At 34.7% G+C, this 57,671-nt stretch carries 44 protein-coding genes, 1 tRNA gene and 2 pseudogenes (2 of these 47 running past the window's edge); 8 read left to right on the forward strand and 39 right to left on the reverse strand.

Annotated elements, in window-relative coordinates; genetic code table 11:
* The 5 genes from CC92_RS0105985 to CC92_RS0106005 all read right to left on the reverse strand — a co-directional run.
* A protein-coding gene (locus CC92_RS0105985) for a hypothetical protein (protein WP_029503877.1) crosses the window boundary here: on the reverse strand, nt 1–1,196 show its 5' portion. The gene continues 202 nt to the left of window position 1, outside the view; the window shows 1,196 of its 1,398 coding nt (coding positions 1–1,196); it begins with the start codon at nt 1,194–1,196; its stop codon lies off the left edge, out of view.
* A gap of 97 nt (nt 1,197–1,293) precedes the next feature.
* Complete coding sequence (locus CC92_RS0105990; RefSeq protein WP_029503876.1) at nt 1,294–2,448, reverse strand: ABC transporter permease; 1,155 nt, start codon at nt 2,446–2,448, stop codon at nt 1,294–1,296.
* Nucleotides 2,435–3,640, reverse strand: coding sequence for an ABC transporter permease (locus tag CC92_RS0105995; RefSeq protein WP_029503875.1), 1,206 nt, complete (start codon nt 3,638–3,640; stop codon nt 2,435–2,437). The genes CC92_RS0105990 and CC92_RS0105995 overlap by 14 nt, the downstream gene beginning before the upstream one ends.
* A gap of 19 nt (nt 3,641–3,659) precedes the next feature.
* Nucleotides 3,660–5,084, reverse strand: a complete 1,425-nt coding sequence (gene pyk / locus CC92_RS0106000) for a pyruvate kinase (protein ID WP_029503874.1) — start codon at nt 5,082–5,084, stop codon at nt 3,660–3,662.
* A gap of 17 nt (nt 5,085–5,101) precedes the next feature.
* Nucleotides 5,102–5,989, reverse strand: a complete 888-nt coding sequence (locus CC92_RS0106005; protein ID WP_029503873.1) for a rhomboid family intramembrane serine protease — start codon at nt 5,987–5,989, stop codon at nt 5,102–5,104.
* A gap of 466 nt (nt 5,990–6,455) precedes the next feature.
* On the opposite strand from CC92_RS0106005, the gene CC92_RS0106010 reads away from it, so the two are divergent.
* Nucleotides 6,456–8,240: an Rqc2 family fibronectin-binding protein gene (locus CC92_RS0106010; RefSeq protein WP_029503872.1), complete on the forward strand. Its 1,785-nt coding sequence runs from the start codon at nt 6,456–6,458 to the stop codon at nt 8,238–8,240.
* Between the two features lie 46 nt (nt 8,241–8,286).
* Complete coding sequence (locus tag CC92_RS0106015) at nt 8,287–9,111, forward strand: histidinol-phosphatase HisJ family protein (RefSeq protein WP_029503871.1); 825 nt, start codon at nt 8,287–8,289, stop codon at nt 9,109–9,111.
* Nucleotides 9,112–9,397: 286 nt separating this feature from the next.
* Here CC92_RS0106015 and mnmA read toward each other — a convergent pair whose 3' ends face one another.
* The 3 genes from mnmA to nifS form a co-directional block, all read right to left on the reverse strand.
* On the reverse strand, nt 9,398–10,471 hold the full coding sequence (gene mnmA / locus CC92_RS0106020; protein WP_029503870.1) for a tRNA 2-thiouridine(34) synthase MnmA: 1,074 nt from the start codon (nt 10,469–10,471) through the stop codon (nt 9,398–9,400).
* Nucleotides 10,472–10,853: 382 nt separating this feature from the next.
* Nucleotides 10,854–11,294: a Fe-S cluster assembly scaffold protein NifU gene (gene nifU / locus CC92_RS0106025; RefSeq protein WP_029503869.1), complete on the reverse strand. Its 441-nt coding sequence runs from the start codon at nt 11,292–11,294 to the stop codon at nt 10,854–10,856.
* 51 nt (nt 11,295–11,345) lie between these two features.
* A complete protein-coding gene (nifS, locus tag CC92_RS0106030; protein WP_029503868.1) occupies nt 11,346–12,542 on the reverse strand; it encodes a cysteine desulfurase NifS in 1,197 nt (398 codons plus the stop codon).
* 546 nt (nt 12,543–13,088) lie between these two features.
* On the opposite strand from nifS, the gene CC92_RS0106035 reads away from it, so the two are divergent.
* Nucleotides 13,089–14,618: a putative polysaccharide biosynthesis protein gene (locus CC92_RS0106035; RefSeq protein WP_051650805.1), complete on the forward strand. Its 1,530-nt coding sequence runs from the start codon at nt 13,089–13,091 to the stop codon at nt 14,616–14,618.
* 733 nt (nt 14,619–15,351) lie between these two features.
* Here CC92_RS0106035 and CC92_RS0106040 read toward each other — a convergent pair.
* The 4 genes from CC92_RS0106040 to CC92_RS0106050 form a co-directional block, all read right to left on the reverse strand.
* A complete protein-coding gene (locus CC92_RS0106040) occupies nt 15,352–17,130 on the reverse strand; it encodes a hypothetical protein (protein WP_029503866.1) in 1,779 nt (592 codons plus the stop codon).
* Between the two features lie 331 nt (nt 17,131–17,461).
* Nucleotides 17,462–17,728: a hypothetical protein gene (locus CC92_RS22470; RefSeq protein WP_155998408.1), complete on the reverse strand. Its 267-nt coding sequence runs from the start codon at nt 17,726–17,728 to the stop codon at nt 17,462–17,464.
* Entirely contained in the window at nt 17,688–17,903 is a 216-nt protein-coding gene (locus CC92_RS0106045) for a hypothetical protein (protein ID WP_029503865.1), read from the reverse strand. The genes CC92_RS22470 and CC92_RS0106045 overlap by 41 nt, the downstream gene beginning before the upstream one ends.
* Before the next feature lie 408 nt (nt 17,904–18,311).
* Nucleotides 18,312–19,100: an AraC family transcriptional regulator gene (locus CC92_RS0106050; RefSeq protein WP_029503864.1), complete on the reverse strand. Its 789-nt coding sequence runs from the start codon at nt 19,098–19,100 to the stop codon at nt 18,312–18,314.
* A 161-nt stretch (nt 19,101–19,261) separates the two neighbouring features.
* On the opposite strand from CC92_RS0106050, the gene CC92_RS0106055 reads away from it, so the two are divergent.
* Nucleotides 19,262–20,920, forward strand: a complete 1,659-nt coding sequence (locus tag CC92_RS0106055) for a glycoside hydrolase family 2 protein (protein WP_029503862.1) — start codon at nt 19,262–19,264, stop codon at nt 20,918–20,920.
* A 292-nt stretch (nt 20,921–21,212) separates the two neighbouring features.
* On the opposite strand, the gene CC92_RS0106060 is transcribed toward CC92_RS0106055, so the two are convergent.
* The 5 genes from CC92_RS0106060 to CC92_RS0106080 form a co-directional block, all read right to left on the reverse strand.
* A complete protein-coding gene (locus CC92_RS0106060) occupies nt 21,213–22,481 on the reverse strand; it encodes a cytochrome P450 (protein WP_029503861.1) in 1,269 nt (422 codons plus the stop codon).
* Nucleotides 22,482–22,776: 295 nt separating this feature from the next.
* Nucleotides 22,777–23,112 (reverse strand): DUF2809 domain-containing protein, encoded by a 336-nt coding sequence (locus CC92_RS0106065; RefSeq protein WP_420358858.1) that lies wholly within the window; start codon nt 23,110–23,112, stop codon nt 22,777–22,779.
* A gap of 55 nt (nt 23,113–23,167) precedes the next feature.
* Nucleotides 23,168–23,482, reverse strand: coding sequence for an MmcQ/YjbR family DNA-binding protein (locus CC92_RS0106070; protein ID WP_029503859.1), 315 nt, complete (start codon nt 23,480–23,482; stop codon nt 23,168–23,170).
* Nucleotides 23,483–23,687: 205 nt separating this feature from the next.
* The gene (locus CC92_RS0106075) at nt 23,688–24,353 is read right to left on the reverse strand and encodes a nitroreductase family protein (RefSeq protein ID WP_029503858.1); all 666 of its coding nucleotides are present in this window, start codon (nt 24,351–24,353) and stop codon (nt 23,688–23,690) included.
* A gap of 19 nt (nt 24,354–24,372) precedes the next feature.
* Nucleotides 24,373–24,732 (reverse strand): ArsR/SmtB family transcription factor, encoded by a 360-nt coding sequence (locus tag CC92_RS0106080; RefSeq protein WP_029503856.1) that lies wholly within the window; start codon nt 24,730–24,732, stop codon nt 24,373–24,375.
* Nucleotides 24,733–25,258: 526 nt separating this feature from the next.
* Between CC92_RS0106080 and CC92_RS0106085 the strand changes: the two genes are divergently transcribed.
* Nucleotides 25,259–26,272, forward strand: coding sequence for a right-handed parallel beta-helix repeat-containing protein (locus CC92_RS0106085; protein ID WP_029503855.1), 1,014 nt, complete (start codon nt 25,259–25,261; stop codon nt 26,270–26,272).
* A gap of 390 nt (nt 26,273–26,662) precedes the next feature.
* Here CC92_RS0106085 and CC92_RS0106090 read toward each other — a convergent pair whose 3' ends face one another.
* From CC92_RS0106090 to rluF, 14 genes and pseudogenes are all read right to left on the reverse strand, one after another.
* The gene (locus CC92_RS0106090; protein WP_029503854.1) at nt 26,663–27,232 is read right to left on the reverse strand and encodes a YeeE/YedE thiosulfate transporter family protein; all 570 of its coding nucleotides are present in this window, start codon (nt 27,230–27,232) and stop codon (nt 26,663–26,665) included.
* On the reverse strand, nt 27,232–27,837 hold the full coding sequence (locus CC92_RS0106095) for a YeeE/YedE thiosulfate transporter family protein (RefSeq protein WP_034218449.1): 606 nt from the start codon (nt 27,835–27,837) through the stop codon (nt 27,232–27,234). The genes CC92_RS0106090 and CC92_RS0106095 overlap by 1 nt, the downstream gene beginning before the upstream one ends.
* A gap of 217 nt (nt 27,838–28,054) precedes the next feature.
* Entirely contained in the window at nt 28,055–30,223 is a 2,169-nt protein-coding gene (locus CC92_RS0106100) for a DNA topoisomerase III (protein ID WP_029503852.1), read from the reverse strand.
* Nucleotides 30,224–30,467: 244 nt separating this feature from the next.
* A pseudogene (locus tag CC92_RS23605) lies at nt 30,468–31,009 on the reverse strand (DUF6933 domain-containing protein).
* 590 nt (nt 31,010–31,599) lie between these two features.
* On the reverse strand, nt 31,600–31,713 hold the full coding sequence (locus tag CC92_RS22080) for a PC4/YdbC family ssDNA-binding protein (protein ID WP_081842035.1): 114 nt from the start codon (nt 31,711–31,713) through the stop codon (nt 31,600–31,602).
* Nucleotides 31,714–31,960: 247 nt separating this feature from the next.
* Entirely contained in the window at nt 31,961–33,964 is a 2,004-nt protein-coding gene (locus CC92_RS0106115; protein ID WP_029503849.1) for a GmrSD restriction endonuclease domain-containing protein, read from the reverse strand.
* The gene (locus CC92_RS0106120; RefSeq protein WP_029503848.1) at nt 33,957–35,642 is read right to left on the reverse strand and encodes a DUF262 domain-containing protein; all 1,686 of its coding nucleotides are present in this window, start codon (nt 35,640–35,642) and stop codon (nt 33,957–33,959) included. Before CC92_RS0106120 ends, CC92_RS0106115 begins: the two co-directional genes overlap by 8 nt.
* A 627-nt stretch (nt 35,643–36,269) precedes the next feature.
* Entirely contained in the window at nt 36,270–36,560 is a 291-nt protein-coding gene (locus CC92_RS0106130) for a hypothetical protein (protein WP_029503846.1), read from the reverse strand.
* A 35-nt stretch (nt 36,561–36,595) separates the two neighbouring features.
* Complete coding sequence (locus tag CC92_RS0106135; RefSeq protein WP_029503845.1) at nt 36,596–36,868, reverse strand: hypothetical protein; 273 nt, start codon at nt 36,866–36,868, stop codon at nt 36,596–36,598.
* Complete coding sequence (locus CC92_RS0106140) at nt 36,840–37,706, reverse strand: hypothetical protein (protein ID WP_029503844.1); 867 nt, start codon at nt 37,704–37,706, stop codon at nt 36,840–36,842. The genes CC92_RS0106135 and CC92_RS0106140 overlap by 29 nt, the downstream gene beginning before the upstream one ends.
* Nucleotides 37,707–37,817: 111 nt before the next feature.
* Nucleotides 37,818–39,112 (reverse strand): annotated as a pseudogene (locus CC92_RS23610) (IS30 family transposase).
* A gap of 667 nt (nt 39,113–39,779) precedes the next feature.
* On the reverse strand, nt 39,780–40,685 hold the full coding sequence (gene metA / locus CC92_RS0106150) for a homoserine O-acetyltransferase MetA (protein WP_029503843.1): 906 nt from the start codon (nt 40,683–40,685) through the stop codon (nt 39,780–39,782).
* Nucleotides 40,686–40,716: 31 nt separating this feature from the next.
* Nucleotides 40,717–42,678: an NAD-dependent DNA ligase LigA gene (gene ligA, locus CC92_RS0106155; protein WP_029503842.1), complete on the reverse strand. Its 1,962-nt coding sequence runs from the start codon at nt 42,676–42,678 to the stop codon at nt 40,717–40,719.
* 443 nt (nt 42,679–43,121) lie between these two features.
* Entirely contained in the window at nt 43,122–44,525 is a 1,404-nt protein-coding gene (gene rluF, locus CC92_RS22085; protein WP_081841912.1) for a 23S rRNA pseudouridine(2604) synthase RluF, read from the reverse strand.
* Nucleotides 44,526–44,883: 358 nt separating this feature from the next.
* Here rluF and CC92_RS0106165 point away from each other — a divergent pair.
* Nucleotides 44,884–44,956, forward strand: a tRNA-Arg gene (locus CC92_RS0106165).
* 356 nt (nt 44,957–45,312) lie between these two features.
* Nucleotides 45,313–46,065, forward strand: coding sequence for a hypothetical protein (locus tag CC92_RS0106170; RefSeq protein ID WP_029503839.1), 753 nt, complete (start codon nt 45,313–45,315; stop codon nt 46,063–46,065).
* Nucleotides 46,066–46,300: 235 nt separating this feature from the next.
* On the opposite strand, the gene CC92_RS0106175 is transcribed toward CC92_RS0106170, so the two are convergent.
* The 5 genes from CC92_RS0106175 to CC92_RS0106195 all read right to left on the reverse strand — a co-directional run bounded on the left by CC92_RS0106175 (nt 46,301) and on the right by CC92_RS0106195 (nt 53,247).
* Nucleotides 46,301–47,230: a DUF5688 family protein gene (locus CC92_RS0106175; RefSeq protein WP_029503838.1), complete on the reverse strand. Its 930-nt coding sequence runs from the start codon at nt 47,228–47,230 to the stop codon at nt 46,301–46,303.
* Nucleotides 47,231–47,930: 700 nt separating this feature from the next.
* Nucleotides 47,931–48,728: a hypothetical protein gene (locus tag CC92_RS0106180; protein WP_029503837.1), complete on the reverse strand. Its 798-nt coding sequence runs from the start codon at nt 48,726–48,728 to the stop codon at nt 47,931–47,933.
* Nucleotides 48,729–48,769: 41 nt separating this feature from the next.
* Entirely contained in the window at nt 48,770–50,428 is a 1,659-nt protein-coding gene (locus CC92_RS0106185) for a putative bifunctional diguanylate cyclase/phosphodiesterase (RefSeq protein WP_051650804.1), read from the reverse strand.
* A gap of 536 nt (nt 50,429–50,964) precedes the next feature.
* Complete coding sequence (gltA, locus tag CC92_RS0106190; RefSeq protein WP_029503834.1) at nt 50,965–52,344, reverse strand: NADPH-dependent glutamate synthase; 1,380 nt, start codon at nt 52,342–52,344, stop codon at nt 50,965–50,967.
* A 12-nt stretch (nt 52,345–52,356) separates the two neighbouring features.
* On the reverse strand, nt 52,357–53,247 hold the full coding sequence (locus CC92_RS0106195; RefSeq protein ID WP_029503833.1) for a sulfide/dihydroorotate dehydrogenase-like FAD/NAD-binding protein: 891 nt from the start codon (nt 53,245–53,247) through the stop codon (nt 52,357–52,359).
* A 472-nt stretch (nt 53,248–53,719) separates the two neighbouring features.
* Here CC92_RS0106195 and asnB point away from each other — a divergent pair, with 472 nt between their 5' ends.
* Nucleotides 53,720–55,573: an asparagine synthase (glutamine-hydrolyzing) gene (asnB, locus tag CC92_RS0106200; protein WP_029503832.1), complete on the forward strand. Its 1,854-nt coding sequence runs from the start codon at nt 53,720–53,722 to the stop codon at nt 55,571–55,573.
* 210 nt (nt 55,574–55,783) lie between these two features.
* Here the strand turns inward: asnB and CC92_RS0106205 are convergent, their stop codons facing one another.
* From CC92_RS0106205 to CC92_RS0106215, 3 genes are all read right to left on the reverse strand, one after another.
* Entirely contained in the window at nt 55,784–56,545 is a 762-nt protein-coding gene (locus CC92_RS0106205) for a sensor histidine kinase (protein WP_051650803.1), read from the reverse strand.
* Nucleotides 56,538–57,260 carry a LytR/AlgR family response regulator transcription factor gene (locus CC92_RS0106210; RefSeq protein ID WP_029503830.1) on the reverse strand — a complete coding sequence of 241 codons (723 nt, stop codon included), beginning with the start codon at nt 57,258–57,260 and terminating at the stop codon, nt 56,538–56,540. Before CC92_RS0106210 ends, CC92_RS0106205 begins: the two co-directional genes overlap by 8 nt.
* Before the next feature lie 91 nt (nt 57,261–57,351).
* Nucleotides 57,352–57,671, reverse strand: the 3' end of a protein-coding gene (locus CC92_RS0106215; protein WP_029503829.1) for an SPFH domain-containing protein. It continues 610 nt past the right edge of the window; only the last 320 of its 930 coding nucleotides appear in the window; its start codon lies beyond the right edge, outside the window; its stop codon occupies nt 57,352–57,354.

Here is a 57,671-nt window from a genome sequence, read left to right on the forward strand (position 1 = left end):
AGTTCGCTCCATCTTTGTTCTATATAAGACTTGTCTGCAATCTTTCCATTCCATTGTTTTTCTAAGTCAATAAATAAGGAATTTGAGACTAAACTCTGAGATAAAATAAGACATTCTAATTGTTGTTCTACCATGATTGCTTCTGCAAGTTTTTTATGATCTTTTTTTACTAAATCAATCATAGCCTCATCTTCAGTAAGACACTCTAAATAATGCTCTAGTTTACCTTCTGCTACGGCAAATTTGTCAACTAAGTCATCCGGTATTGAGATAAACTCCTTCTTTTGTAAAAGCAATGCAATTTCTTCTACAATACCTTTTAATAAGTTCCCTGTGGCTATTGCTTCTGTAGAAGCATAGACTCCATTTAACAATACACTATAAAGTGCATTCACTGCTTCTTCAAGTGCATAGTAACTCTCTGTTTCAAGTTTTAAAAGCGAAGTAGCATCACTTATCACTTTTTCTAATTCCTTATAGTCAGCTTCATTAAGACTTTGATAATCTGCACTTTCTAGACTCTTGATTGCTTTCATTAGGTCTGGAAAATCTTCTTCCATGCGCTTAGGTTTATAAAGGCCAGAAGCAGAACGAAGCATGTATATAAAATCTTCTACTGTACTCTCTTCACTACCTTCATAGATAGAGAGGCATTCATTTAACATATCGTAGAATCTATTCTTCGTCATACGTACTGGTAACTGGGAAAGCATATTACGAATATGCTCATTTATCTCCAACCGATCTTCCTTAGCAAAAATCATGGATACTAGTTCTTTTACTTCAGCTTCGACATCGATATCCTCCAAATCATCCTTGTAATTTGGCTCGATACGATTTAGCATGTACTCGTATAAAGAAAAGCTATCTGCATAGGAGGTTAATCCTTGCATAATAGAAATTATCTCCCCACGAAGTTCATGCAATTTTTTAATACCCTGTTCTCTCTTTGTAGCATCAAAATCTGCGAACATCGTATCTACAACTATGTCATTCACCCTTAAAATGAAATCTTTCGCTCCCTCCGAGCATTCAGAAGACACAAGCATCTCATACACATTATAATAATGCATTGCAAAACTCATTCCACTATAGGCATAATAGTCTGAGGAAATATAATTTAACAGCATCGGTAAATGTACCTCTAACTGTTTTCCCTTACGTATTTCCTGTGCTATCTGTTTTCTATTAAGCATATTTTTCAATCTCCGTTCTTACAAAATCTCTTTTACTTGTCCTATCGATATCACAATGATATCGCTCTAGCTAATACCGTTATTTTGGTATCCAAAATCAGATATTAATTATTATATCAACAAATTTCTCAATAAACCACCCGTTTGGTGTAAATTTAAGAACATTTAAGAAATCCGCCTTTAATACCATTCCTATGAAAGAAAGGAATCCACTTGCTCCAAGTACTAAAACCATAATCGCACCTAACAATTGATATGCAATAAAACTTCGTACGACTTTTGTAATGAGTAAAAATAATAGTGAAATTACAAAAGAGAAGGTGATAGATAAGAGTAACAACTTACCAAATGCTTGTGGTAAGTTTACATAATAGCATACACAGAAAACAAAAACGACGCTTAGAATTAGCGATAAGATAAGAACGCTTAACATTGTGCCTAATTCTTTCGTTCCTCTAGCAACCATCGTTAGCTTTACCCTTTTTTCAATACCTTGTTCACGTTCCATACATACATAGGTGTAAGAAAACATAATAACAAAGGAAAGTAAAATCGCAAAAAGACCAGCAATAACTTGTCTATAAAGAAGGCTGGTATCAAGATTTTGGAACATTTCCTGTCCGTTTGTCGTATCTGCTAACGTGATGTCAAATTGGAACTCAAACTCATCATTTTCTCTTAATTCTTTTGCGTACTGATAAAAGCTCTCTTTTACAGTTTGGCTTTTATCTTTTAAGATTGCCCCAAACCTTGATGCTGTACGTTCAAGACAGATTTGATACATCATCTCACCTGCAAAGATATCCGATAGTATCGGCACTGATTGGTCACCTTTTACTTGATATACTGTGATTAAATGAGTCAAATCACCACTCTTTATTTTTTCTTCATACCCTTTATTAATAATATAAAAGCAATATATTTCACGATTTGATAACATACGTTCTAACGTATCCATGTCTTCTTCTAGTATAGTAAATGCTTCCACCGTCTGTAGACTCTCAATTAAACTCAAGGAACTTTCCGTTGCTACTTCTACTCCCGCTTCCGCTTTTACATCAAGATTTACTAACCCAACTGGAATTTTGCTTTGTTCTGTAGCTGCTTGATTTAATGAATTGCAAACAAAGAAAAAGCTAATCACCGAAAGTAAAAATACAATAACGGTTCCTTTATCTCGAAGAAGTAATCGTAGAGAAATTGAGGTACGATTTAAAGTATCTTTTATGATAGAGGTTTTATATGTCTTCACGAACAACTCCCTCCCTTCTTCGATATACAATCCAGGTACCTACAATTAAAAGAAACATAAGTAGTGCCACACCAAGAATGAAGAGCGGAGGTATTGCCTCATTGTTTAAATGTAGTGTAAAGCTTATGTTTAAAAACCAATAATTTGGAGACAGCTTTGCCAATTGCTTCATAGCATCTGGTAAATATAACATAGGAATTAGTCCAGCACCAATGATGGCACCGAATATAATCAAAACATTGGATACTAATAAGTAATTGGGAAGTTTTCGTAGCAAGGTTCCAAGAAATAAAAATACCAACACTGTTGTTCCAAAATACAGGATAAAAAATATTATTTCAGATAAATTTGTTTTTGGAAACAGACCTGCTTGCCCCAAACCGTAGAGCAGAAGTACAGGAACTGAAAATAGACCCAGATACAAGCTAAACTTGGCAATCACAACCGTAGTAATTTTTGTTCCCATTGTAGTAAGACGTGATAGTATTCCATTCTTTCGCTCCAAAAGTAGATCCATTCCTGCGAACACAGCAAGATAGGATAAAAGAAGGAAAAACACTTCATAGGTGTAGTACGTGCGTAATGGTATTCCTGTAACATCCTGCTTTTCAATATAATCAAAAAAACTTTCTCTTCCAAGAGCAGTAAATACCAAATCATAAGAGATACGTATATTTTCAGAATCAATTAGACTTTGTGGCATGGATGCTTCTTTCATCATGTCATATAATGCAACGCAGTTTACTTCCACTGCGGATATGTATCGTTCATAACCGAGCAGCATATTTTTTAGGATAATTGCTTTTGTAGTATCTTTTTTGCTAATCACTGCTTGCATCGGAACATTTTCAATGTAAATTAAACTTTCTGCAAAACCTGGTGGGATTAACAGATACATCGTTAATTCTCCATCCTCGAATTTTTGCTTTATCTCATTCTCCTCTCCAACTTCAACACTTACATATTGGGAGAATACTTCATTATCTTTAAAATAAGATACCATGAGAGTTGAATATTCAGACTTGTCTTTGTCAATCACACCGATGGATACGCCTGCCCGTGATGAGGCAGGTTCCTCGGTCGCATAAAAAGCAGTGCCTATTATAAACATAATAAGCACAGCAATTAGAAACATCCATATTTTTTTATTTTGTCCCCAAACTTTAAGGTCCTTTTTCATTAAATTCCACATGAATGCCTCCTACGATTGTCTACTCAACAACAACCGCCTTTATCATATTCGTAACGCTTGATTTACCAGCTGGTACACCTGCTGTTAAAATCACAACGTCACCAACATTTACATAGTCATGTTGGCGTACCGTCTTTACCGCTTCCTCTAAAAGATGGTCGGTAGAATTCACTTCTTTTACCTTTAATGGCTGAACACCACGGTAAATCTGCATCTTACGAAGTGTACGATCTAAAGGAGATAATCCGATTACTGGACACTTAGGACGGTATTTTGACACCAAACGAGCGGTATAACCAGAGAAGCTAGAAGCAATAATTAATTTTGCATCAAGACGTCCTGCAGTGGCTACCGCAGAGTAACTAATAGCGCATGAAACATCTTCGTTGCTCACTTCATGTTCGTTTTTCTTATCACTAGTTATGGACTCATAGTGTGTTTCTGATTCTTTCGCAATCTTAGCCATCATTTGTACTGCCTGTATCGGATATTTACCAGCAGCTGTTTCTCCAGATAACATAATGGCATCTGTTCCATCATAAATCGCATTCGCAACGTCAGTCACCTCTGCACGGGTTGGACGTGGATTACGAATCATAGAATCTAACATCTGAGTTGCAGTAATAACTGGCTTAAATGCCTCATTACATTTTTGAATCATAGTCTTTTGGATATATGGAAGAGTTTCTGGCTCTACCTCTACACCAAGGTCACCACGAGCAACCATAATTCCGTCTGCTTCTGCAATAATTTCGTCAAGGTTTTCCATACCTTCCATATTCTCGATCTTCGCAATGATTGCGATATCAGAATTACAGTCACGAATAATTCCACGGATTTCACGAATTGCCTCTGCATTACGGATAAAGGATGCTGCAATAAAGTCTACTCCTTCATTGATACCAAAGATGATATCTGCTCTATCTTGCTCAGTGATTGCTGGAAGTTTAAGTTTTACATTTGGAAGGTTTACACCTTTTCTACTTCCAAGCTCACCACCGTTAACTACTTCACAGATTACCTTATCGTCTTCCACTTTTTTAACTTTTAACTCAATCAATCCATCTGCAATTAAGATTGATCCACCAACCGAAACATCTTCTGGAAGGTGTTGATAAGTAACACTGATAATTGTACTGTTACAAGGAACATCCTCTGTTGTTACAATTACCTGCTCGCCTCTTACTAGGGTAAATTCTTTTCCATTTTCTGCAAGTCCGGTACGAATCTCCGGGCCTTTGGTATCAAGAAGAATCGCGATTGGAAGACCTAATTCTTCACGAACCTTCTTAATCTTTGAAATCATTTCACCATGACCTTCGTGATTTCCGTGGGAAAAATTCAATCTTGCAATATCCATTCCACTTAAACACAACTCCTTAATCATCTCTTCGGATGAAGTCGCTGGCCCTAAGGTACAAACAATTTTCGTTTTTTTCTGCATCTTTCAAATTCCTCTCTTTAACTGTCCTGTTCTCTGTCATTACGATGCACATGTTCATGAGTATATAAATGATCCATACAATACTCATAATTCCCGTCGCATTTGGAACAGAATCTGAATTCTAGGTTATCATCATCTAATTCCGTTCTGCCACACACCGCGCACTTATGTCTCGTAACAGTAGTCCTGCCTTGAAACTGTATAACATTGTCTGGATTGTGAGCGTTTCGTACCTGACGCTTGTAATTTGCTCTTCTCTTATATTCCTTTGGAGATATTCTTTTGTAATTTCTAGTAGCAACGAAAAAGATTAGGAAATTTAATATTGCTAGAACCATTGCGATACCCTGATACCAATGTCCTAAGCTTACAAACGTATAAATTTCGTAACCATACACAATTGCATAGAAGAGTCCAAGATATTTCACCTTGATTGGAAGAATATACATGAGTAAAAGTTCTACATTTGGGTATAATGCTGCAAAGGCAAAAAACATTGCTTGATTGATAAAATCAAGTCCAAGCATATAGCTCCTTCCAGTCACCGCATAAATAATAACGGTAGCTAGAATATTAAACAAGATACCACTGAAGAAATAAAGGTTAAATCGGAAAGCTCCCCAAGAGCGTTCTAGTGAGTTACCTATCATATAATACAGATACATCTGTATTAAAAAGGCAAACATACCCATTGCGCTTAACGATGGCACTTGAATTAAGAAGGTAACCAGTCTCCACACCTGACCGTGTAATACTTTATCGATATCAAGGTATAGGAAGTAAATTAGGTTAGGATTAATTAGAGTGATTATAAAACCTACAACATATAAGCCTATCACATATTTCATAAGATTGTGAATAGCATATTTGCCGAATTTTCTTTCCATTTTATTTAAAAATTTCATATAATACCTCCATTTTCCTACTCGGTACTGCCACTATCCTCTGACTATTATATGTATTCATAGAAGCCTTGTCAAACGAAAGTAGAGTATCTTAATAATCTTTTTACTTTCTGTTGTTTTCAAGTATAATTTTGACACTGAAACTGGTAGTATGTTATAATGCTTAAGATCTTTTATAGTAATAAAGATGTAAATAGTTTTATGAATTTAATTAAGCAAAATCTATATTAGAGTTATACTTATTCAGTAATACTTTATGAGTATCACTTTTTAGGTAATTATATAAACACTTTTTTAATGTTGCTTTGGTTTTGCTTTTGTGTTGCTTTTTGCTTCTATGTGTTACTATATAAAAGAGCTTATTTTGCATTGATAATACGTTATATGCGGTAATTTTATAAGCATCCTATATAGCAAAAATATATCATTAAAATTAAGGCGCCTAAGCGTCAGAACAGAGGTTAGTATGGCATTTGATGGATTTGTGATATCCAATTTATTATATGAGTTAAAAGAAAAGCTTGTTGGCGGTCGTATTATGAAAATTAGCCAGCCAGAAAAAGACGAGCTTGTACTTACAATTAAGAATTACGACCAATATAAACTGTTTTTATCCGCTTCTGCGGGTCTTCCACTGATTTATCTTACGGAGCAAAGCAAACAAAATCCGTTAAATGCTCCGAATTTTTGCATGCTACTACGTAAGCATTTAAATAGTGCCAGAATTCTCTCCATCACCCAACCTGATTTTGAACGTATCTTACAATTTGAAATCGAACATCTAGATGAGATGGGGGATTTACGAAAAAAATATCTTATGGTCGAGATCATGGGAAAACATAGTAATATTATCTTCTGTGACGAAGAGTTTACGGTAGTGGATAGTATCAAACATATCTCAGGCTTTGTAAGCTCTGTAAGAGAAGTGTTGCCCGGAAGAAAATATTTCATTCCTAAAACAACAGAAAAATTGGACCCAACGATCCTTAGCTTTGATGAGTTTAAAAATCAAGTGATGTCAAAACCAATGTCGATTGGAAAAGCACTATACAGCACCTTAACTGGAATTAGTCCACTTCTTGCAAATGAAATCTGTTATCGCTCAAGTCTTGATTCTGAAGCATCTACTGCAAGTTTAAGTGAGGACTTAACATACCATCTCTTTCAGAATTTTAACCGTGTGATGGAGATTACTAAGACAAAAGAGTATACTCCAAACATAGTTTATCGCGGAAAAGAACCAGTAGAATTTTCTAGTATTCCTTTGACTTGCTACCAAAAAGCGGATGGCTATGATGAACAAGATTATAATAGTATATCCAGTGTTTTGGAAAATTTCTATGCTTCAAAAAATGCGGTAACACGGATTCGTCAAAAGTCTGCTGACCTTCGTAAAATTGTTGCAAATGCAATCGAGCGTGAGTCAAAAAAATATGATTTACAAAAAAAACAACTCTTAGATACAGAAAAAAGAGAAAAATATAAAGTTTATGGCGAGCTATTGACTACTTATGGTTATCAAGCAGCTCCTGGCGACAAGTCTATTACGGTACTAAATTATTATACCAACGAAGACTTAACTATTCCCTTAAATCCTGAGATTTCAGCCCTTGAGAATGCAAAGGTTTATTTTGAACGATATGGTAAATTAAAGCGTACCTTTGAAGCTCTTAGTAAATTAATTATTGAAACGGAAGAAGATTTAAGACATCTGGATTCGATTCGTACTTCCCTTGATATTGCCATCGCAGAAAATGACCTTGTGCAGTTAAAAGAAGAATTAATTGAATATGGCTATATTAAGCGCCATTTTGGACGAGGTGATGGAAAGCAGTCTGGTAAGAACGGAAATAAGCAAAAGAAGACAAAAATAACAAGCAAACCGTTCCACTATCTTTCCTCGGATGGTTATCACATCTATGTTGGAAAGAATAATTACCAAAATGATGAGCTTACGTTTGATTTTGCTACTGGTAATGACTGGTGGTTTCACGCGAAAGGTATGGCAGGTTCTCATGTTATTGTAAAAAGTAATGGAGATGAGTTGCCAGACCGCGTATATGAAGAAGCTGGTAGTCTTGCTGCCTATTACTCTAAGGGAAGAGAGAATGAAAAGGTTGAAATAGATTATACAGAGAAAAAGAATGTGAAAAAGCCGAACAAAGGAAAACCTGGCTTTGTAGTCTATTACACCAACTACTCTCTTATTGCTACACCAGATATTAGCTCCTTAACCTTAATTTCAGACTAAAAGTCATAGTTATAATAAAACGTACGGTTAAGAAAGGAGCTTTTATATGATACTTGCAGATTTTCATACGCATACTAATTTTTCAACCGATTCTGATAGCACCCCTGAATCCATGATTGAACGTGCTATCTCTATGGGTTTAACCACTTATTGTATTACCGATCATATGGATTTTCGTTATCCTCATGGAGAAGAAGGTACTTTTACTTTCTCTCCTGCGGATTATATTACCTATCTTTCTGAGCTAAAAAAGCGTTATGCCAATCAGATAGAGCTTTTACTTGGTATTGAACTAGGACTGCGGAATGAGCCAGAACAAAAAGAAGAGGTTCGAAACTATTACAATTCCTTATTATCCTCCTACCCTTTCGATTTTGTAATAGGTTCTACCCATGTTTTGCAAAACACAGATCCCTATTATAAAGAGTTTTGGACAGCAAAGACTTCGAAAGATGGTATCCTTGATTATTTTCGATCCATTGTTCATAATGCGAAGTATTATCGTGGTTTTCAAGTATATGGTCATCTTGATTACATTGTCCGCTATATCCCAGATACCATAAAAGCCTATGATTATCTTGATTACAAAGATGTTCTGGAGGAATGTTTAAAAACTCTAATTGAACATGGCATCGGTATTGAATGTAATACCTCAGGTTTTAAATATAAGCTTTTAAATCCTCATCCAAAAGCGGAGATTTTAAAACGCTATTTGGAGTTGGGCGGTGAAATCTTAACGATTGGCTCTGACGCTCATAAACCAGAACATATCGCTTATGATTTTACAGTGGCTCATGATTTATTAATTAGCCTTGGTTTTCGTTATTATACCGTGTTTCGCGGTAAGAAACCTACATTTTTAAAGCTGTAAAAGCTGATATTTTCTATCTTAGGAAAGCTGTCAGAACAGGCTAACCAGTGTTTATAACTAAAACAATTTTAGAAAACTTTTAGCATAGTACAAAGTGAGTGTGCATCTCTCGGATAGATATTAATTCATAGGTAATTGCAGCGCAATTTCCTATAAACAAGAAAAAGCACGCTTCGCGTACTTTTCCTTGCCATGAATTAAAAAAGGAGGGGATTTCCCTCCTTAAACTCCATTATATCGTATCATTCCTTTGATTTAACCAATCATTTCGTTTAAACAACATCAACTACTTAATAATAGTACCCCCACCAACAACAATATCACCTTGATAGAAAACAACTGCCTGTCCTGGTGTAACTGCACGCTGCGGTGTTTCAAACTCACAAGCAATTTCAGTTTCAGATACTTTTCGAATTGTACATTTGGAACCTTCATGATTGTAGCGGATTTTTGCAGTAACTTCCATACCGTCCTCAAACTCTTCGACAGCCATTGCATTTAGCTGATTCGCAATCAAACGATCTGTAAATACCTCTTCATTACTTCCGATAACAACTTCATTCGTCTCTGGGCGAATCTCTACGACAAAAGCTGGACGCCCAAGTGCAATACCAAGTCCCTTTCTCTGTCCGACTGTATAATGAATAATTCCCTGATGTCTGCCAAGAATATTACCCTTCGTGTCTACAAAATTACCAGGCATGATTTTCTCTCCAGTATATTCTTCAATAAACCCTGCATAGTTATTATCTGGCACAAAACAAATTTCTTGACTATCTGGTTTATTTGCAACCAATAAACCTATCTTAGCTGCAATCTCACGCACTTCATCCTTGGTATATTCTCCGACTGGCATTAATGTCTTACTTAACTGATCTTGAGTTAAATTGTATAATGCATAGGTCTGATCCTTTGCTGCGGTAGCAGATTTCTTCAATGCAAATCTTCCATTTGGTAACGTAACAATCCTAGCATAATGACCGGTCGCAATATAATCTGCCCCAATTTGCAAGGATCTTGTAAGTAATGATTCCCACTTAACATAACGATTGCATGCGATGCAAGGATTCGGTGTACGGCCCATCTGATATTCCTTAACGAAGTAATCCATGACATTTGATTTAAATTCTGACTTAAAATTCATCACATAATAAGGAATTTCCAAAGAGTTAGCAACTCGTCTAGCGTCATCTACTGCACTTAAGCCGCAGCACCCTCCATTTTCCTCTAGTGTTACGTTATCCTCATCCTGCCAGATTTGCATTGTTACACCAATGACATCGTATCCAGCTTCCTTTAAAAGGTACGCCGCTACTGAGGAATCTACCCCTCCAGACATACCAACAACAACTTTTTTCATCTTAATCTCCATTCTTTCGCAATCCTACGAATTTGAGCGGCAACACAAATTCGTGTGTGAAAAATCTTGATTTTTACACACTATCTTCCTCTCTAACACAAACCCTAAAACTATTTTTAAATCTACATGATATACAAATAATAATCAAATTTTTCCTAACAATACTATAATAATACAAACAAATGCAAGTAATTACTAGACCTTAGTAAAAAAAATACGACATGTGACCTTGTTCTTGTCATGAATGAAAAATCAACAAGGTACCGTTTTATCCTAAGATATAAAACAGCACCTTGTTGTTATTCATAACAAGATGAGCCAGGGGGGGTGTCACATCTTGCTTAAAATATCCTTTGTCATTGATGTTTGATTCAGCGAGTGATTAATACTCCTCTTCTACTTCCTCATCTTCATGAATGTCATTCTTTGGCTTTTGTAGACCTTCAATATGAATACCATGCTTTTCGGCATAGTCCCAAAGAGCTGCATGAATCGCTTCTTCTGCCAATAAGGAACAGTGTACCTTTACTGGAGGAAGGCCATCAAGAGCCTCCATAACTGCTTTATTTGTTACTGTTAATGCCTCTTGTACAGTAAGGCCTTTCACTAGCTCTGTTGCCATACTACTTGTTGCAACTGCTGCACCACAACCAAAAGTTTTGAATTTAACATCCTGAATCACTTGGTTGTCATCAATATCAAGATACATTCTCATGATATCTCCGCACTTTGCATTTCCTACGGTTCCCACACCGCTCGCATTTTCTATTTCACCAACATTTCTAGGATGTTGAAAATGATCCATTACTTTTTCTGTATACATAACTGTTCCTCCATCTATCTTTTCAATTATATTAGTATGTTATCTATCAAATTATTCGGTACGATTCTTTTTTAGCTTCTTCATAAAGTCTTCATACAATGGTGACATCTGTCTTAATTTATCAACAATCTCTTTCATCTTATCGATGGTGTAATCGATATCTTCTTTGGTTGTATCTTCACTTAACGTTAGTCTTAAAGAGCCATGTGCAATTTCATGTGGCAATCCGATTGCAAGTAAAACGTGAGATGGATCTAAGGATCCAGAAGTACAAGCAGAACCACTGGATGCTGCAATTCCCTGCATATCGAGCATGATTAGAAGTGACTCCCCCTCGATAAACTGGAAACTAAAGTTTGCATTATTCGGTAAACGATTCTTACGATGACCATTTAATCTAGTATATGGAATTTCTTTTAATACTCGTTCAATAAGATAGTCTCTAAGTTCAATTTCTCGCTCTGTTCTTTCTTTTAAATTGGACGCTGCCATTTCAACTGCCTTACCAAATCCAACAATACCTGGTACATTTTCAGTACCTGCTCTTCGTTTTCTTTCCTGCCCACCACCATGAACAAAGGAGCGAAGCTTAAGACCATTTTTTATATAGAGGAATCCAATTCCCTTTGGACCGTTTAATTTATGACCACTGGCACTTAATAAATCAATACCAAGTTCTTTCACATCAATTGGTAATTGCCCAAATGCCTGAACTGCATCGGTATGGAATAATACATTATGCTGCTTTGCAATTTCGCCAATTTCCTTTACTGGCTGTATCGCACCGATTTCATTGTTTGCATACATGATCGATATTAAAATAGTAGTCGGACGAATTGCAGCCTTTAATTGATCAAGTTTTACAATTCCGTTTTCATCCACCTCAAGATAAGTAACCTCATATCCATGTTTCTGTAAGTACTCACAAGTATGCAAAACTGCATGATGCTCAATCTTAGTTGTAATGATATGATTCCCCTTATCACGATAAGCTTCTGCGACACCCTTAATTGCCCAGTTATCAGACTCAGAGCCACCAGCGGTAAAATATATCTCATTATTCTCACAACCTAAGGTCTTCGCAATAACATCTCTTGCCTCTGTTACTGCTTTTCTACTTCTTGTTGCTATTTCATACACACTGGATGGATTACCATAGTTTTCACAAAAATATGGTAACATAGCTTCTACTACTTCCGGTCTGGTCTGAGTGGTAGCAGCATTATCTAAATATATCATTCTACTCATTCCGATCTCCTCTTTTCTCTATCCTGTTTTGGTTCATTCTGACTAATTTTATGTCTTTGAACTACATTCTTTCTATTATTTCCATATGATATAAAATCATACGATATACTAATTCATTTGCTCGTTTTTTCCTTTTTACAGATAAAAGCCATAATCTTTCCTTCAAAAGGGAAGTTTCCAACACTTTTTAATCTTCGGATTGCCTTTGCTTATCATTTACGTAGCGAAGGAACATTCAACGAGCTTTTGATATATTCTACGCATTGTTAATTTGCTTGTGAAAGAAAGGCCAAGGCCTCTATTATTTCCTATCGGTTTTTCTTTCCTAATATACCATTATTTCGACAATTCGGTTATATCCTAGTGATTTACTATGATATGGTCATTTTACTCTCAGTTCAGTGGTTTGTCAATCCCTGTATCGAAAGATTTATGACATTTTTTGACCTCATCACATCAACTTTGATCCATAACGTATATCTTCGCACTTTTTGAATATATTTTAATAATTCCACTGTGCAAGACATCCCAAAGGAGACTGTACGCATGAGTAAAAATACAATTATCAAAGGTACCCTGATTCTCACGGTTGCAGGGCTGCTTACCCGGCTGATTGGATTTTTTTATAAAATCTTTCTATCAAAAGCTTTGGGTGCGGAAATCCTTGGACTATATCAATTAATCTTTCCCGTTTATGGAATATGCTACACCATTTACGCCTCCGGTATTCAGACAGCCATTTCAAAACTCGTCGCAGAAGAAGCAACGAAAAGTAGCACGAAGGGTGCCAAACGAGTATTAAAGACTGGGATCTTATTATCGGTTACCATAGCAATTATCCTCTCCATCCTCATCTTTCATTCAAGTGATCTTATCGCTACCAAACTTTTGCTTCATGCAGAGAGTGCACCATCCCTTCGCATTCTCGCTTATGTCTTTCCGTTCTGTGGCATCACTGCCTGTATTAACGGATATTACTACGGACTAAAAAAAGCCGGTGTTCCTGCTTTAACACAGTTGGTAGAACAAATCATCCGAGTAGCATTCGTCTATGTTGTAGCACTCTATTTTGGCGGAGGAGAAATAAAAGCTACTTGTGAACTTGCTGTTGCTGGTATTGTTGTTGGTGAAATTGCTTCTAATATTTTCAATTTAATTTCTCTTACAGTACATAAAAATGAGCCAAAACCTTCGAAAGGAGAACAGAAACAATATCAAAGCCGTTTTCTTCGCGCTCTTGTAAACATGAGTGTTCCCCTCACAGCAAATCGACTTTTTATCAGTGTGTTACATAGCTTTGAAGCAATAATAATTCCTGCCATGCTCCAAAAGTCAGGATTATCCGCTTCCGAATCTTTGAGCTTATTTGGTATCTTAAATGGTATGGCAATTCCATTCTTGCTGTTCCCATCGACGATAACAAATTCATTATCCGTCTTACTACTTCCAGCAATCTCAGAAGCTTCCGCAAAGCAGAATATGAAACTCATATCACGTACCGTCTCAGTCTCGATCAAATACAGCTTAATTCTAGGTATCTTTAGTACTGGATTTTTCCTGTTCTTTGGTTCACCTTTAGGTATGTCTGTGTTTCATATTGAGGAAGCTGGCACTTACTTAATGATATTAGCTTGGCTCTGTCCATTTCTCTATACTGCAACAACTCTGAGTAGTATTATCAACGGATTAGGAAAAGCTCACTTAACATTCCTTAATTCAGTCGTTGGCTTATCCTTTCGGATTATATTGCTTGCGCTTGTCATTCCAAAGTACGGAATCTATGGATATTTTATCAGTGTCCTTATCAGCCAATTGTTAATCACTGCACTTGATGTCTTTATTGTGGTGAAAAATATATCGTTTTCATTAGATGCTGTGAACTCCCTACTAAAGCCAAGTATCATTACCTTTTTTGCTACCTCTGTCATCCACCGTGTTTATTTATTCCTTCGAACGGTCTTACCGATTCCAGATATCGCCTTAATCATCATATGCGCATTTGCACTTACCATAATCACTATGTATTTACTAAAAGCAACAAAGGCAATTGAGATGGGAGAATGGAAAATCACATAAACATCTCTTCTATAGGGGTATATCATAAATGCTGGGATATGTAAATATTTAATTGCATATTCCAGTTTTTATATATGGATTGTTCCATCCTGTATACCCGTTGAGCCCCGATTTAAACAAGGCACTCAAAGCAAAGCATATCGAGACATCCATCTCCCTCAAATGAAAAATAAAGAGGAAAAACTCCATTCCTAGCACCACTTTATTCTTCACATCACCATAATATTGATATTTCCCCGCTGGTGTGTCACAAACTGCAACTGATATCACAGAGGAATGCGCGGCGAAATAATATAAGTAGTATCTTCCGTCAGGACCTTGGGTCACATCGGGTGCATAGAGATAATTTTTCTCTGTTTGATGAGAATGCTGATCTTTTATATAAATAACCCCCTCATATCTCTAATCCGACAAACCCTCCACCGGAGCTGACCAACAAACATAATCATTTTCACAATAAGTTACACCGTTGAACTTATCATGTTATTATTGTAACAACAAATTACTTAATTTAAAAGAATAAAGATAGCTATATTTCTTTCGAATTTATTTTGCATCGGGAGATTTTTGTAGTTAATGCAGCAATAAAAAAGCATACAAGAAAGAGAAAGAGTTCCTTATTCTTTGAAATTAAACGAATAAGGAACTCTTCTTTTCATGACAGAGAGGTGCCTACGAAGAATGCTTTCTCTTGTTTGAGTTAGATTAAAACGAAAAAGTATTCGATTACATCTCATGGCACTTTTATTTCTTCTACCTTTTCCTCAAGATGATTCCTTAGTCTTTCTTTTATGATTTCCTTCTTACAAACAGAACAGAGTGCATCCTCTAACAAATTCTGTGGTAATGTAAATACGTAATTTTTCGGACTTGTTACCATATCATCTGGAAACTTAGGGAATAAAAATCCCTGCCCTACCATAGTGTCATTATTTAACTTTGACATCCCACGTTTAAAGCAATCAAGATAGTTCCCATAGTGTACACAATATAGCTTATAAGTATTTCTTAATTCCCTCGGAATAACCTTGCTGGCATATTCATATAGTGCATTAACAGCTACCAATCGATCAAAATAGAACGAAACCGTATAATAATCCGTAATGCTTAATAAGAAAAATCGATTTTTTGTCTTTCCAATATAAGCTTCTATTCCGGTAAAAATTGCAGAGGACTCCGGTATGGACTGTCTAACCTCATCAAAATAGTTATCCATAATACTGTCAAATACAATTTCAACCGTAACTTTATCTTTCCTTACCTCTTTTAGTTTATCAAAACATACCACTAGTAAAATACCAAAAACCCTAGGAATTCCTTGTGAGCCACAGATTAGATGTTTAAAACTATCTTTGGAAAATAATAGTTCTACAAGGTAATTTGACAATCCATTTCGCTCTTCCTCCGTCATAACAATTCTTGGAGAAACAATCAAACCATTTGGCAGTTGAATAAATTCCTCGTGCTTCATTTCAAATAAAAAGAAGTTTAACATTGCATCTTTAAAGAATTGATATGCCTTTTCATTGTTATAATCAAACATACAATCAAAGTTAATGCTGTTATGCTTAAAGATATCCTGTGAAAGCTCAATTCCTTCTCGAAAACCGCCTTCTTGCCTCGTTTGCATACGATATTCCGACCAAACAGATGCTATCTTAACTACGATAATACTGGAACTAAAAAACAGTTGTTTCAATACTTGAGCTACTTTGGGCTGTATCGTAGTAGAGGTATCTCTATCGATCTGAGTAAACTCATCAATGCAGATATATAGAGTACGATATCCCATCGTCTTTAGAATCTTTTCAACATTTCTTCTAATCTCACTAATATCGATACGATAGACATATTGCTTATCCTTCGTTGTTTTAACCTCACGACCTGCTTTTTTCCCAAAGGAAAATCTCATAGAAAGAAGTCTTGATAATAAGTGATTCGATTGCGACTGTCCACTGGAATCTGCACTTAGGCTAAACTCAACTTCTTTGACATTGGTATGCTGCGAGCTTTCTGTCCCAGTCAACAATGTAATCTTTTTTTTACCTTCTTCGATCAGTTGAGCTAACTTTAAAATATCATCCTCAACCTGACCGAACTTCTTAGGCTTTGGACGTAATGTCTTTTCTTTCTGTGTAAATTCATTCATTAAAAAAGTCGTAAATTCTAATAGCATATTTTGAACGCAATATGCTATATTATCTTCTAATGCACCACTCACTATCTCAATACTATTTGGAATACACTCATCCAACCTAACATACCAGCAGGAGTCTGCCGGATGTTCTTCTTTCCTGACTTGATTGACATAATGGGTAAACGCTTTTAACGTTGTCGTCTTACCAGTACCCCTTCTCCCAAAGATGATCTGGCATTCCTTTTTCAAAAGTTCATCAAATACTTGTTTATTCGCGCAAACATAATAACACTGTTCAATGTTAAGTTGATTTGCATTCGAATAAATACTTTTTTTAATCCTTTGAATCACCTTTTCTCTGGAATACTTGCTCATACTCAACCTCCAATAATTATTCCCCCGATATCTTTCGTATGGCGTATTCCTAATCAACTTGTATTACCATAATTTTACTATTTTTTAGTGCTTGAGTCAATCCTATTTTCTGATACATTGTCCCTAAATCTCGAAATTGTTTTAATATCTTTCTTTTAGTATTATCATCAGCATTATTTTTCGTTTATTATGAAGATGTGTTCATATTAAGTGAAGTTCTTTATAGATTTGTAAATATTAGTTTGTCCTTCATAGGAATGATTCGATTTATAAAGCAAATGCACTGAATAACTTTTTCTCCCTTTTACTTTATGATAGCGAGTTCGCTTTTCTAAGTTATCGTCTCTATGATGTCACAGCGTATCTCTATCAATCTTTTTATAATATCTATTTCATCCTCGTTTGGATTATTAATGTCTATTCCTATTCCTCCACACAAACGTTTCCTCTGCCCAAGTACAACTGCTATTCCACCTTTGTGTGAGATGGAGCATCCAACACAATAATTTAAATTACGTAAGCAGTACCGCTGTACTTCAAGCTCCAATTGCTCCAACCTACTGTTCAACCGGAATACCGTAAACTTCCCAATTTTCATACATATCCTCAAGCATATTTTTCTTAAAACTGTAAAACTCTTTACAGCTATTTATAAGGTTCTGATCTTCTTTCTCTGTATTTTTTAATGAAACAGACAAAGGTGTTAATTGAATCTTATCAAGATAGACTTTTTCTAATGCTTTACATTCTTTATTATGATCAGTTTGATACATAGTCCCCCTTCCCCCACAAAATTTTATTAAGATACTCTTATTAATCTATATAAAATAACGCTTATACAATCTCAAACAGAAACACACAAGAATTTTATCTGCACTATCTAATGGAGAGGATATCACCTCTTTCACTCTTAACATTAGACTAAGCATAATTTCATAATAATATTAAAATGTCCACCACACCAGAAACGATAAGTTTTTGAAACCGGATAATCACATTTTACTTTATTCTTATTCATGGTTTCTCCTCTAACTTTAGTCTGTTCCTTAAGAAATTTTCTTCTATATATTACCATATTTCTTGTTTTCTGTAAATCTGCACCATATTACCAAACCCCATAAATCCTATTTTTATATTTTCTAACATTGTAACCTCGATTCTAGCGCAATAACGCTTTTTTATTAACATTTTATAAAACTATTTTTTCTATATTCTGAAGGTGTAACCCCAACTATACTTTTAAACTGCCTCATAAAATGTACCTCATTTTTGTATCCACATTCCTCGGCAACTTCTTTTATTGGCATGTTTGTTTTTGACAGAAGGTCTTTTGCGTAACTTATTTTACACTCAATCACATCCGAAAGACAGGAAATTCCGAATGTTTTTTTATATATCTTTTGCAGGTAGGTATTGCACATATTCATCCGGTCCGCTAACATATCCACCCGCCATTGCAGACCAGGATTACTATAGATTTCTTCCCGTAAGCGAACTAACTCAGCATAATGCGGATTGATGTATTTTTTTGAGTCACTGTTGCTTATCACTTCACTTAATTTCACAAACATCGTTTGTAATAGTAAACTCATTGTTATTTCTTTCTTAGTGTTGATTGAATAATATTCATTTGACATTAATCGTATCAGTTCACATACAAAAGTATCATCATAAATCTTTATGATGGTATTTAACGGAATCTGAAGTGAATTAAAATAATCAGTACCTATTTCGGTCCTAAAGTGAATCCAATCGTTTATGTAGTTATTACTATAAGAAGAATAATGCTGCGGATAATCTATGTCATAAATAATTGCGGAACTACTTTCTGCAACTATCTCTTTCCCGTCAATCACAAATAAGGCAGGTGTTTTTATCAATAAAAACAGGTAGAAAGGATAACCATTCGGTCTTGATACTTTAAAATCTTTCTCATGAGTGCCGTTGCTTCCGATTCTTATTATTTCCATATGTATTCTCCTCCAGGCTAGGATATATCAGTTATTGACTATGATATATTATTGCTATTATTACTGTCAACCTCTTATAATATTGTTTATCAGAGTCTGATTTTTGCACCGTAATTTGTAAGAACAACAGATAACCATGTTTTCAGAGAGGAGATTAATTTATGATTCGATTGTTTGAACAGCATCAGATCCGAAAAATTAAGGAACTGGATGGTATGTGGGAGTTCTCTCCTGAGGGTGATATCACTAAGTATCAATTACCAGTCCCTGGTTGTTGGGAACAACATCCTAATTTTAGCACCTATCGTGGAAAGGGAACCTACCGCAAAACAATAGTGATTACCGAATCAAGCACCTTAAGACTTGAGTTTAAAGGGATAAGCCATACAGCGATTGTTTATTTTGATGGCGAACTTGTCGCAAAGCATTATAATGCTTATACACCTTTTAGTACCATCATAAAACAAGTGGAGAAGGGTACACATGAAATCAAAGTACTAGTTGATAACAGCTTTGGAGAACATTCCGCATTACATATACCAAATGACTATTATACCTATGGAGGTATCACAAGGCCTGTATCTCTAGCATGTATCTCTGATACCTATATAAAACAAATTAGGTTTACTCCATCCTTGGAAGACGGGCTATGGTATGGTCAATTAGATGTTACTATTCATAATACCTCAAAAAATGTAGCAACATTTAATTTGGTTAGCACGTTAGATCATTATGAGATGACTTTTCCCGACGTAGAAGTTTTAGGAGATAGTGAAACTACGGTATCCTTAAAGCAAAAATTTCCTGATATCACTCCTTGGTCTCATAAAAATCCTAAACTTTATTCCTTACATACTATCCTTTCTTCTGGTGATATATCAATTGATGATCTTATCGAAAGAGTAGGATTTCGGACTGTAAACATTATAGGTACAAAATTACAAGTAAATGGGGAAACTGTTTTTCTAAAAGGATTTAACCGTCATGAAGACTATGCAACTGTCGGATGTGCAATTCCTCTTACTTTGATGGTTCATGATATGGACCTTATGCAAGACATGGGCGTAAACGCACTAAGAACATGCCACTATCCAAACGATGAGATTTTCCTAGATTTATGCGATGAACGCGGTATTCTTGTGTGGGAAGAAAATCATGCGAGAGGGCTATTATTAGAAGACATGCAAAATCCTAACTTTGATAGACAATGCGAGGACTGTAATCGAGAAATGGTTGAAAATCACTACAATCATCCTTGTATTATCCTCTGGGGTATCTTAAATGAGTGTGCCAGTGAAACGCAAGAAGGCAGAATGAAATATCAGATACAATATGATCAAATTAGAAGCATGGATACATCACGTCCTACTACCTCCGCAACTTGCAGACATTTTACTGATATAAGCCTTGATTTACCTGATATTGTTTCCTTTAATATGTATTCTGGTTGGTATAAGGATGTTCCAGTGAAAGAACGAAATGAGGAAGAAATTGAATGGATTAGAAACTCTGGTGGCGATGGTAAGCCAATCATTGTCAGCGAGGTGGGTGCTGCTGCCATCTATGGATATCGAGATCGTACCAGATGCAAATGGAGCGAAGAAAGGCAGGCAGACATTATCGAAGAAAATTTAAAAGTTTATATGAACGATGAACATATCATTGGTGTCTTTATCTGGCAGTTTGCTGATTGCAGAGTTACGGAAGAAGGGCCTTGGTTTGCAACAAGAGCGAGATGCCATAATAATAAAGGTGTTGTGGATGAATATCGTAGACCTAAAATTGCTTATGATATCGTAAAAAAAATATTCAATTCCTAAAGAAATCAAGTATGACGTACAAGGGACTTTATCCTATGAGATTGCACTTACACTGTTTGTAAAAGAGAAACGACGGCTTTGATTATAAAATTTAGCCGTCGTTTCTCTTTATTGCCTTTTTGTTTATCTCTATTCTCTTTCAATTCACTTCTATTGTCTATTTGTTATATCTCTATTCTCTTTCAATTCACTTCTATTGTCTATTTGTTATATCTCTATTCTCTTTTAATATGAAGATATTTTTATCATGCTTGTTTGATATATTTTCTTCATCCCTTATCGAAAAACATTCTTACTTAGGCGTACGAGTTTTAATATGTCTCATAATGAAACCACTTTCAGGCAACGATGGAATTTTTACCAGACTATAGTACAAGTCTTGATTTGGGATCTTAAACTCTATTTTATTTACCAGAAAATTAAGGCTTACCTTCATCAGTTCTATCGTAACCCCTTCTCCCGGACATCTATGTCCCTTGGAAGGATCCCCTCCGCCTTGAGGGACAAAATCAAATATATGCTCTTTCTTATCAGAAAAACGCTCTGGTCTGAATTTATAAGGATCTTTCCAAATCCGCGAATCATGGTTTGTACCATAAACATCAAGTATTACAAGCGTACCCTTTTTGAAACTGTATCCATTCCACATAAAATTCTTCCTTGTAATCGCACCTAGAAAAGGGGTGAACGGATAGTAACGCCTTACTTCCTGAACAAACATTTCACGCATACTTTCATTGCCGGATCGTAATATTTTTACATATTCTTTGTGTTCATATAATGCGAAAGCAGTAAAGGTTATGAACGTTGAAATTGCAACGATTGGACGTAAAACATTGATAAGTTCTACTGCAGCCATCTGAGTATTCAGTAGTTTTCCATCGAAATCCTTATAGTAAGCCACCTGATGAAGTGCCGAATTTCTTCCGGCTTTTAGTTTACCAGACCTGGTTCCTTCTATCATACCTCTTATCCACTTTTCTGTCCTTCTTCTTGCTTTTTTCCCTCTCCAATACTCCGGACCAACTGCACTTAACGTATTCACCATTGTACTAAAATCTTTGGAGCGATAATTAATTTCAGAGTTTGACAATGGTACCCCAGCCCATTCACATACTGACTGGCACAAAATACGGTTTACTTCATCATAGAGTACGATAACCTTCCCTACTCTCTCCCACCTTTCAATTGCCTCTTGCCATTTTTTCGTTGTAATCTTTGTTAGCCTATCTTGCTGTTCCTGATTTAGGATGGACATGAAAAGTTCCTTTCTGTGAAGATGCTTCCGACCGTCCATCGTTTGAATTGCATTTTCTCCAAAAAGTGTTTTCTGTACTCTCTTTGGTAAAGCTCCTTTTCGTTTCATTAAATAGGAATTGTAAAAAAGCTTTGACGCTTCTTTCCCACTGATACAAATAGCTCTTTTCCCGAGTAAACGTGTTTCAAATAAATCAGCGGAATACCGTTCCAGCCTGTTTTGGATAAATAGATATCCTTCTTTTAATAAAGTGAGTGTATTATCAATGCATTTATCACGTGGAATCTGTTTTCTCTCTATCATCTTCGTTTTCTACTCCTATCAAATTTTCTTCAATAATGCTTTCATGAAGATAACATAGGCATACATTTCTTTTTTGATTCCTTGTTACTTAGCCATATGTTGATAGGTTAATAATTCCACCATATTTATAAATTATTCATATTATAGAAGGAGTCTCATCGATTGCTAGGTATTAAGCTGTTATGCAATATATTTTATTTATTTTTATCAAATATAATTAAGCAAGGACTATGAATTTAGCCTTAACATCCTTCTGTGATTTTAATCTAACCGTTTATACCTTACCGTTTATACCTTACCGTCTATATCTTACCCTCCACTCATAGACTCCTAAGATTGCACACCCAACTCCATAACACAAAATATCCTTCCAATCAAAGGTTGAACCAAGAATGATTCGAAAGAATGAATTGTTCTGCAATCCTAACACCTGTACCAGTTTAAAATATTGTAAAACCTCCACTCCTACTGCAAAGATAAATAGATATAATGGTAGTAGGGCGTATTTTACTGGGATTATAATACGTATTGCAGTGTAAAGAACGATAACAACCAACACATCTCCAAGATATGGGCGCACAAAGTTATCATGTATAAACAATGCAATCAGAACCTCAACAAATAGCAATATGATACATGCCACTGTATATTTTATTCTATAGTTTCTTTTTTCGTCCTTTTGTAAGCTAATAGCTCTCCTCTATCATACTTTTTATATCATCTTTCGGAACGGTTCCATCTAAAATAATGGAATTCCAGTGTTCTTTGTTCAAATGGTAGGCTGGAACTACCGATGTGTATACAGTTCGAAAGAAGTCCCTTGATTCTGGGTTGCATTTTACATTAATCCAAATCAAGCCGTCCTTTTCATAGATCCATGCAAATACTTTTTCATTTTCCTTATGCCGCATTACAGTCCAGTTCGTATCGTGGAAGGGGTAGTCTTCGTAGACGTCTTTAAGGCATAAGCAGTAATCAATTATATCGGAGCGTAGTTTCATTTTGGATGGCTGACCTTTCACTGTTTTAAATTAAAATATACATATTATGTACTATTATATAGAGGTTCTTTTATAAAAAAATAACCTACAATATAGAATGGAACAAGTTATCCTATTATACTATACTGTAGGTAGACATATCAAATTTTATCTTATTTATTTCCAGCGGCTTGCTTGCACTCTTTTATAAATTAATCATCTTCTTTTATTCCCAATGAAAGTTTTTGGTGCCTGCTCCTATCTCAAAGTGGTATTTCACGATTCCTAAGTCTATCTTACTATAAAATCCAATACCAGCCTTCGTAGATACTTTATCCCCATTAAGTAAAAACAAAAACTTCTGTTGGTTCATCGCAGTCGGTGCAAGTAATGCCGCATTAACGCCATTTTGAAACCACTCAGGAGTCTCACCTTTTACTTTCATTACAGCTTCTTTCTCTTTTGATTTATGAGGATTTCCCTGTGTTTTTCCATATCCAATAGCAATCACAAGGCACAATTTTTCCCCTGGGTTAACCACAAATGCAGTCTTAATCTTTTTGTATGTCATAGCTACCCAACAAGTATTAAGACCTAGTTGCTGAGCTTTTAATACAACTTTCTCACCATAGTATCCACATTTTTCATCCAACTCACTGCTTTTCTTCCCGACAATCGCGATATAATTTCTAACACCAGTGAACTTACCATAGTGTGCCATCAATCCATCAAATCCCTTGGGTTCATCCACAACAAGTTGCATATTCAGTCCACTTTCTTTGTTACAACTCTGAATATATGACATTAATTCTGTCTTCACCTCATCATCAATAGATTTGTCCGTATATGCACGAACAGAGTGTCTCTGTTCTATTGCTTGTAATAATTCCATATAAAATTCCTCCCTTGATTCAATCATATTCTCCACTTCTATCTGGAACATTTTTCATGATTTTCTTTATATCAGAAAAGAGCGTTATCATTTTTTCAATCTCACATTCTTCTGGATCTAAGTAATAAAAGATTAAGGTACCTTCTTTACGTGCTTTTACAATTCCTGTATCCTTTAATATTTGCATATGGTGAGATACCGCTGGTCTTGATAAATTCGTTTTCTCTGCAATATCAACAACTCTACTTCCACTGCATTCTCCACTAAGCATAATACAAAGTAAATGCTGCCTTGTTTCATCACCAAGTGCTGTGAGTACCTTTTGACACGATTTGAACTCTTCTTGCAACCTTTCAATATCATAAATTGTATTCGCCATACTAATACTCCAATCTGTTTAAACTCTTGAACACTTGGTATTATAACATATAATTTTCATCATATTTAATCCGTAAAGAAAATCAAGATGCTTATCTTACCGTGTATTCAAAGATGTCTTTCATTCAATAGAAAATTATTCAGTATAGATGATGTTTTTCAATCCTCATTGCTGATTCACAGGTACGTATCCTCTTCTCTTATCCTAAGGATAAACAATCACTTATGTAAGAGTCAAAAAAGAGCTTAGATAAGTAATCCATTTACAAAATACATGTTATATATCAACTAGGAGATTTACAAATTTTAGCGTACTATTTGTAAAAATAATGTATATTTTGTATGTTTCTATTTATTGTAAACGCTTACAATATATGTTAAAATGAGAATGACAAAAAATAAGACTAGTTAGTTTATATTATAAAAAAGGAGGGTTGATTTCAAACGAAAGATAATACCGAGTCAAAGCTTAGAGCATGATACCTTTAATTATTCACAGACAAATAATAAAATAAAGGGGAATTATAATGGCAAAAATATTGAAAAAAGTAAGTTTATTGCTTGTTTGTGTAATGTTTGTTGGTTTATTTCACTCTGTTCCTGCAAAGGCAGCAACTACATATTATTATGTTTCAACAACAGGTAGCGACTCAAATAATGGCACTACGAAGTCAACAGCTTTTAAAACTCTTACAAAAGCTTTAACGAAAGCTAGTGCGGGAACAACAATTTTTGTTTTAAATGGAACTTACAGTTATTCTACGACATTTAAACTAACTAGTAATGGAACGGCATCTGAACCAATAAAAATATTAAACTATAGCGGACATAGTCCTGTGATTGATTTCTCTAGCCAAGCATATGCAGATAGTTCTAGAGGTTTTCAAATATCAGGTAATTATTGGATTATCGCTGGTTTAACGATAACTGGTGCAGGGGATAACGGAATACATATCAGTGGAAACAATAACCGAGTGCAAGATTGTTTTATCACCAAGTGCGGAGATACTGGTTTACAGATCAGTAATGGTGGATCTTATAATTCAATAACTCGCGTGACTTCCACTTACAATTATGATAGTAAAACGAATGGTGAGAATGCGGATGGTTTTGCAGCGAAATTAAGTATCGGACCTGGAAATGTTTTTACTTCCTGCAAAGCATACAATAATTCCGACGATGGATTTGACTTTTATGACGCCAAAAACATCGTTAAGGTATATGACAGTGAAGCATCCTATAGCGGAGTAGGATCTGGTAATGGAAACGGTTTTAAAGTTGGTGGAAATTACTCAGCGGATAATCATTATCTTGAAAATTGTACTGCCACAGGAAATCGTTCTAGAGGTTTTGACCAAAATAACAATACAGGTTATATTACCTTAGTAAATTGTACTGGAACTAAAAACAACGTAAACTTCTATTTCCCAACAGCACCAGCTTCTGGAAAACATAAATTTACTGGTTGTATCTCTTCTGGTGGGGCAAGCAAGGATAAAATTGTAGGAGCTACTGTTACAAACTGTTCTTTTTATCAGTAGTTATAATACTATTTAATCCGTTTTGACGTATTAAGTTTTGAATCGGAGAAAGCTTGATTTTAAGGAATTTTTATACCTTAGTAATATTTTTATTAACGTAGAGTACTTAGTATCAAATTTTAATTATCAGGGGTTTTAATGTGAATAATTAAGGGGAAAGCCGCTGTATGTGACCATGTGGATCACATACAGCGGCTTTGAAATTCTCAGTTTTGGTAAAAACATCGAATTATATAACTTAACGTTTGTCCCATTTTAGTAAACGAACATTGCCATTAGATCCTTCCCTAAGGCACACTACAGATTTTCACTTTTAGATTACACCTTTCTAAGAATACAAAAATAATGCGTACAAATAGCTATACTCCTATTTGTACGCACATTAAATTATTAATTCACTTTATTCTTTCTTCCTCTTAGTGGAATCGCATAGGCTACTACCATCAATAAAATTCCTACAATTAACAATCCAAGATATCCGATTTCAAATACCGAAGGGAACTTATCTGATATATTAAAAAGTGTTAATTTGCCTAAGTCCATTGCTTTAAATAATCCTGTGTTCTTCCAGAAACCATATGTCAATGAAAATGCAAATGCTCCTACAAGTCCACCGATTACCGCAGCAATCGCTTTACGAATTCCATTTGTGCCGGTTGCGGCAACACAGGTCCCTGGGCAAGTACCTACGGAGCCAAAACCAAATCCAAAGATTAGACCACCAACCACAACGCCAAGATGGGTAGATTTAATACTTAAATGTGAGATATTGAATATTCCAAGAGCAATTGCTATGGATAATAATACGCTGGAAAATCCAATACCAAATACAATAATCTTCATTAATGATAAATCTTGTAAACGAAGCATCGACAATAGCTTTTTAGGGTTTGATGCACCTACCAGATACAAAGCAAATCCGAAAAGTCCTCCTAAAATAATTGCAAGTAAGATTTCCATTACTTTGCACCTCCTTTTGAATTATGTCTCATTCCTATAATAATTGCAGTTGGTATAGCTACTGCAAACACAGCCGCTGCAAAGATATATCCACTCACCGATCCTTGCATTATTCCACTCATCATATGGCCACTGGTACATCCATCTGCCATACGTGCACCATATAGAAGTAAAAAACCTCCTATAAAACTTGGTAAATAGAGCTTTGCTAAATTCTGTTTCTGTTTTGGTAGTTTAGGTATTTCTGGTATTTCATGCAGCTCTAAGGTATCATCCAACTCTTTTTTATTGCGTTTTTTCGTTACCATATAGGCAATATAAGCGCCAACTGGAATTGCTAATACGAATATAAAATCATAATTCAGTGGATTTTTTATATCCTTAGCTAATTTACCTTCACTCTTATCATAATAAGCATTACTGCTTCTATATCCTGACTCTCTAGAATTATCTTCCGAAATCACGTCTGGATCTATCGTAGAATGGACTATTCCTGATAGAACTGAAAACTGTGTAGATACTCCAACAGGTTTTACAATTAATGCTGCAAGGAAGAACACTGTTCCTAAAACAAGTGCCTTCGCTATCCAATTTTTCGATTTCATCTCAACACCCCTTTATATTTGATAAGTTTATTATAGAGGGTTAGATTTATTTTATCTGTAACCTAGTTACCGTGTTTCTTTTGTGAAGTACGCGAGAAAATGAAAGCTACAAAAAAACCTCCCAGTGCCAGTCATTTAAAAAGAACACCAGGAGGTATTAATAGACTTTTAAATTTTAAAATGGTAAAGGAAAAAATCAAATCTATAAAAGATTCTTTTACAATTTTATTTTTGCAAAAGCTTCTGCGAATGCATTATTTAATGGCTCACTTGCTTCTTTCTTTTGTTTATCCAAATACTTAGCAACGTCTTTCTTATTAACTCCAGCACCTTCTTTTTTACGTCTTTCCGTAAATGCTGAAAGTTTCTCCTTGTATCCACAAGAACAGCTAAATATCTGGCTTTCCCCTTTTCCTCTAAGCCCCATCTTTTTATGACAGATAGGACATCTTGCATTACTAGTTCTCTCTATTGTTTCCCTATGTCCACATTCACGGTCCTGGCAGACTAGCATCTTGCTGTTTTTGCCATTTACTAATAACATTCTCTTACCGCATTCTGGGCATTTGGTATTGGTTAAATTATCATGACGGAACTTACCAGCACCTTCTTTGATTTCTTCAATAATCTCTTTTGTATAATCGACCATATCATTCATTAAAACTTGTTTTTTTAGATTTCCTTTTGCTATTTGGGATAATTTCATCTCAAGCTTTGCAGTTAATTCTGGTTTCTTTAGATCCTCTGGTACTAGTTCTAATAACTGTTTTCCCTTGGAAGTAACGAAAATATCCTTTCCACGTTTCTCCATTAAAAAAGATTTGAAAAGTTTTTCAATGATATCAGCACGGGTAGCAACCGTTCCTAGTCCACCGGTTTCTCCTAATGTTTTTACCATATCCTTTTCTTTGTCTTCTAAAAAGTTTATTGGATTTTCCATAGCAGATAATAAACTTGCTTCATTAAAAGGCGCAGGAGGTTTTGTCTTGCCCTCAGTGATAGAGAATTGGATGTTTTTTAATACTTCATCCTTGTTTAACTTTGGTAAAGATTCTTCTTCTGTTTCCTCATCATTTGAATTTGCATACACTTCTTTATATCCTAATGACTTTATTACCTTACCTTTTAGGGTGAATTCTTCATTTTCCACTTGTACTTTTATTGAAGCTTCTTCATATTCACAAGGTGGAAATAATACTGATAAGAACCTTTTTACTACCAAATCATACACTTTTCTCTCATCTAAACTCATATTATCTAGTTGAACATATTGTTCCGTTGGAATAATAGCATGATGGTCACTAACTTTTTTATTGTCTACAAAGGTTGAATTCGTAGTGATTGGTTTTCTTGCTAAGGTACTTGCTAATTTTTTATAAGGTCCAATATTAATAGCTTCCAGTCGCTCCTTTAGAGTTCCAACGATATCTGTACTTAGGTATCTTGAATCCGTCCTTGGGTAGGTTAATACTTTATGATTTTCATATAAACGTTGCATAATATTTAAAGTTTCTTTTGCTGAAAAATCAAAACGCATATTTGCTTCTCTTTGAAGCTCAGTTAGATCATATAACCCAGGGGAGTAGGACTTTTTCATTGTTGATTTTACTTCTGTAACAATACCATTCTTTCCTGTTACAGCTTTTAATACTTCTTCAATTTTTTCTTTTTCATAAGTGACATGACTACCAGATTTCTTGTCTTTCCATGTAATCGTCATTCCATTCACTCTACCAATTAACCCATAATAAGGAACAGGTTTAAAACTTCTTATTTCTTCTTCCCTTTTAGCAATCATTGCGAGAGTAGGTGTTTGAACCCTACCACAAGAAAGACTTGCGTTATATTTTGCAGTAAGAGCTCTTGTAGCATTCATTCCAACGATCCAGTCTGATTCCGCCCTAGCTACTGCTGCTTGATAAAGATTTTCATACTCTTTTCCATCCTTTAGGTGCGCAAACCCTTCTTTGATTGCTTTATCTGTTACAGAAGAAATCCATAATCTCTTTACTGGTTTTTTATTATTTGCCTTTTCAAGTATCCATCTTGCAACTAATTCACCTTCACGACCTGCATCGGTCGCTATAATAATTTCTGATACATCTTTCCTGTTTATCTGTATCTTAACCACTTGATATTGTTTCCCAGTTTGCTTCATAACAACTAATTCAAACTTCTTAGGAAGCATAGGTAGATGCTCCATTTTCCATTCCTTATATTTTTCATCATAAGCTTCAGGATCTGCTAAAGTAACTAGATGACCTAGCCCCCAGGTGACAATATAACGTTCCCCTTCGATTGCTCCATTTATATTCTTTGTACATTTTAGTACTTTTGCTATATCTCTACCAACTGAGGGCTTCTCAGCAATTACTAATGATTTCATATTATCACCATTGCATGTGAAAGAAACACATGGTGGTACCCTTTCTAAATTTATATTTTCATTACGTCCAATCTGTCTATTTAACTTTTCAGGTTATGCTATCATGATATTATATAACATTAACCCTACTATTACAATTATAGGGTTAAGCTATCTTTAAAGTTTACTTGTGAGTTCAAAGACATGGAATTTTCAGTAAATCCAATTCATCACATCCCCACATAGTTCAACCTTAGCTTTATCTTTACAGATAATTTAGTCCCCCATAAACATCCTCGAATTCCTTTCTTAATAAATCAATTGGATAAGCATAATTCAAGGAACCGCACATCAGATTACAACCAATCCAGTGATTCAATATAACTAGATTATGATTATGCGTTGGTAGATGCTCTTCAATCTGCCATGAAATATTAATATCAAAATCTTTCATCTGTCCCAATACTCTTCTATCATGAGTTTTCGTATATTGTACCTGACCACAATCTTCAATGTATGCCTCTACGCCTCTTTCGCCAATCCTTCTATTAAAAATGTTTCTTCGATGGCATCTAATACAATATCATCAAACTTCTTAAAATGTTCCATCTTTAAACCATAAAGAACAATACAATATCTCGTTTTATTATTCATTAACAGAACACCTTTTCTTCTAAATAGCATAAATACATTTGCATGCCATTCATAAAATGGATCTGCTTTTGACTCATCATATGAAGTTAAGTTTATTTTCATTACTTCTGATAATTTTTTGGTACATTCAATTAACATAGGCCCTCCTTTCATGCGCTATAATAAAAGGTATTCACTAGGAATACCTCTTTCTTAATCATCTTTTTCTTATTGCACACTATAAGTGGATTATATCTAACATTTCTGGGCACGCCACTATAACTCAAACGGTGTCACCTGATAAACATAATAACACTGTCAGTTCAGAAAATGGAATTCCTACAATGCCTTGTCTATGGGGCTTTCCTACGTTTATTTACTCCAGTACCATTACATTTACTCCACATTTACACCAGTAAATTTTGTCTTACTCCAATTCTTTATCGTGCCTCTTTTATCAGTTTGAAATTCAAAACCTTTGATTTATCTTTTTGTTCAGCTATAAATTTATTATAGCGGTCCTCATTCTCAGTATCGCTAATTACTAATGTTGTATCGAGGTTGCTTTCGAGTTTTTGCATTTCGGTTTTTTTGTGAACATCTAAAACTGAAAATATACTTAATTCAACTAACTCAAAAGAGACACTATCAATTAATTAAGGACTCCTATTGTAAAGACATAATCATAGAAGTCCTTAATTATATTTCCAATAATAATTTTTTTCTTATTTGTAATAATCTACTGTTTATATATTTACTGGAAGCTATATCAGTTTCTCTATTTCTTCCTTCGTCAATATAATTCCTTTCCCCATCTTCTCATGTTTCGGTGCCCACTCACGAATATGATATTTAGGCGCTGTATCATTCCAGCTTATAAGATTCTAAAAACAGACCTGAGACGGGGCGATAAAATGCCCTATCTTGGTCTGTTTTCTACGATGCTTTCGCATTATTTTCTATTATGTCTTGGAGGATAAACGGGGTTACCTCAACGATGAGACGAGGTATCTCGGGACATAGTGGTCTCAGACCATATGATTATACTATTAAGTCTGATGTATATTTTCAATACAATTATTATATATTATTATGTTATCCATCCATTTTCATCTGTTTATGATACTATCTAATTTCAATACAACCTTCCGTATCCCTAGGTCTCTTGCTTTTAAGAAGATAACAGCATGTGTTGTCTTCGGATATAGCAATATAATTCGATTTAGCATTGTCAAGTAAAGCTTCTTCTTTAATTAAGCGTTTTTTCCAATTAGGCATATCCTCAGGTGGGTTGAAAGTTGTAACAAATGATTTTAAATCACTCTGTACTAACGCCAAAATCAGATTCTTAAAATATTCCTTTTCATCACTATAAATCAAATATTCTAGTTCTCTATAATTATCTAATACTTTTCTTTTAGTTGCGTCATTTACTGTCCATCTAGACCACCAATAATTATAAAACTCATATTTACCATTTGCTTTGACACACAGAAATGCTCTCCTTAAATCAGGCGATATTTCAGATTCTTTGTTAAAGTACCTTTCAAAAACCTCCTGTGCATCAGAAAACAAAGCTTCGTTAAATGTATTAATAAGCAAAGAATCTTTATCATAATCAATACAATATAGCATAAATCTGATACTTCCTCTTAATAATTCATTATCTTCCGCTTTGAATATCAATAATTTTATATTTGGATTTTCATTAATTAATTTTGCCTTGGTTCTTTCTTCCTCAACTTGCTCTTTAGCAAAAGTAGATTTTATAGTGTTGTTATAGAGATAATCATAAATATCACTACAACCTGCTACTAATTCGTTGATTAGATTAATAACACCTAAAAAGGTTTGAGGACTTCTAATAATATCCGGTCTTTTTCCATCCTTGTCGACATCACCTCTCGAAACAATATTTCGTACCACTCTCATCCAATCATAGTATTTATCTTGGTTAAATGTTTCATTTTTTAAAAGGTATTCTGTCTGAGCATAAAACAAAACTTTTGTTGTATATGAGCTATCGCTTTGTGTTTGAGAATATTGACCTTCATCATATACAATTGCCGAAAGAAAAGAACTTTTCGTAGAATGTCTCCATAATGGAAATGGTAAAGTTAGCGTCTCATGCATTACAGTTTTTTCACAGTATAATTCATAACATCTTTTTAAATATGAGAAAGTATCCTGCGAAATTAACGTACTATTAATAAATTCTGTATTATCATTCAATTTCTGTATCAGCTGAACTCTATCTTCTCTTTTTTCAATCGCAATCCGAATCATTATTATCGCTGTCATAAAACGCATATGCGCAGAATCTACAGTGTAATCTCTTCGATATCCTCCTTCCCAAAAATAATCCGTCCAGTCAGTATCAATTTTAAATGAGAATTTTTCATCTGGTCTTTTTCCATCTTCCCAATTTTCTTCAGAGCATTTCTTTTGTAATTCAGCTTTAAAGTTTTCAAAAGCAGTTAATAATTTGCCTCTAGCATTCATCTTTATATACAAATCATCAGTTAATCCGATATTTTCTAATTCTACATAGTAAAAAGTAATATATTTACCGTTAACCAAATTTTCCCACAAATCATCAATTTCCGAAAAATATTGATGAATTTTATCAATACTATTTAACATCGATTTAATTGTTGGGTCATTTTGCCATGATAGAAAGAACCAATTTGAATCAATAATTTTGTCACTTATGCATTTATCGGTATACAGAATATTTATGGTGTTACTAACTAAAGCATTGCAAAACTCTCTTGATGAAATTCTTGTTTCATATGTAAAATTTAAAAGAATTTCTTTATCATTATTTTTTATTTCATTAATATCACGCATATATGCATACCAATGAAGTAAAAAGAGCGTTGTCAATCTTTGCTGTCCATCCAATGGCTGAAAATAACCGTTTACTATATTACCATAGATAAAATCAAGTCTAATATTTTTTCTCTTTTTTATACTATAATAAAGAGCTTCAAGAAAATGTTCCAGGATTTTTATGCTTTCCTCACGACCTTGTGCATAATCTCTTTGGATTATAGGAATTTCAATCTTATGGTCTCTTAATAAATCTATAAAACTTATAATTTTTTCTTCACATTTATCATTAATCATTCTGACCTCCTGATATGTATCCATTCAGTACATTATATAAATCTTGTTCATACTTTTCTCGGTCTTCTTGGGTCCAAAAAGATATTTTTGGTGGATAATCACTAAAATATTTTAAAAAGACATTTTTAGTACATATAGGAATAAATACACCAGACTTATCTTTATCTATTATTGTTTTACGCTTCAATGGAAAAACAGCATTTTTATATCCTCGATTTGTATTTGAATCTAGCAAAGTTAGATTTGTAATATCATTTATATCATCATCATTTATATATTGGTTGAAATGCATTACTATATCTTCAAATATCTTTTTGAATTCAGATTCGTCTTTCCAATCACATTCTTTTGCTCTTTCTTTTAGTTCAGTCCCAGCAACGAATGAATCGTCTATAAAAGGAATTGCGTCTTTTAGCCATTCTTCACGATTTTTATCTGGAATTGAGTCTTTTATTGAAGTGATGTGCTCAATATCCCATCTCCCAGTTTTATACAAGTCAAATGGAAAATATGAATTATCTTTGGTTGTTTTAATCATAGTCAATATGTTATAAAGTAGCAGAACTTTTTCTACATTCTTTCTATCACTATATTGTAGCTCATCAAGCTTAACATTTTTTAATTCCGATTTAACTGCATCATCAAGATAATTTTTAAATTCACTTTTTGTTGAAGTAATCGATACATTATATAACTTCTTTATCGTTGTACTGCTTATACAAATTATATACCCAATTTTATGATATAGTTCTCTATCATCATACCAATCTAAAAAACTTTGATAATATTTTTTTACTTCTTTCCAATTTTCATCAATATTATTATCATTTAATTTTTTACTGAAATATCTAAATGTTGAATATGTATCGGAATTATCCGCATCATCATTCATTAAATCAAAAATAAATTCAATTCTGTTTGTCTCTTTTTTGTTCCCAGTTAGAAAAAACCACAATCTATTATCTTGTAATTTTTGTTCTATATTGTCCCACTCGGATGCTATTTCTAGCTGTCTTAATCTTAGTTTCTCTTCAGCAGCTTTTTCAAAATTTGAGCTGTTAAGAAATAATGCTTTGATTAATTCAGCGTTTGTTAATGGGATTTTCCCAATATTTATACGTGTAAAAATAGCAATTGAATCCTCTTCAAAACTTTCATACCAAATTACTTTAGAATAAAATTTGAATTTTGACCGGAATTCACCCCTATCAAAATTGATATCTCTAGTCTCAAACCAATCACAAATAGTTTTATATGCTATGGAAATATAATAAAAATCCACGTTACTGTCATTAATTTCATTATCATCATTCAAATTATTTAGAAAATTTTGTGTATTTAACCTTGTTTCATAACTTAAATTAAATAGTTTATCGCGTTTTTTTTCTACAAAATCTTGATTTAAGTAATGCCACACCAAAAATATGGTTGTTAATCTTTGCTGCCCATCAATTACTTCATACTCCTCACCACTTTGCTTAACAACGATAGGTTGAAGACAATACCAAGTTTTTTCATTAGTGTCCTCATTAACAAGTCTTGGTACAAAATCATTAATATCATTAAGTAAATCCATGACTTCTTTATGAGACCACCTATAACCTCTTTGATAAGCAGGTATATGAAATGAATAAGTACTTAATTCATTGATTGTCTTAAGTAACAATACATTATCCATAATTCTTTATTGTATGATAGTTATATGATATATCACACTTTCCTTTCACTATATTTTCCTAATTGTGTGATTAGTTTTCTGCATTATCAGAAAACTAATTTATAAAGAACCACATTCGACCTTTTTCTTCCAGTATACCATTCTCCCATAATTATACAACTGTTTTTCAATAACTTTTGGTGGATTATTACGTTGCTGGTATGGTACTATCCATATCCTTTAAAGACAATTTTCATATAATACAAATTCTATATATGTTACAAAAGTCCTTTCAACTTATCTACTTCTTCCTTTGTTAATGTAATTCCTCATCCAATTTCTCATGATTTGGTGCCCATTCACGGACGTCCTATTTAGGAGCTACATCATATATACTCTAAACAACAAATACAAGATGTTAGTGTGAATTGTCATCTTCATCTATCACAATCAAACTCCTCAATGTGGCCCTAACAATATTTTGATTATAATAAAAAACAACTCGATGGATTGCATTCTCAACGTCAGAGTTTAACATTAATTCCTTATTGTAAATCAGAATAAAAAGTACACTTATATCATTTTTAATCAATTCCATGTACTTTTCATCCTGTATATTCGGTATCATGAGCTCTAACAATCTTTTTATTATCTGCTTACGTTTTTCTTCATCTCTATACAAGAATATCTTTCTGATATATACTTAATAATACAAATATGCCACGGATTCTGAAAACGATATTTTATTGCATTTTCAATTATATTTAAAAACTTCTCTAATTCTAAATCTAATTGAGTAATCATTGTAAATATTGATATAGTTTCAACACTCAAATCCATAAATTCAACTGATCTAATAAGAAAAATATCATCTGTTACTAGATAGGCTTTCTTTTCTTCTGCTAGACACATTGCATAATAATCACAATCCCCTAGCATTCTTTGAATATCTTCAATCGATATTCCAAACTCTTTTATTGGTTCAGATGCACCTCAATATTATTTAATGCACAAATATACTCATAAATATCAAATGCATTTTGTAATTCCTTTTCCTTAATTTCTTCAGATACTTCATTTCGATATAATATACCTTCTTGTTGAAAAATACTTGTTACATCGTCTTTATTATAATATTCCATTTTTGCTTTATAATCTTTACTATTACTATTTGAGGTAACACTTTCAACATAGATATCTTTTAAGATAGTTAATTTATCAATAGGGACACCTAACCGGTATAGCATTAAGCCAGCTGTATGTAACTATTAATGACCTATCTGCCATTTTCATATCAACTTTCAGATAAGGATTCCAGATAGTAATTGAATCATTAAGTAGTAGATATTCTATAGTATCGGATAAATATCGGAACATCCCACTTATACTGTAAAACGAAATAGGCATTTCATTTCTTGGCTCACTATATAAAGTAATAAGATTATTCTCTGTTCCATCTGATGGTGTGTAAGTCTTCAAAACAGTAACAAGTTCTGACATATCCCCATCTTGTCCAAAATGAGCGGCAATAATACCTTTCTTTTCATATAGCTTACTCATACAATATTGATAAAGAAATTTTTCAGTTCTCAAATTATAATTTATCATATATTCTTTACCGTCCAGATTTACCTTATCACTTTTTTTCTTTCTAAGTAACTTAACTCCAATTTTGCTTCGTACAAAATAATGTTCCGCACCGGCAAATTTGCTTCCACTATCTGAAAGCATAACCTCATCATTATAAAAACAAATAACTCTATCTTCATCACCGAAAAATACTGTTGATGTGTCATCAACTCTTTCTAGGTCATCTGCATTCTTATTATCAGAGCTCAATAATATAACCATTAAGTAGGCATTATAAACTTCCTTCACGTACTCATCACTGGTCAAAAGACTTTTCGTAATATAACGCATGTGATTTTGTTTATCGCCCAGGTAATCATACGCTCCAGCAATCATATATAACATTTGTGTATAATTAAACTGCTTTGCCGCGGTGAGTTGTAAAACCAGATGCATTTTTGTACGCCCAGAATCAATCTTTGTAAGTGAGAATAAATATTTGTAAACGAAACGCAACTTTTACCCCTGTTTGGTCAACTCTCGCTCGATTTTTTTGTAATCGGAGAATCTACCCCTGTTTGTGTGGCTATGGACAGGTGTTGGCGGCCTAACAGTTTACAGGTTACATTATTTCTTTAAAAGAGAAGGTTTTAGTAAGATGTCTCCAGCTGGTACTGGTTCACATCCAAGCTTTACTAAAACTTCTTCACCCCCGGTAAAAGCTGAATGTTTCGTACGGACTACGATTGTTAAGCTTTTTTCTTTTGTAGGAATTGATGTGATTCATCATTAAATCGATCTCATCCTGCGTCAGTTGATCAAAGCTTGCGCCCTTTGTGAGAATCCTTCGTATCAACTCATGATTTACCTCAATGGCTCCCTTTTGGTATGGCTTTCCTGCATCACAGTAGAATATCCTTGTTTTCAGTCCAGACAGCTTATCAGGTTCTTCTATGGATTTTGGATTTGAAAACTCACTACCATTGTCTGTTACGATGAACGGAAATAGATTCTTAAAAGTTCTGTCACCTAATAGTTCATATAGATATGCAAATACGTCTGTCACGGATTTTGAAGTATTGGCATCCCTTAAGATCGCTAACATAAAACTAGAATCTACGAAATGAATGGTTAGAAGACATTTTCCACCCTTACTACCGATTACAGAGTCCATCTGCACCACTGCTGTATCTGGATTCTTCTCCAGGAATTTTTCGAACTCTTCATATGTTCGTCCAACTCGACAACCTTTGTCTACTTTGAATTCTGGTTTTTTATATCGCTCTCGAAACCTTACCTTTCTTGGCAGATCGATATTTCGAACATCAAACAGACAAGCGTCTATGTAGTTATACATGGTTTTTTCACTGCACATCAGTTCATCCTTATGGTTGATATAAATCTGATGAAGTGATTGCCCTTGCTGCACCAATGGAGATAGGATTTGATTCAGGCGAATTACCTCTTGTTCCGCCACACACAGACCACTCCTAGACTCAGAAATAGTCTCGTTTGCTCTGATGTGTGCTTTCCTCTGCATCATAGAAGTTCTTCACTAAAGAACACTTTCCTATCTCTGTGCAGCTATTGCATATGTAAGGAGCTCGAAACCTGGCCCAACAGACTTCTTCTGTATAGTCAGGACAGCTTTGATTACATAGATTGCAGTGTTTACAATAAAGAGCTCTTCGAGAACAGTTTTTACCACAGATTCTTCTACGGTTACAGGTTTTACAATTTCTACAGGTATTATGAGCCTGACCTGGATAACCAGTTACAATTTCAGAACTATATTTACGAACCTCTCTGGATATGGTGCTAGGGTCTTTCCCTGATCTGCGGCTGATTTCTTTAAATGAAAGACCTTCCTTCAGATTACTTTGCAAATGAAGTCTTTCTTCATAACTAAAAAATGCTGACATGATATCCTCCAATCTGCCACCAACAGTCTTAGAATAGTGGAATAACTAAAAAAGTGCAAACAAAAAGACTGGCATATACCAATCTCTTGTAAGCTAAGGTGCAACCCTTTAGCAGGTATATAATTAACTACTTAATAACTGCTATTTAAAATGGATTGGGTTGCGTTTCATTTTACAATTAACCTTAAATTATATCCATTTTTTCAAATACGAGGTGTGATGTTGATAGGGTTGGCAGATAAATATTAATGATTGGACGAGGTAGTATAGCTATTATGGTTAGTAGGACGATGATCTAAATCAAATTAATTTGGGTCGAGGTGGTATGGGTTACCATTGCTCCGTCTAATCACTAATGGTATAACAACGCTATTGTATCAACCATGGCCGGCCGAAGCATTAGTATAATCCATTAATTCTCTCTAACGCCTTGCCCGGTCGAAACCGGCAAAGCTGAATAGCTTTAGGATTGTGATCACTACAGTGTTACTTGGATTGTTTTTTTGATAGCAGAGCCTTTTACCACTCTATTTTTTTACTCCAATACCGCCCTAGGTTTACTCCAATTTTACTCCAATTACGTAATATTTTATACCATTTTATAACAGTTTATGAATTTTACTCTGATTGCTACAAGTGGATTAAACCAGTGTTTTCAAGCATTTTCTTAAAGTTCATAAGGTGTCACCTGATAAACATAATAATTCAACCAATTCGTATACAACGCATTCGCATGCGCCCTCCAAGAAAGATTCGGTCTTTGCATGGAATCATCACTAGGATAATAATTCTTTGGCAACTGTATTTCAAGCCCCTTAGCTACATCCCTCTTATACTCATTGTCTAAGGTAATACGATCGTACTCCGGATGCCCCATCACAAAGATATGTTTTCCCTCTCCACCTATCACAAGAAGTACTCCTGCCTCCTCTGATTCAGCAAGAATCGTAAGATCTGGGTTTTGTAGGATTTCCTCTCTAGAGGTTTCTGTGTGGCGGGAGTGAGGAGCTAGGAAGACATCATCGAAACCTCTAACTAGTGGCTCTTTTCTCTTTAATAATTTATGTTCAAAGATACCAAACATCTTCGCAGGAAGAGGATATTTCTTGATTCCATAATGATAATAAAGTCCAGCTTGAGCACCCCAGCAAAGATGGAGTGTCGAGGTTACGTTAGTTTTTGACCACTCCATGATTTTAGTCAGTTCATTCCAATAAGCAACCTCTTCAAATTCCATCTGCTCCACTGGTGCACCCGTAATGATTAAACCGTCAAACCGTCTATTTTTCACATCGTCATGAGTTTGGTAAAATTGCTCTAAGTGACTCGTAGCAGTATTCTTACCGACGTAGGTATCGGTGGTTAAGAATGTGATATCTACCTGTAACGGTGTATTACTTAAGCTACGAAGTAACTGGACTTCGGTATCTTCTTTTAATGGCATTAGATTTAAAATTGCTATTTTTAGTGGACGGATATCCTGTTGCATCGCTCGCTTTTCATCCATCATGAATATATTCTCTTCTTCTAGAATTTTCTTTGCAGGTAAATCATTTTGAACTTTAATTGGCATCGATATATCCTCCTCTTTTTATAATAAAGCTTTACGCTTCGTTTAGTAATTTTATGAATTCTTCTTCTGTAATTACAGGAATTCCAAGCTCTTTTGCTTTCTTATTTTTCGATGAGCTTGATGTGTTATCGTTGTTAATCAGATAGTTTGTTTTTGCTGTAACGGAACCAGTCACTTTTCCCCCGTGCTGTTCTATTACATCCTTCACTTCATTTCGATTTGCAAAATGTTCTACGGAACCGGTAATTACAAAGGTTAGTCCTTTCAGTTTCTCAGAACCTTCTGCTACCTCTTCTTTTTCAAAGGTTATTTCCTTTAGTAAATCTTCTATGATAAGTTTATTTTCCGGCTTTTGAAAATAGGACACAAATGCTTCTGCAATCACATCTCCAATCTGAGGAATCAGAGTAAGCTCTTCTGCTGTAGCATTTGACACTCTATTAAAGTCATAACCAAACTCCTTACAGATTAGTTTCGCATTGGCTAATCCGACATTTGCGATGCCTAAACTATAGATAAATTTAGCAAGGATTGGTGTTCTTGCTCTTTCTACAGAGTCTACAAGATTACGGAAGGATTTTTCTCCAAAGCCTTCCATGGTTGTAATCTCCTCTTTAAAATCTTTCACATGGAAAATATCTGCAAGTTCCTTAATCAGACCTTTTGCGATCAGCTTTTCTATGGTAGCCTCTGACAGACCTTCGATATTCATGGCATCACGGCTTACAAAATGGGTAAAGGACTTAATTTTCTTTGCAAGGCACTCTGGATTCATGCAGTAAAGTGACTTTACGTCGCTATCCTGTTTTATCATCGTTTCTCCACCGCAAACTGGACAGGCCTTTGGTATAGGTAAATGTCCGCTTCTCGTAAGGTTATCCGCGATTTGAGGAATAATCATATTGGCTTTGTAAACGGTTACTTTATCACCTAAGCCAAGCTCTAACCCCTCCATAATACTGATATTATGAAGGCTTGCACGGCTTACCGTTGTACCTTCTAATTCTACTGGGTCAAAGATTGCAACCGGATTAATCAGTCCTGTTCTTGAAGCACTCCACTCAATTTCCTGTAGAGTAGTTTCCTTAATTTCATCCCTCCATTTAAAGGCGATTCCGTTTCTTGGGAACTTCGAAGTTCTACCAAGGGATTCACCATAAGCAATATCATTAAAAAACAGCACTAACCCATCCGATGGAAAATCATTCGTCATAATATGATTTTCAAAGTACTCCATCGTTTCTTCCATGTTCTCTGCAGTTACCAGCTTTTCTTCCACCACATCAAAACCTAACTCTTTTAACCAGTTAAATTGCTCCATCATCGTTTTAAAACGGCTCATTTCATCCATTCGTATTAACGAAAAAGCAAAGAAATTAACATTACGCTTGGCTGTTATCTCATTATTTAACTGACGAACCGAACCACTACATAGATTTCTAGGATTCTTATATTTTGCATCTGCGTCCGGAATTAACGCATTTATCTTTTCAAAATCAGAATAACGAATTACCGCCTCTCCACGGATAATTAGTTCTCCTTCATAAGGAATTGTGAGTGGTAGATTTTTAAATACCTTTGCATTGTTTGTAACAACCTCTCCAACTTCGCCATTTCCTCTTGTAACGGCTTTTACTAATTCACCATTTCGATAAGTTAAAACGATGGTAAGACCATCCATCTTCCAGGAAAGAACACCTTCTTTATCACCAAGCCAATCAATCAAAGCTGTTACTTCTTTTGTCTTATCAAGAGAAAGCATCGCTGACTCGTGACGCTCCTTTGGTAATTCACTTAATATTTCATAACCTACATTTCTTGTAGGACTACCTGCTAAGACAATTCCGGTTTCTTCTTCCAGCCTTTTTAACTCATCATACAATTTATCATACTCAAAATTGCTCATAATCTCCCGGTCTTCCTGCTCATAGACTCTGGCTGCCTTATCGAGAAGTTTGGTTAATTCAAAAATCCGTTGTTTCTTTTCCTGCATTGTCTTGCTCCTTTAATACTTCTATACTTTTCATTGCTATAATATAAATTATTCTATACTTTTATATAGTCTACGCCTAAATTGATTCTATAAATAAATTTGTTCTATACTAGTAATTGTTTATTCTTGTTTTTTCTAACTAGAATTCGTCCTTTACCAATAATTTTGTTTTTCTACGCTAGAATTCGTCCATTAATAATAATGTTTATTCTAGTCTTTTCTAAGCTAGGAATCGTCTTTAACAAATAATGTTTGTTTAGTTATTTTTTAAGATCGAATCCGTCCTTTACTAATAATGTTTATTCTAGCTTTTCTATGCTAGGATTCATTCATTACTAATAATGTATCTTCTAGATTTTATTTTAGTATTTATTTGAGTACGAAACTTGTCTTCATTTTCGACCCATACCACTCTTACATAAACTAGATTCTTACTGTAACTCCTAGTATTTCTTCATCCCTTTCGAGTTACCATTAGAAGCAACACGATTACCACCAGCATTCCCTTTTGTATGGCTCTTAGGTTGTGATGTTCTGCTTCTCGATACGTTTCCTTCAGTTCTGTTCTTTGAACTGAACGTACTTCCCTCTGATCTGCTATTTGAACTAAATTTATTTCCTTCTGATTTGTTCTTTGAACTGAACGTATTTCCCTCAGACTTGTTATTTGAACTAAATTTATTTCCTTCTGATTTGTTCCTTGAGCTGAATGTATTCCCCTCTGCCCTGCTATTGGAACTAAATCTATTTCCTTCTGATTTGTTCTTTGAACTGAACGTATTTCCCTCTGACCTGCTATTGGAACTAAATCTATTTCCTTCTGATTTATTCCTTGAGCTGAACGAATTTCCCTCTGTCCTGTTATTTGAACTGAACTTTTTACCTTCTGATTTATTCTTTGATGCGTATTTATTACCTTCCGCTTTATTTCTAGTAGCTTCGCTTTTCTTCTTATCTTCTTTTTTTTCTGAGAAATATCTGTCTTTCGTTTTTCTCTTTCCAGTAGATACTTTTTTACCGTGCGTTTTTGCTATATTAGTTGAATCTACTCTCTCTAATGGGAATTCATCATCCGGTTCGAGAATCAATGCTTCATTTTTTGATAACTCGATTTGTTCCTTTAAGCCCTCAAGTTCCTTATCTGTTAAGTTACGATACCCTCCAACTTTTAACCTTCCAAGATTCACATTCATAATACGTACACGAACAAGTCGAATAACTTTATAATCAAAATACTCACACATACGACGAATCTGACGATTTAACCCTTGCGTTAAGATAATTTTAAATGTAACCTTATCAAGCGCTTCTAACGTACACGGTTTCGTTATCGTATCAAGGATTGGTACTCCTCCTGCCATTCCCTTTAAAAATTCAGCAGTAATTGGCTTATTTACCGTTACGATATATTCCTTTTCATGATGATTTCCTGCACGCAAGATTTTATTAACAATATCTCCATTGTTCGTTAAGAAGATAAGACCTTCAGAATCTTTATCAAGTCTTCCGATTGGATAAATACGCTGACTGTATTTAATATAATCTATAATATTATCTGGTTCTCTTCTCTCCGTTGTACACACAATTCCCTTAGGCTTATGAAATGCAATTAGAACCATCTTTTCTTCTCTACTAACTTCCTTTTTACCAAGCATAACCTTCTGCCCTGGTAATACTTTACTCCCCATCACAGCAACTTCTCCATCGATGGTAACTTCACCTTTTGCAATTCTTGTGTCTGCTTCTCTACGTGAACAGATTCCAGAATCGCTTAGATATTTATTAATACGGACTGCCTTATCTTCCGTTTCTTCTGTATCAAATAATCGTTTTGTAACCTTCGCCATGTTTCTTGTTATCCTTTCCATCTGAGAATCTTAAAAGATTTCTCACCAGTTGTATTATTATATCATTATTTTCTTATCATTCCAATCATTTCTTATTTCCTCAACAGGTACTCAACAATACCTAGGAAAGAGTATCAATACATACCCTAGAGAAATTTTGAATGAAAACATTCAAATGATACCTATGAAATAATTCAATTATATGTCCTTATAACTTATCCAGTATTTTTCTAATGCAATTTCAGTCCTAAATTGAAAAACATTTGTAATTATTGACTTTACAAATCTTTCATTTGTCGATATAATATTGTAGTACTATAAACAATTTAACTCTATAAACCTTTCTTAAGGTTGTTTTGCATCTGTAGCTCAGTGGATAGGGCAGCAGCTTCCGAAGCTGAAGGTCGTAGGTTCGAATCCTATCAGGTGCATTTTTTATACTCAAAAATAGCCTTTCTTCTATCTTTTTTCATAGGAAATCACTTATTCTTCTTTAATCTTTCCTTTCCCATGTAAATTTTTGTTACATCTTTGTTACGAATTATTAACCTTATGTTACCAAATTCCGAGATGATAGTTGATTTTTTGGACATATTTTGGTATGATAGGTAAAGTTAGGTTATTCTTAAAAGCTATTTGAATTTTACTATTACATACTATTAATAATTGCATACCATATCTGTCAGAAGATTTGTTGCTGCAATTAACAAGAATATGCACGTTTTCACACTATACTCTTGACCAACATAGCAATACCACCTCAAAGAAGAACTTAAGGAGTACCCCTATGAGATTAAAGTATAAAAAAATGTTATTATTATTCACAATGGGTATCTTGGGAGTTGGTATGGTCACTATCTCCTTTCAAGTTGCGCCTGATTCTGTATTACCAGCAGCTTTTATGGATGAGGGAGAGCCAGGTTCCTTAGAATCCCCTAGTCCTACCAGTTCTCTCGCTTCTTCACAAGCTATCACTCCTACCGTATCAGCAACAAATACACCTATACCAGATAATACAAATGCGCTGAAAAAGGATGCTTTCCCGGAAATTAATAACCTCTTTAAGACATTCTTAAGTGCAAAAATAAAAGCTGATGCAGAAGCTATAGAAACAATTAAATCTTGTGTTACGGATGCTAGTCTTTTAGATTTTGAACGTATCTCGAAGAAAGTGGAGTATATAATGGATTATAAAAACATCCATTGCTACACAAAACCGGGAACTGGAGAAATAGACTATATTGTCTATGTATGTTATGACATAATGATAACTAAAATACAAACCGGTGCACCAAGTATTGATGAATTCTATGTCACTTATCAAGATGGAAAACCATATATCTATTTTGGAACAGTAACACAGGAAACTAAAACTTATATTGATAAAGCACGGACGGAAAATGATGTTCAGCAGCTAATTGCTGAAGTTGATGATAACTTCCTAAAAGCGCTAGAAATGGATGAAGATTTAAGAGAGTTTTATGAAAATCTTAAGGCTCAGATTCCAAGTGAAGAACCTAGTACAACACCAGAACCGTAAACCCAAGATTGAAAGCATCCACGCTCACATGATTGTTTTACAGAAAATAAATTACAATAACGGGAACAAAATCAATACTCCTAACGAAAGCCTTCTTGCTTCTCTATGGATTGTGGTTTTGTTCCCGTTTTCTTCAAGATGGTTTAGCTAACATGATTTTTATAATTATCCCCGATACCATGCCACTTACTTATATGTATTATTCTTAACACTCGAACTTTTTTGGTAACTTCCTCTACCTATTATCAATCACCAACTCTAACAATATATTCCTTATAGATTCATAGTTATATACAGTATCTGAAAGAATCTCTTCCATAGCAACCTGTGTCTGATTAATTTCTTTCACCATTTCTTCCAAATGCTCTCTATCCCTATCTTCTCCGACTGGTACTAATATTAGCTCATGAATGCTTGACGGCAAAAGGAAAAAATCTGTTCCTAATTGTTTATAAAAAAGTTCAAGTAATCCTTGATATAATAAACAACTAGCACCATTGATCCCACAACTATTTGTTAAAACATACATCGAAGAATTGAAAGAGGTTGGTAAGATCATCACTTCCTTTTGAGGAGTCCATGTCTCTTGCTTGATTGCATCATAAACGATATCCTCCATTGGTCGTATGATTGCTGGGAATGTATTTTTCGTATTTTCCAATGCGACATTTCGCAATTCTTCTACGGACACTCCCCAACTCTTTCGATGTTCTTCTGTAATTCTTACACTACCTATTCCCTCCTCATCCTTTCTGATTAAGCAGTGAAATGTGACTGCGAATTCTAATAATCGATAATGTGGAATACTCTGTAGTAATAATTTGTTTTTCTCATAATTCACTAATCGAAAAATTATCCTTGCTTTCACTTCCTCAAATTCCATTCGAGCTGGAATCATGATCTGTGATGTCTCTCCCTTTACACCATCGTAAGCCTTAATTACCTCATTCACTATATCACTTAGTGACTCACCCTTCTGGTAATTTTCATAATAAGAATTCAAATAAATACTTGGCACTATCTTATCCGAAGTACAACGTATCAAAAGTCCGTCAAGTAATAGACCATTGTTTTTACGAACCTGATTTAAATCTGTTTCATATTCCTCTCCCAAACGCTTTTTTACTTCCTCCTTCATATAGTTTAGGAAGTTTTCATAGGACATTAATGTAGACACCTAGAACACAATCAGCTAATAATATTAACAACACTGCTGATATTCTCCTTTCCTTAATTTCCATGGATTTTTTAACTTTTGACTTCGATCTCAAGGTAGCATATTGATTTATGTTAATGCGAATTCGAACCCCTATTATGTATTAACATAGCTACTATGTGATTCCTTGTTCTATCAAATCATACTAAAAATATTTTGAGATAACATATTACAGCAATCCAATAGTATTACTTTTAATACATGTAATAGGTTCGAAAAATATTGGGATAGGTTAAGATACCCTTTATAGGTGTAGATATTTTTTACAGATTCTTGTAGATTAACTTGAAATGAATATAAAATTAGTAGAAGATTCATTTTATTTGATGCTTATTCTGAGTGTTAATTATGATTTTCCTGTATCAATCAAAATGAAATTAATGAGATAATATTAATGTGATATAATCAAGAGATATAATCAAGAGATATCATCAATGAGATTTAATCTTGAGATTCATTCATAAGATTCATGAGATTCCATCATAAGCTTCCATCATAAGATTCCATCATCAATGAGTTACCTATTCCTTATTAAGACAAAAGTTTTTATTTCTCTTCCATGGTAGTTTTATCGTACCAAAATCAGATAAAAAAAACAATCGCAAGTTTCCATTGCGATTGTAGAAATTTTGTTTTAAAATTCATCAATTTAAATAAAAGATCCTCTGTTATTACGTGAGTAATTTGCATCACTCAAACTGATTGCTACCTGGCCTGGTAAGTAACAAGCCCACATTCCAACACCAGCTGCCTGGATTAGGCTATCTAAAATCTTCGACTCGCTCATTATGTACAAGGAAAGATTATATAATCCAACTTGAATATCACAAAGGAAGAAAAGAATCATTCCAATAAAAAACAAACCATATCGAATCTGCCCATTCATATAATGCTTCTTTGGATATAGAAAAAGTAAATAAAGGAGGTTTGCAACAAAATTCACAATATAGAATACACTTACCATTAAGAGTATATCGATAACAAAGTCCTGGGATTGCAAGAATACGATAATCACAGCACTTAAGAAACCTCTGGTTACAAGGTGAAGAAAAAAGTCTAAAACTCCCTTCTCATTTCTTTTTCTATGAACACGATTTTCCATACGTAGAGAATATCGTAACAAGCTAAACATACGATAAAAATAGATAAGCTGAACGATACAAAATGCAATGATTCCATATTCATATACGGGTGTAAATAAAAGAAAAACGTCCGCTATCACTGTAAATACAAAGGCAACATTTAATAAGATTCGATCTACTGTTGCTTCATAGCATATTGTTCTAACCACGGTTAATATGAGACATAATACGATCGACATGAATTTTATAATCGAGGACACAAGTACTGGACCTCCAAAGAAGTCCAGTGCTAAGAAAGCTAGATATAAAATTCCAAGGGTACCAACAATACCCTTGCTAATCATATTCCCTAAACGATAATTCATATGCTTCCTCCAAATCTAAGGAAAGACATTCTGCCTATTTCCTACGAATTTTCGCTATTTAATCTCTTCAGTACCTCAAATGCTGTTTCCTTTGGTACAGGCTTACCATAATAATATCCTTGTGCTTTTCCACAGTTGATTTCTTTTAGGAATCTTTCCTGTTCAGGCAACTCCACACCTTCTGCAATTACATCAATATTCAAATGCTTCGCAAGATCAATCATCGTGTGAACAATCTTCTGATCAGAATTATTCTCTAATATCGTATCTAAGAAACTTTTATCTATTTTTAAATTATTTACAGGTAATCGCTTAAGATAGTTTAGAGAGGAGTATCCTGTCCCAAAATCATCTAATGCAAATGTGATACCAATTTCCTTAAGTTTTGATATTGTTGTTATAGTAAATTCTAAATCATCTAATGCAACCGACTCGGTAATCTCAAATTCCAAACCTCTTGCATCCGCTTTCGTTTCCTCCAGTATTTCATATACCATCGGTAGAAAATCTTTGTCTTTAAATTGTCTAGCTGATAAATTCACGGCAATCACGATATCATGAAACCCACTCTCTTGGAGGTTTCGCAGTTGTATACAAGACTCATAAAGCATCTTCTTTCCAATAGCTACAATCATTCCATTATCCTCAGTTAGTGGGATAAAATCAACTGGCGCAATAATTCCCTTCTCTGGATGTTGCCACCTTGCTAATGCTTCAAAACCTACAACTCGATCATTTCCCAGATTAATCTGTGGTTGATAATATACAACAAATTGATCCTCTTCTATCGCCTTACGAAGTTCTGATTGCATCTCTAACTTCTGCATCATTTTCATATTAATCGAATCATCGTAGTAGCAGAAATTATTTTTTCCACGCTCTTTTGCTGCGTACATTGCTGAATTCACGTTTTTAACTAAACTTTGTGTCGTCTTACCATCCTTTGGCGCAATCGCAACTCCAATACTAACTGTAATAAAAAATTCCTTCGTAGCAACTCGAAATGGTGTTTCAAAAATTTGCTGTACTTTTAAAATTCTTTCTTCTAATTCTGATATATCAGTTAAGTTCTGAATTAATATAGCAAACTCATCTCCACCAATCCTTGATAAATAATCATTCTCCTTTATCAAATCCTCCAAACGATGCATAACGTCAATTAACATTTCATCACCGTAGGAATGCCCTAAAGTATCATTGATGTCTTTAAAATTATCAATGTCGATGTCTAAGATTCCGACAATTTCATTCTGACGTAGCGTCGCCATAACTCCATCCAACAATTCAACAAATGCAAGTCGATTTGGTAACGACGTCAAATAGTCGGAATACGCCATACGTTTCACGATTTCCTTACTCTTTTTAAGTTCTTCATATTTACTATGTAACACATCCTTGGTTGCTGTAACCTCTGACAATGCCTTCTCTAACTCTTTGTTACTCTCTTTTAGTTTCTGATTTACAGCAATAGCAGCTTTCTCTGCTCTAGTTCTCCTTCTGATATTCACAAATAATAGAAGGAATAATACCGTAAACACCACAATCGTCACAAGTAAGATATATAACAAATTCTGTCCAGATCCATTCTCCATTTGAGTTACGGCCGTTTCTGCATTTGTACTATGCACATTGAGTTCGGTATCTGCAGTAGCCGTATTCATTGCTGAAAATACAATTTGAAGCAATCTGCTTTTTCCCATTCCTATTCTTACGCTCTTTTGGTGTTATATCGCATTCAAGTAATCCAAACTATGATTCCTTGTTTCTCTACAGAGCAATCCTTTCTACACAATATGCCATTTATTGTGTTACAATATGCCATTTATTGTGTTACAATATGTCACCCGTTGTGTTACAATCTGTTATCCATTGGTTCTTTCATATAAATATCCGTTCTTAATGTTCAAAAAATTGCTTTAATAGATATATACTAACATAATTACCACATTCTTTCAATTATAAAATTACAGCTTTTTGCAAAAAAATACATTGCAATTATTAGTAAAACGAATATTATGCCGCATCTTGCTAAATGCATAGGAATATTAATCTTTCTTGGTCGCATTCCTCGAAGAAATAATCATTTATAATAATTACTGCGAAATTTCTTTAAACAAGAAAAAGTGGTGACAACCAAACATTCAGTATGTAGCATAGCTTACATTGAACTATTTTAGTTATCACCACTTCTATTGTATATTTATCCTCTACATTAAATTAAAAATAATTGTGTATATTATGATAAAAATTCATCAATACCTTTCGCTGCTGCTTTTCCTGCTCCCATTGCAAGGATAACAGTTGCTGCACCTGTAACCGCATCACCGCCGGCATAAACACCTTCTTTGGTTGTCTTACCGTCAGACTCTTCTGCAATAATACATTTATGAGAATTAATCTTAAGTCCTTCTGTTGTAGAAGAAATTAATGGATTAGGACTTGTTCCTAAGGACATGATAACAGTATCAAGATCTAGTACAAATTCAGAATTTGGAACCTCCACTGGCCTTCTTCTTCCGGAAGCATCTGGCTCACCAAGTTCCATCTTTACACAGCGCATTCCTTTTACCCATCCATTCTCATCGACAAGAATTTCTGTTGGATTTGTTAACAGGTCAAATATAATTCCTTCTTCTTTCGCGTGATGTACTTCTTCCACTCTTGCTGGAAGTTCTTCTTCACTACGACGATAAACAACATGAACCTCAGCTCCAAGACGTAATGCAGTTCTGGCAGCATCCATCGCTACATTACCACCACCTACGACTGCTACCTTTTTACTGGAAACGATTGGTGTATCATAGGACTCATCAAACGCTTTCATTAAGTTACTTCTAGTTAAATATTCGTTTGCAGAAAATACACCGTTTGCATTCTCACCAGGAATACCCATGAATTTTGGTAGACCAGCACCGGAACCAATGAATACCGCATCGAAGCCTTCCTCATTGAATAATTCATCAATTGTTGTTGATTTTCCGATGACTACGTTTGTTTCGATTTTAACACCAAGAGCTCTAACATTCTCAACTTCTGTCGCAACTACGGTTGATTTTGGTAAACGAAACTCTGGAATACCATAGACTAATACACCACCTGGCTCATGAAGTGCTTCAAATATCGTTACATCATAGCCAAGCTTTGCAAGATCTCCAGCACAGGTTAAACCAGCAGGGCCAGAACCAATCACCGCTACTTTCTTTCCCTTTCTCTCCTTTGGAGGTTCCGGTTTAATTCCATTCTCTCTTGCCCAGTCTGCAACGAAGCGTTCTAATTTACCAATCGATACTGGATCTCCTTTGATACCACGAATACATCTAGCTTCACACTGGGATTCCTGAGGACAGACACGACCACAAACTGCAGGTAATGCAGAATATGTACTGATCACACGATAAGCCTCTTCTATATTACCAGCTTCTACTTCTTTAATAAAACCAGGAATATCAATGCTAACAGGACATCCTAACACACACTTAGGATTTTTACATTTTAAACATCTAGCCGCCTCTAGCATTGCCTCTTCCTTATTATATCCAAGACAAACCTCCTCAAAGTTTTTCGCTCTGACACTAGGTTCTTGTTCTCTTACCGGTACTCTCTTTAATACATCCATGTGTTTCTCCCCCTATTCCTCGCTGCCGCAGTATCCGCATCCGCCATGATGAGTATCGCCTTCTTTTTCACGAAGTTCTTTTCTTCCTTCCTTCGTCTTATACATCTGCGATCTCTTCATTGCTTCGTCAAAGTCAACTAAGTGGCCATCAAATTCAGGGCCATCAACACAAGCAAATTTCACCTGACCACCAACCGTAAGTCGACATGCTCCGCACATACCAGTACCATCTACCATAATAGGATTCATACTTACAATCGTCTTAATTCCTAATTCTTTCGTTAAAAGACAAACAAATTTCATCATGATGATTGGGCCAATCGCAATGATAAGATCATATGATTTTCCTTGATTTTGAACTAATTCTTTAATCATATCATTTACATTTCCTTTAAAACCATTAGAACCATCATCTGTCGCCACATAAACATTAGCTGCAACTTTCTTCATCTCATCTTCTAATATAATCAAATCTTTGTTACGTGCACCTATGATACAATCTACATTACAACCTACGCTCTTCATCCATTTCACCTGTGGATAAACCGGAGCGGTACCTACACCACCAGCAACAAAGAGTATCTTCTTTTCTTTTAACTCTTCCATAGGCTCATCAATTAATTCTGATTTACAACCAAGAGGGCCTGTGAAATCTCTAAAATATTCACCAACCTCATATTTAGCCATCATCTGAGTGGATGGTCCTACTGCTTGAAATACGATGGATACTGTTCCTTCTTCTCTGTTATAGTCGCATATAGTAAGTGGAATTCTCTCTCCCTTTTCATCCATCTTAACAATAACAAATTGACCTGGATAGCAGCCCTTAGCAACACGTGGAGCTTCTACATCCATTAAATAGATGTTGGAAGCTAGAAGCACTTTTTTAGTAATCTTGTACATACCATCTCTCCTAACGTTTTTTTCATCCGTTTTGCTTGGATTTATGTAGTTATTCTACATGAATTTCCAGTCTTAGGCAAGAAACAGTTCAGAAATTCATGTTAAATAAATAACAATTTATTTTATATCACTGGTTATTATAGACCATAAGGTAGAAAAAATCCAGTACTAATTCTAAGTTTTATATATTAGCATATTTGTGCTATTCTCGTTATCTATTTATTAGCACTGAAGGAAGTAATTCCTTCAGTTAAATCATTTTGCCATTTTCTAAAGTGTATATCTATTCACTATAGATAATATATATTACTATAAATTGCCGAATATTGTTAATTTGTTAACACTTAAAATCAAAGATTGTACTTATGCACACATTTTCTATCATTTACATAAATTAATGTGACAATAAAAAGAGAAAAGGTACCGTTTAAACCTGTACCTTTTTGGACTTGCATTAGGGAGGTTACCTACCATGTGTGGAATCGCCGGTTTTTATCATCCAAGACAATACTACTTAGAGAAGGAATCCTACTATAAAACAATCTTAAATAACATGACAAAACGTCTTAACCATCGCGGTCCAGACGAACAAGGAATCTATCTGAATGAACATATAGGCTTGGCTCATGCACGTTTATCCATCATTGATTTAGTTTCAGGTGGACAGCCAATGCTACGCTCTTTTGGAGATAGGATGTACGTAATCGTATACAATGGCGAACTATATAATACAGAGGAATTAAAAAAAGAATTACAGCAACAAGGTATGTGTTTTCAAACAACTTGTGATACAGAAGTCATATTGCTTGGCTTTATTGCACATGGACCTGATTTCGTAAAAAAACTGAATGGTATCTTTGCTTACGCAATTATTGACGTTGCAGAGAATTCTCTCTATCTCTTCCGCGATCAAGCTGGGGTAAAACCGTTATTCTATACGCTATATGAGGATACCTTAATCTTTTCCTCTGAGATAAAAGGCTTGTTTGAATACCCAGGATTTACCCCAAAAGTTACAATAGAAGGATTAAATGAAATATTTTCAATCGGTCCTGCGAAAACCCCTGGTTGCGGAGTTTTTGATAAAGTGAAGGAAGTTTTACCAGGGGAAATGGTTTACTATAACCCAAGTGCTTTTGGGAAAGAACTCTATTGGAAACTGGTAAGCAAACCACACGAAGATTCTTATGAAGAAACCGTGGAAAAAACAGGTTTTCTAATTACGGATGCAATACGTCGTCAGATGGTCAGTGATGTTCCTATCTGCACCTTTCTCTCTGGTGGAATTGATTCTAGTATCGTAACTGCTGTCTGTGCAATGGAATTAAAGAAAAAGAATAAGCAGCTTGATACTTTTTCCTTTGACTTTGTGAATAATGAAGAATTTTTTAAAGCGAATAAATTTCAACCTTCCAGAGATCTTCCTTATGCATTAAAAATGGTAGAGCATCTTAATACCAATCATCATCTTCTTGAATGTGATAATGTTATGTTAGCGAATCGTCTGCATGACTCGGTGCTTGCAAGAGATTTGCCGGCTATGGCGGATATTGATTCCTCAATCCTACATTTTTGTTCTCTCGTCAAACAATATGATAAAGTAGCTCTAACAGGGGAATGCGCAGATGAAATCTTCGGCGGGTATCCTTGGTTTCACAGTGAAGAAGCTAAAAAATCTCATACCTTTCCTTGGTCAAGTGACCTAAGTGCAAGAAAACAGTTATTAAATGATGAATTTCTCCAAACTCTACGAATGGAGGACTATGTTAAAAATACGTATGAAGCAACAGTAAGTGAGACTCCTTATCTATCAGAAGACTCCAAAGATGAGAGAAGGCTTAGAGAAATCTCTTATCTGAACCTTAAATGGTTTATGCAAACCTTATTAGACCGAATGGATCGAACCAGTATGTATAGTGGATTAGAAGCCAGAGTACCTTTTGCAGACTTAAGAATCATAGAGTATTTATGGAATGTTCCATTTTCAATGAAAGCTCCAGATGGTATTGTAAAGGGGTTGCTAAGAATGAGTTGTAATGGCTTGTTACCGGATGATATTCTATGGCGAAAGAAGTCCCCTTATCCAAAAACCTACGATCCTGGATATGAATCTTTAGTAGCTGCGCGCTTATTAGATGTAATGAATGATGGTTCCTCTCCATTAGTTCAATTTATTGATAAGAAAAAGCTGGATTCTTTCCTTCATACTCCATCTGATTATGGGAAACCATGGTATGGTCAACTTATGGCAGGTCCACAAACACTTGCATACCTCTTAATGATAAATGATTGGCTAGAGACTTATCATATTGAGGTAGTAATGTAAGTTATTAAAATATATTTGCTATAATGTAAAAGAGAAGTATATAGCATGCTACTAAAAGTTGTGACTTGCATACTGTAATAAAAATGAGGGAATCGAATGGAACCGACAAAATAAACTTTTGCCAGATTCTCATGTATTCCCTCATTATTAGCATTCCTGTTATCTAATATTTCTCCATAGATAATTTTTATTTTTAACAGATTTTCATATCTAAAACTCTACATGGAAGCTAACATAGTTATCTCCAAGCATCATCTCATTCTCCACATAGATATCTCCACCCCAATGTTTCATAATACGATTTGCATTATATAGTCCAAAACCTTGGTTCTTTTTCGTATTTTTTGTAGAGTAACCACGTTCAAAAAATCTAGATAATTCATTGATTGGTATCTTTTCATGACGATTCTTAATTATAAAAATCAAGCGGTCATCCTCAGAAGTAAGATAGATTTTGACATTTCCATCCTCTTTTCCGCAAGCTTCAAACGCATTATCGATCAAGGTACCCAATACTTCGACAGCATCAATTTCTGGTACATTCGTAAAGATGTCTTTGCTCCCCACAATCAATTCAACTTGTATATTGGGCGGTGCAGTAATTAACTTACTATATAAAAATCCCGCTAGTACCTTGTTACTAATTTTAAGAAGACCTTGGTAATTATGTTCTGGTAAGGTAACAAGTTCTCTCATATACTCCGCTTGAGCTTTTACAAGTTCCTCATAATTATCAATGGTAAGGTGCATACTTAGGAGGGCATTTAAGTGATTGTCAAACTCATGCTGCCTTGCTCTTATTTCTTTAATAAACTCCTCCAACGGCTTCACATATAGTTTATACATTCTCAGTTCTTCTTCCTGTTTTAGATAAACCAAGATTTTTTGCTTCCATACCAAATACATCGCTAATAGGACAATCACTACAATCAATAGAACAGCCAATGATTTAAATACAATTACACTATTCATTCATCCATCTCCTCATATTACTTTTGTAGGTAATGCCAATTTCTATTGCTTTTTGAATACCCTTTAGCTTCACAAATTGATTCACGGTATCCACGTACTCGATATACGCAGTGTTTACGACAAACATTCGATGACATTGAAGGAACTGTTCTCTTGGTAGCTTCTCTAACAATTGCTTTATCGATAAATACTTTACATTAAGTATCTCCTCTTTTAAGTAAATGCTCACCCCTCGTGGAATTGCCTCGACGCAAATAATATCATCAATATGAATTCGGTAATTAACTCCATCCTTTTTTACTGTTAACTGCTCTTTTTTTGTCGAAGTCTCCTTCTTTGCTAGTTTCGATAAAAGGCCTAGTACTTGATTTTTATCATAAGGCTTAACCAAATAAGAATAACACTGTGTCTCTCGATATGACACCAACTCTAGCTCTGCCGTTGATGTAATAAACACAATTGGTGTAAAAGCATGGTTTGGTATTTCTCGTATCTTTTTTGCAAACATAAGCCCTTGTTTATTCTCTTTCTCAAAAGAATCAAGATTAATATCAAGCAAAAACAATGAAATATTCTCTTCCCTTTTCAAAAGTTCCATTGCCTCATGATAATTGGTCGCAAAAAGAGCATGTAAGTCCAGCTTACTCTCTTTTATGATTGCTCCCAATGCCTCTGCACTTTGCTTACAATCTTCTAAGATTAGCACACTAGTCATAACATGCTCCTTTGTTACAATTAATTTTACCCACTATAAATTAAGAATATATAGGTGATAAGTTCAATTTCATTATACTATCAAGACGTTTTTAAATATCGTCTTTCGCACCAACCTCAGTAAGGCTCTTAACGAGGCCTGCCATACCTTGAATTTCAGATGGGATAATAATTTTTGTTGCTTTACCATCTGCTGCTTTTGCAAATGCCTCTAAACTCTTTAACTGAATAACACTCATTCGTGCATCCGCCTCATTTAGCATACGAATACCTTCTGCATTCGCTTTCTGTACTTCTAAGATAGCTTCTGCCTGACCTTCTGCTTCACGAATAGTAGCTTCTTTCTTAGCCTCTGCACGTAAGATTTGTGATGCTTTTTCAGCTTGAGCCTCCAAGATTACAGATTCTTTCT

The organism is Lachnoclostridium phytofermentans, assembly GCF_000733755.1.
Classification (GTDB): Bacteria; Bacillota; Clostridia; order Lachnospirales; family Lachnospiraceae; genus Lachnoclostridium; species Lachnoclostridium phytofermentans_A.

Excerpts from the sequence above, each read along its gene's own strand:
- CC92_RS0105995 (WP_029503875.1), bottom strand. The coding sequence starts at position 3,640 with ATGTGGAATTTAATGAAAAAGGACCTTAAAGTTTGGGGACAAAATAAA.
- pyk (WP_029503874.1), bottom strand. The coding sequence starts at position 5,084 with ATGCAGAAAAAAACGAAAATTGTTTGTACCTTAGGGCCAGCGACTTCA.
- CC92_RS0106005 (WP_029503873.1), bottom strand. The coding sequence starts at position 5,989 with ATGAAATTTTTAAATAAAATGGAAAGAAAATTCGGCAAATATGCTATT.
- CC92_RS0106010 (WP_029503872.1), top strand. The coding sequence starts at position 6,456 with ATGGCATTTGATGGATTTGTGATATCCAATTTATTATATGAGTTAAAA.
- CC92_RS0106015 (WP_029503871.1), top strand. The coding sequence starts at position 8,287 with ATGATACTTGCAGATTTTCATACGCATACTAATTTTTCAACCGATTCT.
- mnmA (WP_029503870.1), bottom strand. The coding sequence starts at position 10,471 with ATGAAAAAAGTTGTTGTTGGTATGTCTGGAGGGGTAGATTCCTCAGTA.
- nifU (WP_029503869.1), bottom strand. The coding sequence starts at position 11,294 with ATGTATACAGAAAAAGTAATGGATCATTTTCAACATCCTAGAAATGTT.
- nifS (WP_029503868.1), bottom strand. The coding sequence starts at position 12,542 with ATGAGTAGAATGATATATTTAGATAATGCTGCTACCACTCAGACCAGA.
- CC92_RS0106035 (WP_051650805.1), top strand. The coding sequence starts at position 13,089 with ATGAGTAAAAATACAATTATCAAAGGTACCCTGATTCTCACGGTTGCA.
- CC92_RS0106040 (WP_029503866.1), bottom strand. The coding sequence starts at position 17,130 with ATGAGCAAGTATTCCAGAGAAAAGGTGATTCAAAGGATTAAAAAAAGT.
- CC92_RS22470 (WP_155998408.1), bottom strand. The coding sequence starts at position 17,728 with ATGAAAATTGGGAAGTTTACGGTATTCCGGTTGAACAGTAGGTTGGAG.
- CC92_RS0106045 (WP_029503865.1), bottom strand. The coding sequence starts at position 17,903 with ATGTATCAAACTGATCATAATAAAGAATGTAAAGCATTAGAAAAAGTC.
- CC92_RS0106050 (WP_029503864.1), bottom strand. The coding sequence starts at position 19,100 with ATGGAAATAATAAGAATCGGAAGCAACGGCACTCATGAGAAAGATTTT.
- CC92_RS0106055 (WP_029503862.1), top strand. The coding sequence starts at position 19,262 with ATGATTCGATTGTTTGAACAGCATCAGATCCGAAAAATTAAGGAACTG.
- CC92_RS0106060 (WP_029503861.1), bottom strand. The coding sequence starts at position 22,481 with ATGATAGAGAGAAAACAGATTCCACGTGATAAATGCATTGATAATACA.
- CC92_RS0106070 (WP_029503859.1), bottom strand. The coding sequence starts at position 23,482 with ATGAAACTACGCTCCGATATAATTGATTACTGCTTATGCCTTAAAGAC.
- CC92_RS0106075 (WP_029503858.1), bottom strand. The coding sequence starts at position 24,353 with ATGGAATTATTACAAGCAATAGAACAGAGACACTCTGTTCGTGCATAT.
- CC92_RS0106080 (WP_029503856.1), bottom strand. The coding sequence starts at position 24,732 with ATGGCGAATACAATTTATGATATTGAAAGGTTGCAAGAAGAGTTCAAA.
- CC92_RS0106085 (WP_029503855.1), top strand. The coding sequence starts at position 25,259 with ATGGCAAAAATATTGAAAAAAGTAAGTTTATTGCTTGTTTGTGTAATG.
- CC92_RS0106090 (WP_029503854.1), bottom strand. The coding sequence starts at position 27,232 with ATGGAAATCTTACTTGCAATTATTTTAGGAGGACTTTTCGGATTTGCT.
- CC92_RS0106095 (WP_034218449.1), bottom strand. The coding sequence starts at position 27,837 with ATGAAATCGAAAAATTGGATAGCGAAGGCACTTGTTTTAGGAACAGTG.
- CC92_RS0106100 (WP_029503852.1), bottom strand. The coding sequence starts at position 30,223 with ATGAAATCATTAGTAATTGCTGAGAAGCCCTCAGTTGGTAGAGATATA.
- CC92_RS0106115 (WP_029503849.1), bottom strand. The coding sequence starts at position 33,964 with ATGATTAATGATAAATGTGAAGAAAAAATTATAAGTTTTATAGATTTA.
- CC92_RS0106120 (WP_029503848.1), bottom strand. The coding sequence starts at position 35,642 with ATGGATAATGTATTGTTACTTAAGACAATCAATGAATTAAGTACTTAT.
- CC92_RS0106130 (WP_029503846.1), bottom strand. The coding sequence starts at position 36,560 with ATGCTAGGGGATTGTGATTATTATGCAATGTGTCTAGCAGAAGAAAAG.
- CC92_RS0106135 (WP_029503845.1), bottom strand. The coding sequence starts at position 36,868 with ATGCTATACCGGTTAGGTGTCCCTATTGATAAATTAACTATCTTAAAA.
- metA (WP_029503843.1), bottom strand. The coding sequence starts at position 40,685 with ATGCCAATTAAAGTTCAAAATGATTTACCTGCAAAGAAAATTCTAGAA.
- ligA (WP_029503842.1), bottom strand. The coding sequence starts at position 42,678 with ATGCAGGAAAAGAAACAACGGATTTTTGAATTAACCAAACTTCTCGAT.
- rluF (WP_081841912.1), bottom strand. The coding sequence starts at position 44,525 with ATGGCGAAGGTTACAAAACGATTATTTGATACAGAAGAAACGGAAGAT.
- CC92_RS0106170 (WP_029503839.1), top strand. The coding sequence starts at position 45,313 with ATGAGATTAAAGTATAAAAAAATGTTATTATTATTCACAATGGGTATC.
- CC92_RS0106175 (WP_029503838.1), bottom strand. The coding sequence starts at position 47,230 with ATGTCCTATGAAAACTTCCTAAACTATATGAAGGAGGAAGTAAAAAAG.
- CC92_RS0106180 (WP_029503837.1), bottom strand. The coding sequence starts at position 48,728 with ATGAATTATCGTTTAGGGAATATGATTAGCAAGGGTATTGTTGGTACC.
- CC92_RS0106185 (WP_051650804.1), bottom strand. The coding sequence starts at position 50,428 with ATGGGAAAAAGCAGATTGCTTCAAATTGTATTTTCAGCAATGAATACG.
- gltA (WP_029503834.1), bottom strand. The coding sequence starts at position 52,344 with ATGGATGTATTAAAGAGAGTACCGGTAAGAGAACAAGAACCTAGTGTC.
- CC92_RS0106195 (WP_029503833.1), bottom strand. The coding sequence starts at position 53,247 with ATGTACAAGATTACTAAAAAAGTGCTTCTAGCTTCCAACATCTATTTA.
- asnB (WP_029503832.1), top strand. The coding sequence starts at position 53,720 with ATGTGTGGAATCGCCGGTTTTTATCATCCAAGACAATACTACTTAGAG.
- CC92_RS0106205 (WP_051650803.1), bottom strand. The coding sequence starts at position 56,545 with ATGAATAGTGTAATTGTATTTAAATCATTGGCTGTTCTATTGATTGTA.
- CC92_RS0106210 (WP_029503830.1), bottom strand. The coding sequence starts at position 57,260 with ATGACTAGTGTGCTAATCTTAGAAGATTGTAAGCAAAGTGCAGAGGCA.